This window comes from Streptomyces sp. NPDC015532 (assembly GCF_043078065.1).
In the GTDB taxonomy this organism is placed as follows: Bacteria; Actinomycetota; Actinomycetes; order Streptomycetales; family Streptomycetaceae; genus Streptomyces.
This window is the reverse complement of the sequence record NZ_JBIBSY010000005.1, coordinates 285,918-342,664: the sequence shown is the minus strand read 5'-3', so window position 1 is coordinate 342,664 and position 56,747 is coordinate 285,918. Positions and strand designations below refer to the sequence as shown.

General features: G+C 71.2%; 46 protein-coding genes and 2 pseudogenes (2 of these 48 cut by a window edge). 22 read left to right on the top strand and 26 right to left on the bottom strand.

The genetic code is table 11. The features are described 5' to 3' along the window. The 4 genes from ACF07B_RS19030 to ACF07B_RS19015 all read left to right on the top strand — a co-directional run. Positions 1–1,097, top strand: partial view of an FUSC family protein gene (locus ACF07B_RS19030; RefSeq protein WP_392179713.1) — the 3' portion only. Its footprint begins 838 nt before the window's first position; the window shows 1,097 of its 1,935 coding nt (coding positions 839–1,935); its start codon lies beyond the left edge, outside the window; its stop codon occupies positions 1,095–1,097. A 238-nt stretch (positions 1,098–1,335) separates the two neighbouring features. After that, the gene (locus ACF07B_RS19025) at positions 1,336–3,063 is read left to right on the top strand and encodes a VWA domain-containing protein (protein WP_392179712.1); all 1,728 of its coding nucleotides are present in this window, start codon (positions 1,336–1,338) and stop codon (positions 3,061–3,063) included. 165 nt (positions 3,064–3,228) lie between these two features. Further along, the gene (gene metG, locus ACF07B_RS19020; protein WP_392179711.1) at positions 3,229–4,953 is read left to right on the top strand and encodes a methionine--tRNA ligase; all 1,725 of its coding nucleotides are present in this window, start codon (positions 3,229–3,231) and stop codon (positions 4,951–4,953) included. Positions 4,954–5,266: 313 nt separating this feature from the next. Further along, the gene (locus ACF07B_RS19015; protein WP_369483550.1) at positions 5,267–5,743 is read left to right on the top strand and encodes a hypothetical protein; all 477 of its coding nucleotides are present in this window, start codon (positions 5,267–5,269) and stop codon (positions 5,741–5,743) included. 112 nt (positions 5,744–5,855) lie between these two features. Here ACF07B_RS19015 and ACF07B_RS19010 read toward each other — a convergent pair whose 3' ends face one another. Continuing rightward, on the bottom strand, positions 5,856–6,794 hold the full coding sequence (locus ACF07B_RS19010; RefSeq protein WP_369483549.1) for an intradiol ring-cleavage dioxygenase: 939 nt from the start codon (positions 6,792–6,794) through the stop codon (positions 5,856–5,858). Between the two features lie 139 nt (positions 6,795–6,933). Further along, entirely contained in the window at positions 6,934–8,697 is a 1,764-nt protein-coding gene (gene aspS / locus ACF07B_RS19005; protein WP_369483548.1) for an aspartate--tRNA ligase, read from the bottom strand. A gap of 168 nt (positions 8,698–8,865) precedes the next feature. Here aspS and ACF07B_RS19000 point away from each other — a divergent pair, with 168 nt between their 5' ends. Next, positions 8,866–11,289: a SpoIIE family protein phosphatase gene (locus ACF07B_RS19000; RefSeq protein WP_392179710.1), complete on the top strand. Its 2,424-nt coding sequence runs from the start codon at positions 8,866–8,868 to the stop codon at positions 11,287–11,289. On the opposite strand, the pseudogene ACF07B_RS18995 reads toward ACF07B_RS19000, so the two are convergent. From ACF07B_RS18995 to ACF07B_RS18985, 3 genes and pseudogenes are all read right to left on the bottom strand, one after another. After that, positions 11,244–12,305, bottom strand: a pseudogene (locus ACF07B_RS18995) (AI-2E family transporter); the annotation flags it as partial. The gene ACF07B_RS19000 and the pseudogene ACF07B_RS18995 overlap by 46 nt on opposite strands. Positions 12,306–12,527: 222 nt before the next feature. Beyond that, on the bottom strand, positions 12,528–13,499 hold the full coding sequence (locus tag ACF07B_RS18990) for a pirin family protein (RefSeq protein WP_392179709.1): 972 nt from the start codon (positions 13,497–13,499) through the stop codon (positions 12,528–12,530). Between the two features lie 154 nt (positions 13,500–13,653). Further along, positions 13,654–14,145, bottom strand: coding sequence for an SseB family protein (locus ACF07B_RS18985; RefSeq protein ID WP_362393600.1), 492 nt, complete (start codon positions 14,143–14,145; stop codon positions 13,654–13,656). Positions 14,146–14,287: 142 nt separating this feature from the next. Between ACF07B_RS18985 and ACF07B_RS18980 the strand changes: the two genes are divergently transcribed. The 3 genes from ACF07B_RS18980 (at position 14,288) to ACF07B_RS18970 (ending at position 17,947) form a co-directional block, all read left to right on the top strand. Further along, on the top strand, positions 14,288–16,114 hold the full coding sequence (locus ACF07B_RS18980; protein WP_392179708.1) for an acyl-CoA dehydrogenase: 1,827 nt from the start codon (positions 14,288–14,290) through the stop codon (positions 16,112–16,114). Positions 16,115–16,266: 152 nt separating this feature from the next. Continuing rightward, positions 16,267–17,562, top strand: a complete 1,296-nt coding sequence (locus ACF07B_RS18975) for a M18 family aminopeptidase (protein ID WP_369480824.1) — start codon at positions 16,267–16,269, stop codon at positions 17,560–17,562. 139 nt (positions 17,563–17,701) lie between these two features. Next, a complete protein-coding gene (locus ACF07B_RS18970; protein WP_362393608.1) occupies positions 17,702–17,947 on the top strand; it encodes a DUF6458 family protein in 246 nt (81 codons plus the stop codon). A gap of 6 nt (positions 17,948–17,953) precedes the next feature. Here the strand turns inward: ACF07B_RS18970 and ACF07B_RS18965 are convergent, their stop codons facing one another. Beyond that, the gene (locus ACF07B_RS18965; protein WP_392179707.1) at positions 17,954–19,777 is read right to left on the bottom strand and encodes an NHL domain-containing thioredoxin family protein; all 1,824 of its coding nucleotides are present in this window, start codon (positions 19,775–19,777) and stop codon (positions 17,954–17,956) included. 144 nt (positions 19,778–19,921) lie between these two features. Between ACF07B_RS18965 and ACF07B_RS18960 the strand changes: the two genes are divergently transcribed. Further along, a complete protein-coding gene (locus ACF07B_RS18960) occupies positions 19,922–20,416 on the top strand; it encodes an LURP-one-related/scramblase family protein (RefSeq protein WP_261706493.1) in 495 nt (164 codons plus the stop codon). A gap of 114 nt (positions 20,417–20,530) precedes the next feature. Here the strand turns inward: ACF07B_RS18960 and ACF07B_RS18955 are convergent, their stop codons facing one another. Continuing rightward, positions 20,531–21,346 carry a carbon-nitrogen family hydrolase gene (locus ACF07B_RS18955; protein ID WP_392179706.1) on the bottom strand — a complete coding sequence of 272 codons (816 nt, stop codon included), beginning with the start codon at positions 21,344–21,346 and terminating at the stop codon, positions 20,531–20,533. Positions 21,347–21,501: 155 nt separating this feature from the next. On the opposite strand from ACF07B_RS18955, the gene ACF07B_RS18950 reads away from it, so the two are divergent. Beyond that, complete coding sequence (locus tag ACF07B_RS18950) at positions 21,502–22,326, top strand: maleylpyruvate isomerase family mycothiol-dependent enzyme (RefSeq protein ID WP_392179705.1); 825 nt, start codon at positions 21,502–21,504, stop codon at positions 22,324–22,326. Between the two features lie 126 nt (positions 22,327–22,452). On the opposite strand, the gene ACF07B_RS18945 is transcribed toward ACF07B_RS18950, so the two are convergent. Together ACF07B_RS18945 and ACF07B_RS18940 are read right to left on the bottom strand one after the other, a co-directional pair. Next, entirely contained in the window at positions 22,453–23,751 is a 1,299-nt protein-coding gene (locus ACF07B_RS18945; RefSeq protein WP_392179704.1) for a nitrate/nitrite transporter, read from the bottom strand. Then, positions 23,748–24,422, bottom strand: a complete 675-nt coding sequence (locus ACF07B_RS18940; protein WP_362393625.1) for a GntR family transcriptional regulator — start codon at positions 24,420–24,422, stop codon at positions 23,748–23,750. The genes ACF07B_RS18945 and ACF07B_RS18940 overlap by 4 nt, the downstream gene beginning before the upstream one ends. 202 nt (positions 24,423–24,624) lie before the next feature. On the opposite strand from ACF07B_RS18940, the gene ACF07B_RS18935 reads away from it, so the two are divergent. Then, a complete protein-coding gene (locus ACF07B_RS18935) occupies positions 24,625–25,521 on the top strand; it encodes a D-alanyl-D-alanine carboxypeptidase family protein (protein WP_369480818.1) in 897 nt (298 codons plus the stop codon). A 102-nt stretch (positions 25,522–25,623) separates the two neighbouring features. Here ACF07B_RS18935 and ACF07B_RS18930 read toward each other — a convergent pair whose 3' ends face one another. Genes ACF07B_RS18930 through pdhA (ACF07B_RS18920) form a run of 3 tightly spaced genes read right to left on the bottom strand, consistent with a single transcriptional unit; the run spans position 25,624 to position 29,285 of the window. Then, complete coding sequence (locus ACF07B_RS18930) at positions 25,624–27,063, bottom strand: dihydrolipoamide acetyltransferase family protein (protein ID WP_392179703.1); 1,440 nt, start codon at positions 27,061–27,063, stop codon at positions 25,624–25,626. A gap of 9 nt (positions 27,064–27,072) precedes the next feature. Continuing rightward, positions 27,073–28,053, bottom strand: a complete 981-nt coding sequence (locus ACF07B_RS18925; protein ID WP_392179702.1) for an alpha-ketoacid dehydrogenase subunit beta — start codon at positions 28,051–28,053, stop codon at positions 27,073–27,075. Between the two features lie 2 nt (positions 28,054–28,055). Next, positions 28,056–29,285, bottom strand: a complete 1,230-nt coding sequence (pdhA, locus tag ACF07B_RS18920) for a pyruvate dehydrogenase (acetyl-transferring) E1 component subunit alpha (RefSeq protein WP_392179701.1) — start codon at positions 29,283–29,285, stop codon at positions 28,056–28,058. Between the two features lie 412 nt (positions 29,286–29,697). Between pdhA (ACF07B_RS18920) and ACF07B_RS18915 the strand changes: the two genes are divergently transcribed. Further along, on the top strand, positions 29,698–30,363 hold the full coding sequence (locus tag ACF07B_RS18915; protein ID WP_392179883.1) for a response regulator: 666 nt from the start codon (positions 29,698–29,700) through the stop codon (positions 30,361–30,363). A 158-nt stretch (positions 30,364–30,521) separates the two neighbouring features. Here the strand turns inward: ACF07B_RS18915 and ACF07B_RS18910 are convergent, their stop codons facing one another. Continuing rightward, on the bottom strand, positions 30,522–32,078 hold the full coding sequence (locus tag ACF07B_RS18910; RefSeq protein ID WP_392179700.1) for a protein kinase: 1,557 nt from the start codon (positions 32,076–32,078) through the stop codon (positions 30,522–30,524). Positions 32,079–32,380: 302 nt separating this feature from the next. Between ACF07B_RS18910 and ACF07B_RS18905 the strand changes: the two genes are divergently transcribed. Beyond that, positions 32,381–33,997 (top strand): protein kinase, encoded by a 1,617-nt coding sequence (locus ACF07B_RS18905; protein WP_392179699.1) that lies wholly within the window; start codon positions 32,381–32,383, stop codon positions 33,995–33,997. A gap of 152 nt (positions 33,998–34,149) precedes the next feature. Here ACF07B_RS18905 and ACF07B_RS18900 read toward each other — a convergent pair whose 3' ends face one another. After that, on the bottom strand, positions 34,150–34,692 hold the full coding sequence (locus ACF07B_RS18900) for a bacterial proteasome activator family protein (RefSeq protein ID WP_037614800.1): 543 nt from the start codon (positions 34,690–34,692) through the stop codon (positions 34,150–34,152). A gap of 228 nt (positions 34,693–34,920) precedes the next feature. Between ACF07B_RS18900 and ACF07B_RS18895 the strand changes: the two genes are divergently transcribed. Beyond that, positions 34,921–35,682 carry a hypothetical protein gene (locus ACF07B_RS18895; protein WP_392179698.1) on the top strand — a complete coding sequence of 254 codons (762 nt, stop codon included), beginning with the start codon at positions 34,921–34,923 and terminating at the stop codon, positions 35,680–35,682. A gap of 149 nt (positions 35,683–35,831) precedes the next feature. Here the strand turns inward: ACF07B_RS18895 and ACF07B_RS18890 are convergent, their stop codons facing one another. Together ACF07B_RS18890 and ACF07B_RS18885 are read right to left on the bottom strand one after the other, a co-directional pair. Further along, complete coding sequence (locus tag ACF07B_RS18890; RefSeq protein WP_392179697.1) at positions 35,832–36,815, bottom strand: NAD(P)H-quinone oxidoreductase; 984 nt, start codon at positions 36,813–36,815, stop codon at positions 35,832–35,834. Between the two features lie 49 nt (positions 36,816–36,864). Then, positions 36,865–37,551: pseudogene (locus ACF07B_RS18885) on the bottom strand (potassium channel family protein); the annotation flags it as partial. A 178-nt stretch (positions 37,552–37,729) separates the two neighbouring features. Here ACF07B_RS18885 and ACF07B_RS18880 point away from each other — a divergent pair. Continuing rightward, positions 37,730–38,839, top strand: a complete 1,110-nt coding sequence (locus ACF07B_RS18880; protein WP_392179696.1) for a potassium channel family protein — start codon at positions 37,730–37,732, stop codon at positions 38,837–38,839. 104 nt (positions 38,840–38,943) lie between these two features. On the opposite strand, the gene ACF07B_RS18875 is transcribed toward ACF07B_RS18880, so the two are convergent. The 5 genes from ACF07B_RS18875 to pdhA (ACF07B_RS18855) all read right to left on the bottom strand — a co-directional run bounded on the left by ACF07B_RS18875 (position 38,944) and on the right by pdhA (ACF07B_RS18855) (position 45,368). Next, positions 38,944–40,401, bottom strand: a complete 1,458-nt coding sequence (locus ACF07B_RS18875) for a molybdopterin molybdotransferase MoeA (protein WP_392179695.1) — start codon at positions 40,399–40,401, stop codon at positions 38,944–38,946. After that, positions 40,398–41,594, bottom strand: coding sequence for an NTP transferase domain-containing protein (locus ACF07B_RS18870; protein ID WP_392179694.1), 1,197 nt, complete (start codon positions 41,592–41,594; stop codon positions 40,398–40,400). Before ACF07B_RS18870 ends, ACF07B_RS18875 begins: the two co-directional genes overlap by 4 nt. Before the next feature lie 80 nt (positions 41,595–41,674). Beyond that, positions 41,675–43,198, bottom strand: coding sequence for a dihydrolipoamide acetyltransferase family protein (locus tag ACF07B_RS18865; RefSeq protein WP_392179693.1), 1,524 nt, complete (start codon positions 43,196–43,198; stop codon positions 41,675–41,677). Continuing rightward, on the bottom strand, positions 43,198–44,202 hold the full coding sequence (locus tag ACF07B_RS18860; RefSeq protein ID WP_362393676.1) for an alpha-ketoacid dehydrogenase subunit beta: 1,005 nt from the start codon (positions 44,200–44,202) through the stop codon (positions 43,198–43,200). Before ACF07B_RS18860 ends, ACF07B_RS18865 begins: the two co-directional genes overlap by 1 nt. After that, positions 44,199–45,368 (bottom strand): pyruvate dehydrogenase (acetyl-transferring) E1 component subunit alpha, encoded by a 1,170-nt coding sequence (gene pdhA / locus ACF07B_RS18855; RefSeq protein WP_392179692.1) that lies wholly within the window; start codon positions 45,366–45,368, stop codon positions 44,199–44,201. The genes ACF07B_RS18860 and pdhA (ACF07B_RS18855) overlap by 4 nt, the downstream gene beginning before the upstream one ends. 174 nt (positions 45,369–45,542) lie before the next feature. Between pdhA (ACF07B_RS18855) and ACF07B_RS18850 the strand changes: the two genes are divergently transcribed. After that, positions 45,543–46,043, top strand: a complete 501-nt coding sequence (locus ACF07B_RS18850; RefSeq protein ID WP_392179691.1) for an Lrp/AsnC family transcriptional regulator — start codon at positions 45,543–45,545, stop codon at positions 46,041–46,043. A gap of 22 nt (positions 46,044–46,065) precedes the next feature. Here the strand turns inward: ACF07B_RS18850 and ACF07B_RS18845 are convergent, their stop codons facing one another. After that, complete coding sequence (locus ACF07B_RS18845) at positions 46,066–46,656, bottom strand: TetR/AcrR family transcriptional regulator (protein ID WP_369480806.1); 591 nt, start codon at positions 46,654–46,656, stop codon at positions 46,066–46,068. After that, the gene (locus ACF07B_RS18840; RefSeq protein WP_392179690.1) at positions 46,653–48,167 is read right to left on the bottom strand and encodes a 3-hydroxyacyl-CoA dehydrogenase; all 1,515 of its coding nucleotides are present in this window, start codon (positions 48,165–48,167) and stop codon (positions 46,653–46,655) included. The genes ACF07B_RS18845 and ACF07B_RS18840 overlap by 4 nt, the downstream gene beginning before the upstream one ends. Before the next feature lie 148 nt (positions 48,168–48,315). Between ACF07B_RS18840 and paaN the strand changes: the two genes are divergently transcribed. After that, the gene (gene paaN, locus ACF07B_RS18835; protein ID WP_392179689.1) at positions 48,316–50,028 is read left to right on the top strand and encodes a phenylacetic acid degradation protein PaaN; all 1,713 of its coding nucleotides are present in this window, start codon (positions 48,316–48,318) and stop codon (positions 50,026–50,028) included. Positions 50,029–50,049: 21 nt separating this feature from the next. Here paaN and ACF07B_RS18830 read toward each other — a convergent pair whose 3' ends face one another. The 3 genes from ACF07B_RS18830 to ACF07B_RS18820 are packed head-to-tail and all read right to left on the bottom strand — an operon-like array spanning position 50,050 to position 53,002. Then, complete coding sequence (locus tag ACF07B_RS18830; RefSeq protein WP_392179688.1) at positions 50,050–50,799, bottom strand: TrmH family RNA methyltransferase; 750 nt, start codon at positions 50,797–50,799, stop codon at positions 50,050–50,052. After that, positions 50,796–52,028, bottom strand: a complete 1,233-nt coding sequence (locus ACF07B_RS18825) for an HTTM domain-containing protein (protein WP_392179687.1) — start codon at positions 52,026–52,028, stop codon at positions 50,796–50,798. Before ACF07B_RS18825 ends, ACF07B_RS18830 begins: the two co-directional genes overlap by 4 nt. Beyond that, positions 52,025–53,002 carry a DUF5819 family protein gene (locus tag ACF07B_RS18820; RefSeq protein ID WP_392179686.1) on the bottom strand — a complete coding sequence of 326 codons (978 nt, stop codon included), beginning with the start codon at positions 53,000–53,002 and terminating at the stop codon, positions 52,025–52,027. The genes ACF07B_RS18825 and ACF07B_RS18820 overlap by 4 nt, the downstream gene beginning before the upstream one ends. A 262-nt stretch (positions 53,003–53,264) precedes the next feature. Here ACF07B_RS18820 and paaA point away from each other — a divergent pair, with 262 nt between their 5' ends. The 5 genes in view from paaA to paaE are tightly spaced (each overlapping or abutting the next) and all read left to right on the top strand, a layout consistent with a single transcriptional unit that may run on beyond the window. After that, on the top strand, positions 53,265–54,305 hold the full coding sequence (gene paaA, locus ACF07B_RS18815; protein ID WP_326786714.1) for a 1,2-phenylacetyl-CoA epoxidase subunit PaaA: 1,041 nt from the start codon (positions 53,265–53,267) through the stop codon (positions 54,303–54,305). Then, positions 54,302–54,589: a 1,2-phenylacetyl-CoA epoxidase subunit PaaB gene (paaB, locus tag ACF07B_RS18810; RefSeq protein ID WP_164372737.1), complete on the top strand. Its 288-nt coding sequence runs from the start codon at positions 54,302–54,304 to the stop codon at positions 54,587–54,589. Before paaA ends, paaB begins: the two co-directional genes overlap by 4 nt. Beyond that, positions 54,586–55,305 (top strand): 1,2-phenylacetyl-CoA epoxidase subunit PaaC, encoded by a 720-nt coding sequence (paaC, locus tag ACF07B_RS18805; protein WP_369480800.1) that lies wholly within the window; start codon positions 54,586–54,588, stop codon positions 55,303–55,305. Before paaB ends, paaC begins: the two co-directional genes overlap by 4 nt. Then, a complete protein-coding gene (gene paaD / locus ACF07B_RS18800; RefSeq protein ID WP_362393700.1) occupies positions 55,299–55,832 on the top strand; it encodes a 1,2-phenylacetyl-CoA epoxidase subunit PaaD in 534 nt (177 codons plus the stop codon). Before paaC ends, paaD begins: the two co-directional genes overlap by 7 nt. Beyond that, positions 55,832–56,747, top strand: the 5' portion of a protein-coding gene (paaE, locus tag ACF07B_RS18795; RefSeq protein ID WP_392179685.1) for a 1,2-phenylacetyl-CoA epoxidase subunit PaaE. 149 nt of this gene lie beyond the right edge of the window; only the first 916 of its 1,065 coding nucleotides appear in the window; it begins with the start codon at positions 55,832–55,834; its stop codon lies off the right edge, out of view. Before paaD ends, paaE begins: the two co-directional genes overlap by 1 nt.

Sequence of the window (56,747 nt, the reverse complement as noted above, 5' to 3'; positions counted from 1 at the left end):
CCGGACCCCTCGAACTGCGGCTTCCCGCCCCGGCCGACGAGACAGGACGCGCCGTCGACCACGCCCTGCGGCACGCCGCCGGTGTCGTGACCGACCGGTTCCCCGACGCGCGCGCTCTCGACGACCGCCTCGGCCGGCCCGCCGCGCTGCGTGTCCGTGCCGCCCGCACCACCCGCAACGTCCTGCTGTCGGGGGCCTCCTGGCGCTACGGCACCCGCCTCGCCCTGTGCATCGGCATCGGCCAGGTGCTCATCTCCACCGTCGAGGTGCCGCGCTCCTACTGGGTCGCGCTCACCATCACCTTCGTCATGAAGCCCGACTACGGTTCCGTCTTCTCCCGGGCCCTGCTGCGCGCCCTCGGCACGGTCGCGGGTCTCGTGGTCGCGGCGACCGTGCTGACCCTGGTGCCGCGCGGCTGGTGGGACGTGCCCGTGCTGATGGCGCTCGGCGCGCTCATCCCGGCCCTGACCCCGCGCGGCTACGGTTATCAGACCGCCGCCATCACCCCGGTGATCCTGCTGCTGTCCGACATCCTCAACCACCAGGGCACCGGGCTCATCGTCCCCCGGCTCGTCGACTCCCTCATCGGCTGCGCCATCGCCCTGGTGGCCGGGTACCTCCTGTGGCCGGAGAGCTGGCACGCCCGGGTCGGCGACCGGCTGGCGGACGCGGTCGCCGACACCGCCGGCTATGTCGAGCTGGCCTTCGGGGACGCCGCCGAGCCGGCGGCCCGCGCCCGGAGCAGGCGCCGGCTGTACCGCGACCTCTCCTCCATCCGTACGGAGTTCCAGCGCGCGCTGACCGAACCGCCGCCGAACGGGCGCCGCGCCGCGGCCTGGATGCCGCTCGTCGTCGCCGTCGAGCGGATCGTGGACGCGACGACCGCCGCCCGGGTCCGTGTCCGGCAGGGCGCGGCCGAACCGTCCGCCGCCGAGATCTCCACCATCGCGCTGCAACTGCGGGAGCTGTCCGAGGGACTGCGCGAGACGGACGTGCTCTTCGCCGTCCGCACCGATCTCACCGGACCCGAGGACAGCGTCCTCGAACCGGTGCGGCAGGAGGTCGCGGCGGCCAGGGCGATCACCTCACCGCATTGACACGGGCGGCGTCGGCACCCACTATTCGGCCATCGTCCCGATCCACGCGCGGGACGGAACTCCGAATTCCGACAAATCACCGTGGTAGGAAAGTGAACCCGTGGGCGCTGTAAGGGGGTTGACTCGGCGGTTGTCCGGTGTGCAGCCCCTGCCGAAGATCACCATCTGTGGCCGCTAACCTTACGTGTCCGTCCTGGCCAGGGATTGACGGGATCAACTCACGCGAAGGGTTGCGCACATGGGCATTCTCACTCTCCTGCGGAATGCGTTCGGCCGCTCACGCAAGGGTCGTGACGCGGACGCGGAGACCTCGCGAGAGGCCACGTCGACCGCGACGGTCCCGGCTCCCGCCGCGGAGCCGACACTTACTCCCGAGGCCGAGCCGGCCTCCACCGCCGCGCCGGAGGCCGAGCCGAGGATTCCGGCTCCCGCGTCCGAGCCCGAGCCCTCCGTCGTCGAGGAGCTGGTGTCGGCCGCCTTCGACAACGTGACGGTACCGAAGCAGAACACGCCGTCCACCCCCGAGGGATCCTCCACCCCGGAGACCACCCCCACCCCGAAGACCGAACCCACCCCCCCGACCGAGCCGACCACCGAGCCCGAGGCCGAGGTCGAGCCCGAGCCCGCCGCCGAGGAGCCGGCCACCGAGCCCGAGGCCGAGCCCGCCGCCGAGGAGCCCGCCGCGGAGCCGGCAACCGAGCCCGAGGCCGAGCCCGCCGCGGAGGCGGAAGCCGCCCCGGAGCCCGAGGCCGAGGCCGAGCCCGTAGCCGAGGAGCCCGCCTCCGAGGAGGCTGAGGAGCCGGTCGCCGAGGCGGAAGCCGCCCCGGAAGCCGTGCCCGCCGCCGAGGCCGAGGTCGAATCGGTCGCCGAGCCCGAGGCCGAGCCCGTGGCCGCGGAAGAGGCGGAGCCCGAGGCTGCCATCGAGCCCGAGCCCGCCGTGGACGCGACTCCGGTCGCCGAGGCGGAGCCGGTCGCCGAGCCCGAGGTCGCCGCCGAGGCGGAAGCCGAGGCCGTGAGCGAGCCCGAGGCTGTTGCCGAGGAGCCCGTGACCGCGCAGGCCGACGAGCCCGCGGACGCCGACGGCGGTGAGGCCCCACAGGCGGCACCCGCGGCCGACGACGAAAGCAGCACGGGTGGTGCGGGCGGGAACGACAACGCCGAAGGCGAAGCCGAGGCGAACGCCGCCACCGAGGCTGAACCGGCCACCGAGGCCAAGGCCGAGCCGATCGCCGCGGCGGTGGCCGAGCCGATCGCCGAAACCGAGGCCGAGCCGGTCGCCGCGGCCGGAATCGAGGCCCCCGAGGACTCCGCCGTCGCGCTGAGCGAGGTCAAGTCCAAGGCTCCGGGCCTGGTCACGGCATACCAGGAAGCGGGTACCGCACTCCAGAAGCACGACCTCACCGCCAAGCGCGCCAAGGTCTACCTCGTTCTGGACCGCTCGTCCTCCATGCGCGCCTACTACAAGGACGGCTCCGCCCAGGCCCTCGGCGAGCAGGCCCTCGCCCTCGCCGCCCACCTGGACCCGGAGGCGACCGTCCACGTCGTCTTCTTCTCCACCGAGCTGGACGGCACCGGCGCCCTCACGCTCACCGAGCACGAGAACAAGGTCGACGACCTGCACGCCGGCCTCGGCCGCATGGGCCGTACGAGCTACCACGTCGCCGTGGAGGAGGTCGTCACCCACCACCAGCGGTCGGGCTCCGCCGACCCGGCCCTGGTGATCTTCCAGACGGACGGCGCGCCGGACGCCAAGACCCCCGCTACCCAGTCCCTCACGGACGCGGCGAAGAACCACCCGGGCGTCTTCTTCTCGTTCGTCGCCTTCGGCGAGCACGACAACAAGGCCTTCGACTACCTGCGCAAGCTGAAGACCGGGAACACGGCCTTCTTCCACGCGGGCCCGGCCCCGCGCGAACTGACGGACGTCGAGGTCTACGACGGCGTGCTGGAGAACTGGCGCCCGTAACCACCCGTCTCACCAACACCCGGGCCGCCCGCTTCCCACCCCTTAAAACGGGAAGCGGGCGGCCCACCCATGTCGGCTACGATTTCAAGGTTCACCGACGACGACCCGCCGACCGCACAACGGACGCGATCGTCGCCCCACGCAGCGACCTGGGAGCAGCCCGCAATGGCTCGACACCTCATCACCAGCGCCCTTCCGTACATCAACGGGATCAAGCACCTGGGCAACATGGTGGGGTCCATGCTCCCGGCGGACGTGTACTCCCGGTACCTCCGCCAGCGCGGCCACGACGTCCTGTACATCTGCGCGACGGACGAGCACGGCACCCCCGCCGAGCTGGCGGCCAAGGAGCGCGGCCTGCCGGTCGACGAGTTCTGCGCGCAGGCGCACGACGCGCAGAAGGCCGTGTACGACGGCTTCGAGCTGGCCTTCGACTACTTCGGCCGCAGCTCCAGCCCGGAGAACCGCGACATCACCCAGCACTTCGCGCGCCGCCTGAACGAGAACGGCTTCATCGAGGAGCGCGCGATCCGTCAGGTGTACTCGCCCGCCGACGGCCGATTCCTGCCGGACCGCTACGTCGAGGGCACGTGCCCGCACTGCGGTTACGACAAGGCCCGCGGCGACCAGTGCGAGAACTGCACGCGCGTGCTCGACCCCACGGACCTGATCGACCCGCGTTCGGCGATCTCCGGCTCGACGGACCTGGAGGTCCGCGAGACGAAGCACCTCTTCCTCCTCCAGTCGAAGCTCCAGCACGAGGTCGAGGAGTGGGTGGCCCGCCACGAGTCCGAGTGGCCGCAGCTCGCCTCCTCCATCGCCCGCAAGTGGCTGACCGAGGGCCTGCACGACCGCGCGATCACCCGTGACCTGGACTGGGGCGTCCCCGTCCCGGCCGACACCTGGCCGGAGCTGGCGGCCGAGGGCAAGGTCTTCTACGTCTGGTTCGACGCCCCGATCGAGTACATCGGCGCGACGAAGGAGTGGTCCGACCAGGACACGGAGAACCGTGACTGGAAGTCCTGGTGGTACGACGCGGACTCCGGCGAGAACCCCGTCCGCTACACGCAGTTCATGGCGAAGGACAACGTGCCCTTCCACACCGTCATGTTCCCGGCCACCGAGCTGGGCGTGCGCGAGCCGTGGAAGAAGGTCGACTACGTCAAGGCCTTCAACTGGCTGACGTACTACGGCGGGAAGTTCTCCACGTCCCAGAAGCGCGGGGTCTTCACGGACCACGCCCTGGACATCCTGCCCGCCGACTACTGGCGCTACTTCCTCATCGCCAACGCCCCCGAGTCGGACGACTCGTCGTTCACCTGGGAGCACTTCACGGCCACGGTCAACAAGGACCTGGCCGACACCCTCGGCAACTTCGTCAACCGCGTCCTGTCCTTCTCCAAGAAGCGCTTCGGCGAGGAGGTCCCGGAGGGTTCGGAGGCCGGCGAGGCCGAGACGAAGCTGGGCGCCGAGATCGCGGGTCTGCTCGCGGAGTACGAGACCCAGATGGAGGCCCTCCAGTACCGCAAGGCAGCCGCCGCGCTGCGCGCCCTGTGGTCCGCGGGCAACTCCTACCTGGAGGAGAAGGCTCCCTGGCTGGAGATCAAGACCAGCCCCGAGGGAGCCGCGCTGACGCTCCGTACGGCGATGAACCTGATCCACCTGTACTCGGTGGTCTCGGAACCCTTCATCCCGGCGTCCGCCCGCGCGATGCGCTCGGCCTTCGCCCTCGCGGACGACACGGCGACCTGGGTGAGCGCCGACGAGGCCCGCGCCCTGTCCTTCCTGCCCGCCGGAACCCCCTTCACCGTTCCCCCGGTCCTCTTCGCCAAGATCACGGACGAGGACCTGGAGTCGTACAAGGAGCGCTTCGGCGGCGCACCCGAGTAACAGCGGCCGCCCTGATGCGGCTCGCGCGAGGATCGCCACCGGCCGGAGCGGATACCGGCCGATCTCCTGAGGCTGCTCGCTGCGGAAAGGGGGCACGGACGACACGTCCCGTGCCCCCTTTCCGCGTCTCCGGGGCCCTGCCCGCCGAGGCCGCCGCCGCGGCGCCCGGGACCGGCGGGACAGCACGGAAGACCAGGTGAGAGCCCGGTGAAGTCCCGGCGAAGAGCCGGGAAAGCCACCCTCTGTCCGATGCCGCCGATCCGTAATGGACCCCGGCGCCACAAGGCCCTCCGTCACCCGTATGGTTTCCGCCATGGCAGTCCCCGAGGTCATTCCGATCGCCTACGAACCGAAGAACCGCACCGAGACCATAGGCCGGTACGCGGATGGTCAGTTCCTGGCGTCGATCACGTACGCCTTCCCCGAAGGGTTCCGTCCCGACGACGGCTGGGAAGAGCGCAAACGTCTGTACGTGGTGCTCCACACCTTCGACGCCGAGGGCCGCTACCGCGACTCGGAGGTCTGGTGCGCCGGCACCTGGGCCGAACAGCAGCGAGCCGCCCAGGGCGAGTACTCGGTGCTCTCCCGCGCCCGCGTCCACCTGGCGAAGCTGCTGCGCAGTCTGCCCCGGCGCTCGTACACGGACATCGCGATACGGCCGTTCCAGCTCACCGTCGACGGCGTCCGGTTCGGCCTCGTGACGGGCGTGGACGAGGGCGAGGCCTGGGCCGAGCTCTACCCGGACGGCCTGGGCTTCTCCGCCCCCTGGAACGGCACGTACGACACCTGAGCACCTCACCCTTCCCGGGGCCCTGCCGCACACCACGGGTTCCGGGCCCTCGCCTGTCAGGGGGCGAAAGGCCCGGAACCCGTGGTGTTCCAGGCGTCCGTGTGCCGAGAGGTCAGGACGACGTGGCCGACGGGTTCGGGCCCGTTTCGGTGGAATCGTGGGTCTCGTCCGGGGTGACGCCCATCGTCAGGCGGGCGTGGACACCCCGGGCGATGTGTCTCCTGTCGTACGACAGGTACAGAAGCCCGCCCTCGTGCCCGTTGCCCGGGTAGATCGAGTCCTCGTCCAGCGTCGTGCGGGTGGTCGTGCTCGTGGAGTACGGGGAGACCTCGGCCGACGCCAGGACCGACTTCTCCGAGAAGAAGAGCTGGCCCGTGTGGCAGGTGTGGCCGCCCTCGTAGCCCGCGTCGGTCCAGGTGCCGTCCACATGGACCTTCACATGGATGTGGACGCAACGGCCCTGGTACCAGCCGGGGAAGACGGTCCTGAAGGTGACGTTGCCGTGCCGGTCGGTCCTCCAGGTGCCGCGCAGATACCGCTTGTCGTCGGTGGGCTCGGCATGCCCGCCACCGCCACCGGGGGGAGGCCCGGACGGGGGTTCACCGGTCGGGCTGCCGGACGGGACGCCCGTGGGCCCGCCCGACGGCCCGCCGCCGCCACCGCCGTTGCTCATCTCCTCGTAGCCGGAGTACAGACCCAGCGCCGAGCAGTGCCAGATGTCCACCGCGGCGTTCCTGACCGGCTTGCAGGTCTCGGCGTCGATCACCTTCAGCACGAGGGTCAGGGGGATGCCCTCCTGGTCCTCGGTGATGTCCCGACGGATCTTGTCCGCGTCGATGTAGTAGGGGCCCTCGGTGGTCTCCGAGGTCAGCGTGTAACAGGTCTCCGCACCGGACGCGGCCGTCGTGGTGCGGGCCGTGGCCTCGTCCGCGAACGCGTTCACGGCGGCGGCGCCGCCCACGCCCACGGCCGCCACGGCCACTCCACCCGCGACGACGACCTTGCGCCGGGTCATGTTCCCTTGGTGCGCTGGTCCTTGGGTCTCAGTCATGCGCGGGACGGTAGGGAGCCGACCTGTCAGCAGCATGGGTGCGGGCTGTGGTTTCCCACGCCACACGAGAATGGCCCGGAACCATCGCTGGTTCCGAGCCACTTCCGTGTGCGTCGCCTTCCGGGGACGCGGGGCCTGCCTACTTCGGCTGCGGCTTGCGCACCGTGAGGTGCAGTTCGCGCAGACGGGTCTCGTCCAGCTCCGTGGGCGCGCCCATCATCAGGTCCTGCGCGTTGCCGTTGAGCGGGAACGCGATCGTCTCGCGGATGTTCGGCTCGTCCGCGAGCAGCATGACGATGCGGTCGACGCCCGGGGCGATCCCGCCGTGCGGCGGGGCGCCGAAGCGGAAGGCGCGCAGCATGCCGGCGAACTGCTCCTCGACGGTCTCCCGGTCGTAGCCCGCGATCTCGAAGGCCTTGAGCATGATCTCGGGCTCGTGGTTACGGATCGCGCCGGAGGACAGCTCGACGCCGTTGCAGACGATGTCGTACTGCCAGCCGAGGATGTCCAGCGGGTCCTGGGTCTCCAGGGCCTCCAGACCGCCCTGCGGCATGGAGAACGGGTTGTGCGAGAAGTCGATCTTCCCGGTGTCCTCGTCCTTCTCGTACATCGGGAAGTCGACGATCCAGCAGAAGCGGAAGACGTTCTCCTCGAAGTTGCCCGAGCGCTTCGCGGCCTCGACCCGCACCGCGCCCATGATCTTCGAGACCTCGTCGAACTCGCCCGCGCCGAAGAACACCGCGTGGCCGGCGGCCAGGGAGAGGCGCTTGGTCAGCTCGGCGACGTTCTCCTCGGTGAGGAACTTGGCGATCGGGCCGGTCAGCGAGCCGTCCTCACCCACGCGCACCCAGGCCAGGCCCTTCGCACCCTGCTCGACCGCGTAGTCACCGAGGCCGTCGAAGAACTTCCGCGACTGGCCGGCAACGTCCGGCACCGCGAGGGCGCGCACGTGCTTGCCCGCGAAGGCCTTGAACTCGGAGCCCTCGAAGATGTCGGTGATGTCGGTGAGCTCCAGCTGGGCCCGCAGGTCCGGCTTGTCGGAGCCGTACTTCAGCATCGACTCGCGGAACGGGATGCGCGGGAAGGGCGAGGTGACGTGACGGTCACCGCCGAACTCCTCGAACAGCTCCGTCATGAGCTTCTCGATCGGCTGGAACACGTCCTCCTGCTCGACGAAGGACATCTCGACGTCGAGCTGGTAGAACTCGCCGGGCGAACGGTCCGCGCGGGCGTCCTCGTCGCGGAAGCAGGGCGCGATCTGGAAGTAGCGGTCGAAGCCCGAGATCATCAGCAGCTGCTTGAACTGCTGCGGGGCCTGCGGAAGCGCGTAGAACTTGCCGGGGTTCAGCCGGGAGGGGACCACGAAGTCGCGCGCGCCCTCGGGGGAGGTGGCGCTGAGGATCGGGGTGGCCATCTCGTTGAAGCCCAGCGTCGTCATCTTGTGACGGATCGCGGAGATCACGGCCGTGCGCAGCAGGATGTTGCGGTGCATGCGCTCGCGGCGCAGGTCGAGGAAGCGGTACTCCAGGCGGCGCTCCTCGTTCACACCGTCCTCGGCGTTGATCGTGAAGGGCAGCGGCTGGGCGGCGCCGAGCAGCTCGACCTCGCTCACCTCGACCTCGACCTCGCCGGTCGGCAGCTCCGGGTTCACGTTCTCCGTGCCACGCGAGACGACCTTGCCGTCGACGCGGACGGTCGACTCCTTCGAGACCTTGTCGAGGGCCTCGTAGGCGGGGGTGCCGGGGCGGGCGACGAGCTGCGTGATGCCGTAGTGGTCGCGCAGATCGATGAAGAGGATGCCACCCAGGTCTCGGCGATTGTGCAGCCAGCCGCTCAGCCGGACGTCGCTGCCGACGTCAGAGGCGCGGAGCTCGCCGCAGGTGTGGGACCTGTACCGATGCATCGTCGTTCATCCAGTCTTCGCGGATTGGGGGCCTGTTTCACGTGAAACACCCCCAGGGTACCGGCCAGCCCAGGTCGCCTCCCCCTCATTAGCCGCTCCACGGCCCTGACGGGCATCGGTGAAGGCCATCGGTGGCAGGCACGGATCACCTGTTCCTACAGTGGGCGCATGCGCACTGGTGAGTCCCTGCCCGCCGTGGGGGACGTCCTGGCCACACTCGCCACCGGCGTGTGGCGCTGGGACGACGCCTCGGGACTCGTCACCTTCGACGCGGTGGCCGCACGACTGATCGGCATGCCCGCGGAGCTGACGACCCTCACCGAGGCGGGCGCGCGCTCGCACGTCCACCCCGTCGACTGGAACGAGATGGACGGGGTGGTGCACCTCGCGGTGGCCGAGGGCACGCTCGCCGAGGCCCGGATGCGGATCATGGACGAGCACGGCCGGGTGCTCCGCACGGTCCGCAGCCGCTCCAAGCCGCTCGTCGACCCCGAGACCGGGCAGTACGAGCTGATCGGCACCCTCCAGGAGGTCAGCGAGCAGCCTCCGGACGCCGCCGCGCGCACCCCTGTCACCGGGGACTGGCGCCGCTCGCGGGAGGCGTTCCTGCTCGACGCCGGGCGGGCCCTGGCCGAGGCGCGGTCCACGGCGGAGGTGTTGCGGGTGGCGGCGGGACTGTCGATGCCCGGATTCTCCCCGGACGGTCTCGCCGTCTTCGGCGCGGAGGGCGACCGGCTGACGATCATCGGCCACCACGGGCACCAGCCGGGCGACGAGGGCCCCTTCTCGCACATGTCGCTGGCCACGGACTATCCGGCCGCCGAGGTCGTCCGTACGGGCCGTGCGGTCTACCTCTCCTCCCCCGACGAGTACAAGGACCGCTACCCGGCGTCCTGGCCCCTCGCCCGGCACTTCGGCCGGCAGTCCTGGGCGTTCCTGCCGCTCACGGTCGCCGGAAGCACCATGGGCGCGTGGATGGCGGCCTTCACCTACCCCGTCACCTTCACGCCCGACGAGCGCTCGGTCCTGACGACCGTCGCCCGCATGCTCGCGCAGGCCCTCTCGCGCGCCGGAGCCGCCGAGACCGCGCGCGAGCTGACCGACGGCCTGCAGCGCTCGATGATGCCGACGCTCGGCCCGCGGATGCCGGGCATGAGCGTCGCCGCGCGCTATGTCCCGACCGGCGGCGGCCTCCAGGTGGGCGGCGACTGGTACGACGTGATCCCGCTGCCGGCCGGCCGCTACGCCCTGGTCATCGGGGATGTGCAGGGCCACGACGTCCGCGCCGCGGGTCTGATGGGCCAGCTCCGGATAGCCCTGCGCGCCTATGCCGCCGAGGGCCACCGCCCCGACGCGGTGCTGTCACGGGCGGCGCGTTTCCTCTACGGGGTCACCGACTCGGTGACCTACGGGTCGAGCGGCGGCGCCGACGAGGACGAGGAACCGGCGGACCCCGCCGATGTGCGCTTCGCGACCTGTCTGTACGTCGAGGTCGACCCGGCGACCGGGACGCTGGACATCGCGCGCGCCGGACATCCCGATCCCGCGATACGGATGGCGGACGGGACCGTGCTGATGCGGCCCACGGCGGGCGGGCTGCCGCTCGGCATCGACCCGGACGCCGACTACCCGACCACCCGGCTCGTCCTGGAACCGGGCGAGACCATGCTGATCTGCACCGACGGGCTCATCGAGACCGGCGGCCACGACCTCGACACCGGCTGGCGCCGGATCCGCCGGACGCTCGAATCCCACGACGGCGACATGGAGACCCTCGCCGACGCGCTCGTCCAGGCCGTGCACGGGCCCTCGTCCCACCACACCACCGGTCCGCTGGCCGACCGGCGCGAGGACGACATAGCCGTGCTGCTGCTGTCCCGGCTGCCCCTGGAGGGTGCCGACGACGACGCGGCGCCACCCGTACGGCCGCTGCTGCGCCGCACGATGCTGACCGTGGCGCAGGCCGAGCCCGAGCGGATCGCGGAGGCCCGTCAGCAGCTGCGGGAGCTCCTGCACGACTGGGCCTCCGCCGATCAGCTCGACTCGGCGGTCCTGCTCGTCTCCGAGATGGTCACCAACGTCCTCGTGCACACCGACGCGGACGCCCTGCTCGTCGCCGAGGTGGGCGGCGAGCCGGGCAAACGGCGGATGCGGGTCGAGGTCACCGACGGCAGCGACGCCCTGCCGCACCGGCGCCATCCCGGGGAGCTGGCGTCGTCCGGACGGGGACTGGTGCTCGTCGAGATGCTCGCGGACGCGTGGGGGGTGGACCCGCGGGGCCAGGGCAAGACCATCTGGTTCGAGTTCTCCGAGGCGGCTGACACGGATCCCGGCGAGTCCGGGACCTCGGACGACTCCACGCCGCTCGGCGCGTGGGACGCGTTCGCCGAGACGGCGCACTCCGACGGACCGGCGGATCCGGGCGCCGCGGAGGACCAGGGATCCGCGGACGGCGACCGGCCGGCCGACGGCTACGCGTCCGCCGGTGGTCCCGATGCCCCCGGCACTCCGGGGAGTCCCGGCGTCCCCGGTCCTTTCGAGCCCTCCGAACCCGGTGGTCCTCCGGGTTCTCCCGGCCCTTTTGGCGCGTAGAGCGCACGGAGTTCGTGCAGAACGCCGAAGACGGCGGCCGTCAGGGGGACGGCGAGCAGCATGCCGAGGACGCCCGCCACGGAGGCGCCCGCCGTGATCGCGAGCAGGACCACCGCCGGGTGCATCTGCACCTGCCGGCTCTGGATCATCGGCTGGAGGCCGTATCCCTCCAGCATCTGGATCGCGAGCACGAGCCCGAGCGTCCACAGGGCGATGACGAACCCCCGGTCGGCGAGGGCGACCAGGACGGCCACCGCGCCGGAGAGGAACGCGCCGAGATACGGGATGTACGCCCCGACGAAGACCAGCGCGCCGAGCCCGACGGCGCCCGGGACGCGCAGGACCAGGAGTCCGACGGTGATGCAGACGGCGTCGATGAGCGCGATGATCGTCGTCCCGCGCATGAAGCCCTCGACGGCCGCGTAGGCGCGCCGGGCCATGGCCTCGACGACGTCGGCGGTCCCCCGGGGCGCGAGCGACCGCAGTGATCCGGCCACCTTGTGCGAGTCGCGCAGGAAGAAGAACACGAGCAGCAGGGCGAGGAAGCACATGGCGAGGGTCTCGGCCACGACGCTGACGCCGCTGACGACGTTGGACGCGGCCGTGCCGCCGAACTTGGCCAGCAGGTCCTTGGAGTTGGCGGCGATGTCATCGAGCGAGGTGCCCGCCGCGCCGAAGTGCTCGGCGACGGAACGCGAGGCCTGCCGGAGCGAGGACACGATCTGGGAGCCGGTGTGGATGAGCGCGGCGACGACGACGTAGACGGCGCCGCCGACCACGACGGCCACCGCGACGCAGGTCAGGGCGGCGGCGAGCGAGCGGTTGATCCGTGCCTTGACCATCCGCCGGTACAGCGGTCCGAGCAGCGCGGTCCCCAGCAGCGCGAGCAGCACCGGCACCACCGCCGTACTGAACTCCTCGCACAGCAGGATCCCCACCCATCCGACCCCGGCGGCCAGCAGGATCACGACACACCAGGCCGCCAACCGCCGGGCGCCCTCGGGGAGTAGCTGCACCCAACCAGCTGACCATGCGTCAGCCGGACCGGCGCCCGGGGAAGGCCGAACGGGGGAGGGGTCCCGCGAGGAACCCGCGTCGTCCGGCGGGTGTCCCGCGGGGAACCCCTTCGCCCGGCGCACGGCAAAGCCCCGTCCGGTCCGCCGGACGGGGCTTCCGCGAGCGTTGTGCGCTGCCCTTCCCGAGAGCCGCGAAGCCCCCGGGTCGGGCCTGGGGAGGGCCTACAGCCCGCCCTCCGACATCCCGTGCACCGCCGGGATCGTCCCCAGGCGGCCCTTCTGGAAGTCCTCGAAGGCCTGCTGGAGCTCGTCGCGGGTGTTCATCACGAACGGGCCGTAGTGGGCCATCGGCTCACGGATCGGCCGGCCGCCGAGCAGCACGACCTCCAGTTCGGGCGTGTTGGAGTCCTGCTTCTCGTCGGCCCGGACGGTCAGCGAGGAGCCCGTGCCGAAGACGGCGGTCTGGCCGGTGTGGACCGGGCGGCGGTCCGCGCCCACGCTGCCGCGTCCGGCCAGCACGTAGGCGAGGCCGTTGAAGTCCTCGCGCCACGGCAGGGTGATCTCGGCGCCGGGCCGCAGCGTGGCGTGGACCATGGTGATCGGGGTGTGCGTGATGCCCGGTCCCTGGTGGCCGTCGAGCTCACCGGCGATGACGCGGAGGAGCGCGCCGCCGTCCGGGGTGCTGAGCAGCTGTACGGTGCCGCCCCGGATGTCCTGGTACCTCGGGGCCATCATCTTGTCCTTGGCCGGCAGGTTCACCCACAGCTGGAGCCCGTGGAAGAGGCCGCCCGACATCACGAGGTGCTCCGGCGGCGCCTCGATGTGGAGCAGGCCGGACCCGGCCGTCATCCACTGGGTGTCGCCGTTGGTGATCGTGCCGCCGCCACCGTTGGAGTCCTGGTGGTCGAAGATGCCGTCGATGATGTAAGTCACGGTCTCGAAGCCGCGGTGCGGGTGCCAGGGGGTGCCCTTCGGCTCGCCCGGCGCGTACTCCACCTCACCCATCTGGTCCATCATGATGAACGGGTCCAGGTGCCGGTAATTGATCCCGGCGAACGCGCGGCGGACCGGGAAACCCTCTCCCTCGAAGCCCTGGGGCGCGGTCGTCACCGTGAGCACGGGACGGTCCACCGCGTCGGCCGGCGCGGCCACACGGGGCAGGGCCAGCGGGTTCTCGACAGTCACTGCGGGCATGTCGGTACCTCCTTGTGCTTCGAGTTTAGTTGAGTATTGAACTTTCTGCCAGCCATAACGACGCGCGCCCGGAGGACATTCCCTCCGGGCGGCACAGGTTCGAAAGGCATCCGGTCAACGGACACCGGGGTACCGGGGCACCCGCGGCGGACCGTCAGCCGTACATACGGCGCATCGCGAAGTCCACCATCTGCTCCACGGCCTTCGCGTCGAAGACCATGCGGTGCTTGCCCTCCATGTCGATCACGAAGCCGTAGCCCGTGGGCAGCAGATCGATCACCTCGGCTCCGGTGATCACGAAGTACTTGGACTCCTTGCCCGCGTACCGGCGCAGCTCCTTGAGCGAGCTGAACATCGGGATGACGGGCTGCTGAGTGTTGTGCAGCGCCAGGAATCCGGGGTTGTCACCACGCGGGCAGTAGACCTTCGAGGTGGCGAAGACCTGCTGGAAGTCCTCGGCCGCCATGGCGCCCGTGGTGAACGCCCGGACCGCGTCCGGCAGGGACGGCGGGGACGGCTCGGGGTACAGGGGCGGCTGCTGGCCGTACCCGCCGGGCATCTGCCCGTCCGGCATCTGGCCGGGCATCTGCTGCTGCGGCGGGACGTACCCCTGCTGGGCGCCTGCGTTCTGCTCGTAGCCGTACATGCGTCAAAGAGTAGTGGGCCACATATGGCCCACCCGGGGTTGCTTCTTATTACTGACGGGTAGCATCATCGTAGCTACTTGCTGGTACGTGACAAAGATGCGAGGAGTCAGTGCCTCGCCGATCCCTTACGGAGCCGTCGCCATGGGGCACTACAAGTCGAATCTCCGCGACATCGAGTTCAACCTCTTCGAGGTGCTCGGGCGCGACAAGCTGTACGGCACCGGCCCGTTCGCGGAAATGGACACGGACACCGCCAAGAGCATCCTCGAGGAGCTGACCCGCCTCTCGGAGAACGAGCTCGCCGAGTCCTTCGCGGACGCCGACCGCAATCCCCCGGTCTTCGACCCGGAGACCAACACCGCGCCGGTCCCGGCTTCCTTCAAGAAGTCGTACAAGGCGTTCATGGACTCCGAGTACTGGCGTCTCGGCGTGCCCGAGGAGATCGGCGGCTCCACCTCGCCCCGCTCCCTGATCTGGGCCTACGCGGAGCTGATCCTCGGCGCGAACCCGGCGGTCTGGATGTACTCCAGCGGCCCCGCGTTCGCGGGCATCCTCTTCGAGGAGGGCAACGACGTCCAGAAGCACATCGCGACGATGGCCGTCGAGAAGCGCTGGGGCTCCACCATGGTGCTCACCGAGCCGGACGCCGGCTCCGACGTGGGCGCCGGCCGCACCAAGGCCATCCAGCAGGCGGACGGCTCCTGGCACATCGAGGGCGTGAAGCGCTTCATCACCTCCGGTGAGCACGACATGGAGGAGAACATCCTCCACTACGTCCTCGCCCGCCCCGAGGGCCACGGCCCCGGCACCAAGGGCCTGTCCCTCTTCCTCGTCCCGAAGTTCGAGTTCGACTTCGAGACCGGCGAGCTGGGCGAGCGCAACGGCGTGTACGCGACGAACGTCGAGCACAAGATGGGCCTCAAGGCCTCCAACACCTGCGAGATGACCTTCGGCGACCGCCACCCCGCCAAGGGCTGGCTGATCGGCGACAAGCACGACGGCATCCGCCAGATGTTCCGCATCATCGAGTTCGCCCGCATGATGGTCGGCACGAAGGCCATCTCCACGCTGTCGACCGGCTACCTGAACGCGCTGGAGTACGCCAAGGAGCGCGTCCAGGGCACCGACCTGGCCGACTTCATGGACAAGGCCGCGCCCAAGGTCACCATCACGCACCACCCGGACGTGCGCCGCTCGCTCATGACGCAGAAGGCGTACGCCGAGGGCATGCGCGCCCTGGTCCTGCACACCGCCGCGGTCCAGGACGAGATCCAGGTCCTGGAGGCCGCCGGCGAGGAAACCGCCGCCGCCGAGGCCATGAACGACCTCCTCCTGCCGATCGTGAAGGGCTACGGCTCCGAGAAGGGCTACGAGCTGCTCGCCCAGTCGCTCCAGATCTTCGGCGGCTCCGGCTTCCTGCAGGAGTACCCGATCGAGCAGTACATCCGCGACGCCAAGATCGACACCCTGTACGAGGGCACCACCGCGATCCAGGGCCAGGACTTCTTCTTCCGGAAGATCGTCCGCAACCAGGGCGCGGCGCTGAACTCCCTCGCCGAGGACATCAAGAAGTTCCTGGCGCTCGGCACCGGCGGCGAGGACCTCTCCGCGGCCCGCGAGCAGCTCGCCAAGGCCGCCGTCGAGCTGGAGGCCATCGTCGGCCTGATGCTGACCGACCTCGCCGCCACCGAGCAGGACGTCAAGAACATCTACAAGGTGGGCCTCAACACCACGCGCCTCCTGATGGCCTCCGGTGACGTGGTCGTCGGCTACCTGCTGCTGCGCGGTGCGGCCGTCGCCGCGGAGAAGCTGGAGACCGCCTCCGCCAAGGACAAGCCGTTCTACACCGGCAAGATCGCGGCCGCGAAGTTCTTCGCCGCCACCGTGCTGCCGGGCGTCACCGGTGCCCGCAAGCTCGCCGAGGGCGTCGACCTGGACCTGATGGAGCTGGACGAGGCCGCCTTCTAGGACCACGCCGGCGCCTGCCCCGACGGGCGGGCGCCGACCCGGCGCCTGTCCCCGTGTTCAGGTGTCCCGAGGTGTCCGCCCTTCACATCCCCCTTACGAGGGCCCGTTCCCAACCCCGGGAGCGGGCCCTCGTGCGTCGTTAAGGTGAACCCATGAGTGCACCCACCCGCTTCGACCGCGGCCACACCGACGACCTCATGTCCTTCCTCGCGGCGAGCCCGACGCCGTACCACGCCGTGGCGACCGCCGCCGAGCGGCTGGAGAAGGCCGGATTCCGTCAGGTCGCCGAGACCGACGCGTGGGAAGGGAGCAGCGGCGGGAAGTACGTGCTGCGCGGCGGGGCGATCATCGCCTGGTACGTGCCCGAGGGCGCCGAGCCGCACACCCCGTTCCGGATCATCGGCGCGCACACCGACTCCCCGAACCTGCGGGTCAAGCCCCTGCCCGACACCGGCGCGCACGGCTGGCGGCAGGTCGCCGTGGAGATCTACGGCGGCCCGCTGCTGAACTCCTGGCTCGACCGGGACCTGGGCCTGGCCGGACGCCTGTCGCTGCGCGACGGCTCGACCCGTCTGGTCAACATCGACCGCCCGCTCCTGCGCGTGCCGCAGCTCGCCATCCATCTGGACCGTTCCGTCAGCAGCGAAGGGCTCAAGCTCGACAAGCAGCGCCACCTCCAGCCCGTCTGGGGACTCGGCGACGCCCGCGAGGGCGATCTGATCTCCTTCCTGGGGGAGGAGTCCGGCCTGCCCGCGAGCGAGGTCACCGGCTGGGACCTGATGACCCACTCCGTCGAGCGCCCCTCCTATCTGGGCCGCGACAACGAGCTGCTCGCCGGGCCGCGCATGGACAACCTGCTGTCCGTGCACGCGGCCACGGCCGCGCTGGCGGCGGTCGCGGCGGCCGACTCCGGGCTGTCGTACATCCCGGTCCTCGCCGCCTTCGACCACGAGGAGAACGGCTCGCAGAGCGACACCGGCGCCGACGGACCGCTGCTCGGCAGTGTGCTGGAACGTTCTGTCTTCGCACGCGGCGGTTCCTACGAGGACCGGGCGCGCGCCTTCGCCGGCACCATCTGTCTCTCCTGCGACACCGGCCACGCCGTGCACCCCAACTACGCCGAGCGGCACGACCCGACGCACCACCCGCGTGCGGGCGGCGGCCCCATCCTCAAGGTGAACGTCAACAACCGCTACGCCACCGACGGTTCGGGCCGCTCCGTGTTCGCCGCCGCCTGCGAGAAGGCCGGCGTGCCGTTCCAGTCCTTCGTCTCCAACAACTCCATGCCCTGCGGCACCACCATCGGCCCCATCACGGCGGCGCGGCACGGCATCAGGACGGTCGACATCGGCGTGGCCATCCTGTCCATGCACAGCGCCCGCGAACTCTGCGCCGCCGACGACCCGTTCCTGCTGGCCAACGCGCTGACGGCGTTCCTGGAGGGATGAGCCCGACCCCGCCCGCCCCCGCGGGACCGGCAGGTTCCGGACCGACGTGAGGAACCGCCTCCGCATGGCTCGTGGGGTTCCGGGTACCCGGAACCCGTCCTGAACGACCTGGAGTTGCTATTCCAAGGAGACGACACCCATGGGCCTGGGCGGATGCATCATCCTGATCGCCGCGGGGGCGATCCTCACGTTCGCGACCGACTGGCACATGCAGGGGGTCAACCTTCACCTCGTCGGCGTGATCCTCATGATCGTCGGACTGATCGGCGTGACGACCTTCAGCAGCATCGCGCGGCGCAGGCGCGTCGTCGTACCGCCGACCGCGACGGTCGTGGACGACGAGCGGCACCGCCGCGACGGCTACTCGGACGGCTACGGCGTGTGAGCCAGGTCAGGCGTCCATGCCCGCGAGGACCAGGGGCAGCCGGTCCGCACCGCCTTCGATGAGGCGGACCGGCACACCCCAGTCCTGCTGGTGAACATGACAGGCCGGGAACTCGGTGGCCGGATCGTCGTCGCAGGACGCCGCCATCGCCGACACGTGCAGCACGCCCTCCGGGACGGCCGGGTTCAGCTCGACCCTTCGTGACAGATCGGTGCCGGCCCCCTCGCCCGCGAGCAGCAGCTCGGGCGGGGTGGCGGACACGAGCAGCCGGGTGGCCGGGCCGTGGCTCGCGTCCGGTTTCTGGCCGGCCGGCGCCTGGAAGATCACGTCCAGCCGGACGGCCCCGGGGGTCACGTCGGTGGCCGCGCGCCGGGTGCGGTGGGCGACCGACTCCACCCGTGCGGCCTCCTCGGGCAGCCGCAGCCGGATCAGCCGGTGCCGCGCGGACTCCACCACCACGATGTCGTCCCCGACGAGCACGGCGTCGCTCGGCTCCCGCAGATCCGTGGCCAGCGTGGTCACCTCGCCCGTCGCGGGGTCGTAGCGGCGCAGCGCGTGGTTGTACGTGTCGCTGACCGCGACCGAACCGTCCGGCAGCGCGGTGACCCCCAGAGGGTGCTGGAGCAGGGCCTGTCCGGCGGCCCCGTCGCGGTGCCCGAAGTCGAAGAGCCCGGTGCCGACGGCGGTGTGCACACTCCCGTCCGGGTCGACCCAGCGCAGCGCCGAGGTCTCGGAGTCGGCCAGCCAGAGCCTGTCCCCGGTGGCGGCGAGCCCCGACGGCTGAGCGAACCAGGCCTCGGGTCCCGGTCCGTCGACCAGCCCCTCGTTCGTCGTGCCCGCGGTGACCTCGACCGTCCCCGCCTCCGGGTCGTACGCCCACAGCTGGTGCACCCCCGCCATGGCGATCCAGACCTTCCCGCCGAACAGGGCCACGTCCCACGGCGAGGACAGATCGATCTCGCGTGCCGGCCCCGACGTCGGCGACCCCCGCCACCACTGGCGGCCGGTGCCCGCGAGCGTGCCGACCGCGCCGGTCGCGAGATCGACCCGGCGCAGCGCGTGGTTCACCGTGTCCGCGACGACGACCGCGCCCCCGTCGAGCAGGGCGAGCCCCTGCGGCTCACTGAACCCGGCCTCCTCGGCGCCGCCGTCCACGAAGCCCCTGGCACCGGATCCGATGCGCCGGACGACGGTCTCGCCGTCCTCCTCCAGCTCCACGAGCTGATGCCGGGTCGTGTCGCTGACCAGCAGATTGCCGTTCGGCAGGGCGAGCGCCTTGCCCGGGAAGCGCAGCACGGTCGGCTCGGATCCGGGCGCCACGTACGGCCCGTCGCCGCGCCGCAGCGTGCCCTTCGCGGCATGCTCGGCCTCCAGCTCCTCCACCAGCCGCTCGATGGCGTGGGCGTGCCCCTCACCGGCGTGCTGGGCGACGACGTACCCCTCGGGATCGATCACCACGAGCGTCGGCCAGGCCCGTACGGCGTACTGCTTCCAGGTCGCGAGCTCCGGATCGTCGAGCACCGGGTGCTCCACCCCGTAGCGCTCCACCGCGTCGACGACGGCCCGGTGCTCCGCCTCGTGGGCGAACTTCGGCGAGTGCACCCCGACGATGACGACGGTGTCCCGGTGCTTCTCCTCCAGCTCCCGCAACTCGTCCAGGACGTGAAGGCAGTTGATGCAGCAGAAGGTCCAGAAATCCAGGATCAGTACGCGGCCCCGGAAGTCGGCGAGCCTCAGGTCCTTCCCGCCGGTGTTCAGCCAGCCGCCCTTGCCGACGAGCTCGGGGGCACGGACGCGGACACGGCGCGGGGCGGGAGAGGCGGCGTTCATGTGATCAAGGGTGCCACCAGGGCGGCACGAGGCGGCCGGGGTCCTCGCCGCGAACCCGCGCGAACGGGTGCGGCGGGGGGCCCGACTCAGCCCGTCGGCCTACCGGCGGCGTTGCGGAACGCCCTCCGGGGAACCGGTGACGGCATGAGATACCTCGTACGCGACCGGCTGCTCGGCTTCGGTGACGACTACTGGATCGAGGACGACCACGGCAACAAGGTCTTCCTCGTCGACGGCAAGGCGATGCGGCTGCGGGACACCTTCCAGCTGAAGGACACCCGCGGACGCGTCCTGATCGACATCCACCAGAAGATGCTCGCGCTGCGCGACACGATGATCATCGAGCGGGACGGCGATCCGCTCGCGACCATCAAGCGCAAGCGTCTGTCCCTGCTCCGCAATCACTATCGCGTGTCGCTGGTCGACGGCACCGAGCTCGACGTCAGCGGCAAGATCCTCGACCGCGAGTTCGCCGTCGACTACGACAACGAACTCCTCGCCCAGATCTCCCGGCGCTGGCTGCACCTCCGCGACACCTACGGCGTCGACGTCGTACGGGAGGACGCCGATCCGGCGCTGCTGATCGCGGTCGCCGTGTGCGTGATCCATCTGGCGGAGAAGGAACGGGGGGACGACTGACGGCACGGTCCGCCCGGGGAGGGTGCCGACCGGCCCGCGCCGGGGCGCCGCAGGCCGACGGGGCGGGATGCCGGTCCGCGAGCGGGGATGCCGGGCCGGCGGGCGGGGTCCCGGTCAGCGGGTGGGGGTGTCCAGGCCCAGCAGGCGGTCCTTCAGGGCCGGGAACTGTTCCCGCGTCTCCGCGACCTTCGCCGGGTCGAACTCCACCGTGAGGATCTCCTCGTCCGGGCCCGCCTCGGCGAGAACCTCGCCCCACGGGTCGACCACGATCGAGTGTCCCGCCTGGGGAACCCCCGCGTGCGTACCGGCCGTTCCACAGGCGAGGACGTACGCCTGGTTCTCGACGGCGCGTGCCTGCGCGAGCAGGGTCCAGTGCGCGCGGCGCCGCTCGGGCCAGCCCGCCGGGAGGACGAAGGTCTGCGCTCCCGCGTCGACGAGTCCGCGGAAGAGTTCGGGGAACCGGAGGTCGTAGCAGGTGGCGACGCCGATGACGGTCTCCGGCAGCCGCACCGTCACCAGTTCCGCGCCCGCGCCCATGAGCACGGCCTCGCCCTTGTCGAAGCCGAAGCGGTGGATCTTGCGGTAGGCGGCGACGCGTTCGCCGGCGGGGGAGTAGACGAGAGAGGTGTTGTAGAGGGGGGCCTCGGTCTCGGGGCCGGTCCCGGAGGCGGCGCGCTCGGGGATCGAGCCGGCGTGCAGCCACACGCCCGCGTCGCTCGCCGCCTTGCTCATCGCCTCGTGGGTCGGCCCGTCCAGCGGCTCGGCCGACGCCCCGAACTCCTCGTAGGCGAAGGCCCCGGTGGTCCACAGCTCGGGGAGCACGACGAGATCGACTCCGGCTTGATCACGCACCAGGTCCGCCACACGGAGCCTGCGGGATGCGACCGATTCGTCGTCGTTTACGTCGATCTGGAGGAGCGAAGCGCGCACACTACCACCGTCCTGGCATTCGAGCCGTGGATACCGGGCCTACGATCGTCACACGAAAGCACTGCCGGGGTGCCTCACAGCAGCGTAACTTAGCGTCCCAAGACACCCGCTGCCTGTGAAATGCCCGCGTCCAACCGCCCGAGGGGTCCCGTTCCGTGAGTCTGCATCCGAGTCTTCAGTCCTACGCCGACGCCTGGGCCCACTCGATCGAAGCGATATCCGAGCTGGTGCAGCCGCTTGTGGAGGGCGAGTGGAACCGGCGGACTCCGTGCCCCGGCTGGTCGGTTCGTGACATCGTCTCGCATGTCATCGGGCTGGACTGCGAGATGCTCGGCGACCCGCGGCCGATCCACACCCTTCCCCGCGACCTCTACCACGTGACGAACGAACACCAGCGGTACATGGAGATGCAGGTCGACGTGCGCCGCCACCACACGGCGCCGGAGATGACCTCCGAGCTGGAGTACACGGTCATCCGCCGCAACCGGCAGCTGCGGAACGAGTCGCGGCAGCCCGACGCAAAGGTGCGGGGTCCGCTCGGCACCGAGGTCACCCTCGAAAAGGCCATGCTCAACCGGGCGTTCGACGTGTGGGTGCACGAGCAGGACCTGCGGTACACGCTGGGCCGGCCGGGGAACCTCGACTCCCCCGGTTCGCAGATCGTGCGGGACCAGCTGCTGGCCGCCCTGCCGAAGATCGTCGCCAAGAACGCGGGGGCTCCGGCGAACTCCGCGGTCGTCTTCGACGTGCACGGTCCCGTCGAGTTCCTGCGCACCGTCCGTGTCGACGCCGAGGGGCGCGGCTCGATAGACGGTTCGCCCTCCCTCGGTCCGGCCGCCAGCCTCGCCCTGGACTGGGAGACGTTCGTCCGGCTCGCCTGCGGCCGGGTCGGCCCCGACGCCGTGTCCGACCGCATCAAGGCCGAGGGCGACCCGGAACTGACCGCGGCGATCCTGCGCGGCTTCGCCGTCACGCCGTAACGGGCGGGGCGGTCGCGCACGCGACGACGGGGCGGGGGCGTCTCCCCGCCCTCCGTCCCGCTCCGCACGTCCCGGACGGTGCACAGCAGCGGCGGCAGCAGCAGGACGGTGGGGCGTCGGCGGCGGTCACGCCGGTACGTGCACCGTCTCCACCCGGCTGGCCACGAGCCGTTCCCGCTCCCGGCGGGCCGCCTCCTTCCTCAGCCGGAAGATCTGGCTGAGCCCGAGCGCCTGGAGCACGAACACGGACGCGAAGGCGATCCGGTAGTCGTCACCGGTGGCGTCGAGCAGGACACCGATGGCCAGCAGCGTCGTCATCGAGGCGACGAAACCGCCCATGTTGGTGATCCCGGAGGCGGTGCCCTGACGCTCCGGCGGATTCGCCGGGCGCGCGAAGTCGAAGCCGAGCATCGAGGCCGGCCCGCAGAACCCGAGCACCGTGCACAGCACGACCAGCAGCCACATCGGCGCGTGCTCGCCGGGGTACACCAGCACCCCGGCCCACACGACCGCCGTCGCCGCGACCGTACCGAGGGCCAGCGGCAGCCGCGCGGTGTGGTGCCGGGCGACGATCTGTCCGTACACCAGCCCGGCCCCCATGTTGGCCAGGACGACGAGGGTCAGCAGCTCACCGGCCGTGCCCCGCGACAGGCCCTGCGCCTGGACGAGGAACGGCATCCCCCACAGCAGCAGGAACACCATCGCCGGGAACTGCGTGGTGAAGTGCACCCACAGGCCCAGCCGGGTGCCCGGTTCCCGCCAGGACGCGGCGATCTGCCGGCGGACGTACGCGGCACCCCGGTGCGGGAACGGCTCCGGCCGGTGGCCCTCGGGGTGGTCCTCCAGGAACAGCAGCAGAAGGACGAGGACGACCACACCGGCGGCGGCACTGCCGGCGAACGCGGCCGTCCAGCCCACGCCGTGCAGCAGCCGGGCGATCACGAGCGTCGAGACGAGGTTCCCGGCCATGCCGGCCAGACCCGCGAACTGCGCGACGAGCGGACCGCGCCGGGCGGGGAACCACCGGGTGCCGAGCCGCAGCACGCTGATGAACGTCATCGCGTCACCGCAGCCCAGCAGGGCGCGCGAGGCGAGCGCCATGCCGTACGACGAGGAGAACGCGAAGCCCAGTTGCCCCGCCGTGAACAGCACGACGCCGATGGTCAGCACCTTCCTGGTGCCGAGCCGGTCGACCAGGAGCCCGACCGGTATCTGCATGCCCGCGTACACGAGGAGCTGGAGGATGGAGAACGTGGACAGGGCGGAGGCGCCCACGTGGAAACGGTCCGCCGCGTCGAGCCCGGCCACCCCCAGTGACGTACGGAAGATGACCGCGACGAAGTACACCGAGACGCCGATGCCCCACACGGCGATCGCGCGCCGGCCGCCGGGCGGGTCGCCGGGCAGGGTGGCCGAGGAGCTCATCGGACCTCGCCCCGCGCCAGGTTGGAGAACCAGCTCACGTGGCCGTGGATGAGGCCGACGACCGCGTCGGCGTCACCGGCCCGCAGCGCCTGGAGGATCTGCTCGTGCTCGACGAGCGTCTTGGTGATCCGGTCGGGGTGCGCGTGCATCACGGCGACCCCCATCCTGAGCTGACGGTCGCGAAGCTGGTCGTAGAGCCGGGAGAGGATCTCGTTGCCGCCGCTGCGGACGATCTCGGCGTGGAAGCAGCGGTCGGTGACGGCGGCGGCGGCCAGGTCCCCGGCGGCGGCCTGTTCCTTCTGCTGGGCGAGCAGTTCCTCCAGACGGGCCAGGAGCCGCGGCGACGCCGGTACGGCCTTGCGCGCGGCGTGTTCCTCCACGAGCTGGCGGGTCTCGACCACGTCGGCGATCTCCTGGGCGGAGACCGGCAGGACGAGCGCGCCCTTCTTCGGGTAGAGCTTGATCAGCCCTTCCGCCTCCAGGCGGAGCAGCGCCTCACGGACCGGGGTGCGCGAAACGCCCACCGCGTCGGCGAGTTCGCCCTCGGTCAGGAGGGACCCGCCCTCGTAACGGCGCTCCAGGACACCCTGTTTGACGTGGGCGTAGACGCGGTCCGCGGCGGGCGGCTGTTTCACGGGAGGCCGCGTCGGCGCGGGTGGGGCTGAAGGCATGCGCACATCATAGATACAACACGTACGCATGCCCGTGGGCATTTCAGCATGCGGACCCCAACAGCCCCCGCATGTAACCCAGGTCACATGCAATTCCTCCGTTCGCCATACATCCCTTCGCGTTCCCCGCGAGTCTGAACGTGGGACGGCATCCCTATGTGCCGTTCTCCCAGGGGCATTTCGCGCATACGGAGCATTCATTTTGATTACCGGCATTAAGGGCACGCGTTTCCGCAGGGCCGCCGCAGTGACCCTCACGACCGGCGCCGTGCTGGCAGCCGGCGGCTTCGGCGCCGCACCCGCGGGCGCCGTTGCCACGCCCACGATCGCCGCCAAGGGCGGCTATGTGATGAACAACGGGACCGCCGCGTCCCTGTACAGCAAGGCGGCCGACACCCGCCGCTCCACCGGCTCCACCACGAAGATCATGACGGCCAAGGTGGTGCTGGCCCAGCCGAACCTGAACCTGGACGCCAAGGTCACGGTCGCGAAGGCGTACAGCGACTACATCGTCGCCAACACGGCTTCCTCGGCTCACCTGATCGTCGGCGACAAGGTGTCCGTCCGTCAGCTCCTCTACGGGCTGATGCTGCCGTCCGGCTGCGACGCCGCCTACGCGCTCGCCGACAAGTTCGGCTCGGGCACGACGCGCGCCGCCCGCGTGAAGTCGTTCATCGGCAAGATGAACTCGGCCGCGACCAGCCTGCACCTGACGAACACGCACTTCGACTCGTTCGACGGTATCGGCCACGGCTCGAACTACTCGACGCCGCGCGACCTGACGAAGATCGCCAGCAGTGCCATGAAGAGCACCACGTTCAAGACGATCGTCAAGACCGTCAGCACCAAGCAGAAGGTGACGACCGCGAGTGGCGGCTACCGCTACTACACGTGGGAGAACACCAACAAGCCTCTGCTGAACGGCTACTCCGGCACGATCGGCGTCAAGACGGGTTCGGGTCCCGAGGCGAAGTACTGCCTCGTCTTCGCCGCCACCCGTAACGGCAAGACGGTCATCGGGACCGTGCTCGCCTCCACGTCGATCAGCGCCCGCACGTCGGACGCCACCAAGCTGATGAACTACGCCTTCGCCCGTTGAGGCACCTGAACGAAGAAGGGGCCTGCCGCGCTCACCGCGCGGCAGGCCCCTTTCGTATGTCACGGGTCGGCGGGGGGACTCAGATCCCCCCGCTCCCTCGGATCACGCCCAGGTGATCAGCCGCTTGGGCTGCTCCAGGACGGCCGCGGTGTCGGCGAGGACCCGGGAACCGAGCTCGCCGTCGACCAGACGGTGGTCGAAGGAGAGCGCCAGCGTGGTGACCTGACGGGGCTTGACCTTGCCCTTGTGGACCCAGGGCTGGAGCTTGATCGCGCCCACCGCGAGGATCGCGGACTCGCCGGGGTTGAGGATCGGCGTGCCCGTGTCGACGCCGAAGACACCGACGTTGGTGATCGTCACCGTGCCGCCCTGCATCGCGGCCGGCGAGGTCTTGCCCTCACGGGCCGTGGCCACCAGCTCGCCCAGCGACTCGGCCAGCTGCGGCAGGGTCTTGGTGTGGGCGTCCTTGATGTTCGGGACGATCAGGCCGCGGGGCGTGGCCGCGGCGATGCCCAGATTCACGTAGTGCTTCTGGACGATCTCCTGGTTGGCCTCGTCCCAGGACGCGTTGACGCCCGGGTTGCGCTTGATGGCGACCAGCAGGGCCTTGGCCACGAGCAGCAGCGGATTGACCCGCAGCCCCTGCATGTCCTTGTCCTGCTTGAGCTCCTCGACCAGCCGCATCGTGCGCGTCACGTCGAGGGTCACGAACTCGGTGACGTGCGGCGCGGTGAACGCGGAGCCGACCATGGCGGTGGCGATCGCCTTGCGGACGCCCTTGACGGGGATCCGGGTCTCCCGCGCGCCGTCGTACGACGCTGCCGGGGCCGGGACCTGCGGCTGGACCTGGACCGGGGCCTGCGGGGCCGGAGCGGGCGCCTGCGCCGGGGCGGCCGCCGCGTGGACGTCCTCCCGCGTGATGATGCCGTCCGGACCCGACGGGGTCACCGTCGCCAGGTCGACACCGAGGTCCTTGGCCAGCTTGCGGACCGGGGGCTTGGCGAGAGGCCGCTGCTGGGCGGACACGGCCCCGTGGCCGTTGAGCTCGCCCTGGATCGCGGTGGCCGCGAAGAGCGTCCCGCCCTGCTGGGCGGGGGCGTCGGCGCCCTTGCGGGGGCGCCGCTTGGTGGAGGACTCCGCCACGCCGTACCCGACGAGGACCGGCTTGCGGCCCTGGGGCTTGGCCTCCTCGTCGGGGGCCTCCGCCGGAGCGACGGGAGCGGCGGGAGCGGCCGGGACCTGTTCGGCCGCCGGGGCGGCCGGCGCGAGCGTGCCACCGGACACGTCCACCGCGATGATCACCTGGCCGACGTCCACCGTCGTGCCCTCGGGGAAGCGGAGCTCGCTCACCACACCGTCGTAGGGGATGGGGAGCTCGACGGCAGCCTTGGCGGTCTCGACCTCGCAGACGACCTGGCCGTCGGTGACCGTGTCACCGACCTGGACGTACCACTTGAGGATCTCCGCCTCGGTGAGTCCCTCGCCCACATCGGGCATCTTGAACTCGCGGAGTCCCGACGCGTTCTCAGTCATCGTCGTCACGACTCTCTCCTAGTACGCCAGCGAGCGGTCGACGGCGTCGAGCACCCGGTCCAGGCCCGGAAGGTACTCCTCCTCCAGGCGGGCCGGCGGGTACGGGGCGTGATAACCGCCGACCCGCAGAACGGGCGCCTCCAGGTGGTAGAAGCACCGCTCGGTGATGCGGGCCGCGATCTCCGCGCCCGTCCCGAGGAACACCGGGGCCTCGTGCACGACGACCAGGCGGCGGGTCTTCTCGACCGAGGCCTGGATGGAGTCGAAGTCGATCGGGGACATCGAGCGCAGGTCCAGGACCTCGATCGACTTGCCCTCCTCCTGGGCGGCCGCGGCGGCCTCCAGGCAGACTTTCACCATCGGACCGTAGGCGACCAGGGTCAGGTCGCCGCCCTCGCGCGCCACCCGTGCCTTGTGCAGCGGACCGGGGATGGCGTCCTTGTTGACCTCGGCCTTGTCCCAGTAGCGCCGCTTGGGCTCGAAGAAGATCACCGGGTCGTCGCTCTGGATGGCCTGCTGCATCATCCAGTAGGCGTCGCCGGCGTTCGAGGGAGAGACCACCTTCAGGCCCGCCACGTGCGCGAACAGCGCCTCCGGGGACTCCGAGTGGTGCTCGACCGCGCCGATGCCGCCGCCGTAGGGGATACGGATGACGACGGGCAGCTTGATCTTGCCCAGCGCCCGCGCGTGCATCTTCGCGAGCTGGGTGACGATCTGGTCGTAGGCGGGGAAGACGAAACCGTCGAACTGGATCTCCACGACCGGGCGGTAGCCGCGCAGGGCCAGACCGATCGCGGTGCCGACGATGCCCGACTCGGCGAGCGGGGTGTCGATGACCCGCTCCTCGCCGAAGTCCTTCTGGAGACCGTCGGTGACCCGGAAGACACCGCCGAGCTTGCCGACGTCCTCGCCCATGATCAGGACCTTGGGGTCGGCGTCGAGGGCCGTGCGCAGCGATTCGTTGATCGCCTTGGCCAGCGCCATCTTTTCCGTCGTCATGGCTACTTGCCCTCCCCGGCGTCCGTGAACGACGCCTGGTAGGCGGCGAACTGGGCGCGCTCCTCGTCGACGAGCGCGTGCCCGTCCGCGTACACGTTCTCGAAGATGGCGAAGCTGTCCGGGTCCGGCATGGCTCGTACGGCTTCGCGCACTCGCTTGCCCAACGCCTCGCTCTCGGTCTCGAGGTCCGCGAAGAATCCGTCGTCCGCGTGGTTCTCGGCCTCCAGGTAGGCGCGCAGGCGCAGGATCGGGTCCTTGGCCTCCCACGCCTCGCGCTCCTCGTCGGCCCGGTACTTGGTCGGGTCGTCGGAGGTGGTGTGCGCGCCCATGCGGTACGTGTACGCCTCGACCAGGGTGGGGCCCTCGCCGTTGCGTGCCCGCTCCAGGGCCCAGCGGGTCACCGCGAGGCTGGCGAGCACGTCGTTGCCGTCCACGCGGACGCCCGGGAAGCCGAAGCCCTGCGCGCGCTGGTACAGCGGCACGCGCATCTGGCGCTCGGTCGGCTCGGAGATCGCCCACTGGTTGTTCTGGCAGAAGAACACCACCGGAGCGTTGTAGACCGCCCCGAAGTTGAAGGCCTCCAGGACGTCGCCCTGGCTGGAGGCACCGTCACCGAAGTACGCGATCACGGCCGAGTCGGCGCCGTCCTTGGCGATGCCCATGGCATAGCCGGTGGCGTGCAGCGTCTGCGAGCCGATGACGATCGTGTACAGGTGGAAGTTGTTGCCGTTCGGGTCCCAGCCGCCGTTGTTCACACCCCGGAACATGCCGAGCAGGTTGGTCGGGTCGACCCCGCGGCACCAGGCGACGCCGTGCTCGCGGTAGGTCGGGAAGACGTAGTCGTCGTCGCGGGTGGCCCGGCCCGAACCGATCTGGGCGGCTTCCTGGCCGAGCATCGAGGCCCACAGGCCCAGCTCGCCCTGGCGCTGCAGGGAGGTGGCCTCCGCGTCGAAGCGGCGGCTCAGGACCATGTCCCGGTACAGGCCGCGCAGCTCCTCGGGGGTGATGTCGGCGACGTACGGGTCGTACGTGGCGTCCTTGACCCGCTTGCCTTCCGGGGTCAGCAGCTGAACGAGCTCCGGCTCGCCGCCCGTCGCCCCGGGCGACTTCTTGGCGGCCGCGCCGGCGCTCCTGCTCGCGGCGCTCTTGGTACCGGTCGTACTGGCGCTCGCGGCGCTCTTCGTACCGGCGCTGCGTCGCGGCTTGCGCGCGGCAGTGCTCTCCACGGTCACGTGTGCTCCTCCGTCGGTCCGGCCCCCGGGGTTGCCGGAAGGCTGGGGTCCCCCTCGCTCGCGGTTCGAGCTCGGGAGAGCGGCTCGCCTGTTCCGGCACCCGTGCACGGGGTGGGTGCCACTCGGCCGGGAACAGGCGTGACAGGTGCCCCGGCGAGCGCCCTGCAACTGCCACGTTACCCAGTGCTTCACAATTCTGTGAAACCCCTCCTGACCTGCGATTTTGATAGGAAATCCAAGTACTTGGAAACGTGGATTTCCTACTAGATCGAGCAGATCGGAACAGTCGCTGGTCACAGCACTGGTCACAGCCTTGCAGGGGGCCGGAACACCGGCACGTTATCCCGGCCACCCCGGGCTCGGGAAGAGTTCACTTGGGGCAATGCCCATGACCGTGTGTGAGACTGACACCGTGCGTGAAATCGGGAAAATCACCGTATTCCTCCTCGATGACCACGAAGTGGTCCGCCGCGGTGTCCACGAACTGCTCTCGGTCGAGGACGACATCGAAGTGGTCGGGGAAGCGGGCACGGCGGCCGACGCACTGGTCCGGATCCCGGCCACCCGCCCGGACGTGGCCGTCCTGGACGTGCGCCTTCCGGACGGCAGCGGCGTGGAGGTGTGCCGCGAGATCCGCTCCGTGAACGAGGACATCACATGCCTGATGCTGACCTCGTACGCCGACGACGAGGCCCTTTTCGACGCGATCATGGCAGGCGCCTCGGGCTATGTCCTCAAGGCCATCCGCGGCCATGAACTGCTCGCGGCGATCCGGGATGTCGCGGCCGGAAAATCTCTGCTCGACCCGGTGGCCACCGCGCGTGTCCTGGAAAGGCTGCGGAACGGCGGCGGCAGCGAGGACGACGAACGGCTCTCCCGTCTCACCGACCAGGAACGCAGAATCCTCGACCTGATCGGTGAAGGGCTCACCAATCGCCAGATCGGGGAGCGATTGCACCTCGCCGAGAAAACGATCAAGAATTACGTGTCGAGCCTGCTGTCCAAACTGGGAATGCAGCGCCGGTCGCAGGCGGCCGCCTATGTGGCGCGCAAACAGGCGGAGCAGCGTCACCCTTGAACGACGGGGGCCCTGGACATCTGAACGACGGGGCCATGAACGTCCTGGGCGGGGACGACGCGGAACGCCGCACGCGCGCGTGAAGCCCTTCGTGGGCTCCTCGCGCGCGTGGAAGGTGTGCTCCGCCCGGGCCGTTCGGACCCGGCCCGGTCGTCAGGTCAGCCCACGGACCCGTCGTCGGGAGACTCCGTGCCCTCCGCGGGCGGCGTGGTCTGCGGCTCGCCCGTCGGTGTGGCCGGGGTGGTCGGGGCCGCCGTGGTCGGCGCGGTCTTCGTCGGCTCGTCGGTCGGCTCGTCCGTCGTCGGCTCGCTGGTGACGCTCCGGGTCGGCTCGTAGGACGGGGGGTAGTCCGTACTGTCGCCGGTGTTGGTCGAGTCGTCCGACGTGGCGTCGCCCGTGGACTGGTCCGTCGAGTCGTCGCTCGGCTGCTCGGTGGAGCCGTCGTTCTTGCTGGAGTGCGAGACGGTCGGCGACGGCGTGGTCCCGGTCCCCGAACCTGTGCCGTTGCCCATGTTGTGGAGCGCGAGCCCGACGCCTCCGGCGATGGCGATCAGCGCGAAGAGCGCGAGGATCCACAGCTTGCCGCCGCCTCCGCCCCGGTTGCCGTGGCCCTCGAAGCCGCCGTCGTCGCCGCCCCCGTAGGGAGGGATGAGCGGTGCCGGGATCTGCGTGGTGCCGTAGTCACCGGGGTGCGGCAGCGCGGCCGCACCCGCGAAACCGGGGCCCTGGCCGTGCGGCTCGTGCATGGTGACGGGGCCGGTGTTCCAGGTGCCGGTGTGGCTGCCCTGGTCGTACAGCATCTGGAGCGCGTACTGGACGAGTCCGCGCATCTCCTCGGCGGTCTGGAACCGGTCGTCCGGATCCTTCGCGAGGGCGCGCATGACGAGCCCGTCGAGCTCCGGCGGCACCTCGCCCGAGACCTCCGAGGGAGGCATCGGAATGTCCTGGACGTGCTGGTAGACCACCGACAGCGGGGTCTCGCCGGTGAACGGGGGCCGCAGCGCCAGGAGTTCGTAGAGCAGACAGCCGGTCGCGTACAGGTCGGAGCGGTGGTCGACGGCCTTGCCGAGCGCCTGCTCCGGGGAGAGGTACTGCGGGGTGCCCATGACCATGCCGGTCTGGGTCATCGTCGACTGCGCGCCGTGCAGGGCACGCGCGATGCCGAAGTCCATCACCTTGACCGCGCCGGTCTCCGTGATGATCACGTTCGCCGGCTTGATGTCCCGGTGCACGATCCCGTGCTGGTGCGAGTAGGCCAGCGCCTCCAGCACACCGGAGACGATGATCAGCGCCTGCTCGGGCCCCGGAGCCTCGGCGTTGATCAGCAGATCGCGGATCGTGTGACCCTCGACGATCTCCATGACGATGTACGGGACGACACCGTGCCCGACGACGTCCTCGCCGGAGTCGTACACGGCCACGACCGCGTGGTGGTTGAGCCCCGCGACCGACTGTGCCTCGCGGGTGAAACGGGCCTTGGACACGGGGTCCTCGGCCAGGTCGGAGCGCAGCAGCTTGACCGCCACGGTGCGCCCGAGGCGCACGTCCTCGGCGGCGAACACCTCGGCCATGCCGCCCCGGCCGAGCCTGTGTGTCAGCCGATACCGGCCGTCGCCGACCAGCCCGCCGTTACCCCACAGCTCAGGCGCATCTGACATACCGCCGCCAGCCGCCTCGGGGTCGGACGGGCCCTGAGCGCGCTGCTGCTGTGCCATCAGTCCTCGCCGTCGTTTCTGCCCGCGGTCTGCGCGGTGGTTGTTACGGTCTCCGTCGGGCCACGCTACAGGCTTCGCGCGGGGCGCCGGTCCGGGATGAGCGTGAGATGGACCGGCCATCCAACCCCTCACAGGTCCGTGCGTGCAAATTCCGTGTACCGCCCGTACGTCACCTGTAACGCTTCCGCGACGCTTCTTTCTCAGACGGTCACGGATCGGGCACCGAGCTTGACGTGTCCGTGCCCTCGGGCAGACTTGGCCGGGAATAAGCCAATCGATCACGGCCGCGGGGGACGCACAAGATGAGCCAGGACGGCGCACAGGGCCGGTACGCGGGGCGTGCGGTCGCCGGCGGCCGCTACCAGCTGCGCGATCTGCTCGGCGAGGGGGGCATGGCCTCGGTCCACCTCGCGTACGACTCGGTGCTCGACCGCCAGGTGGCGATCAAGACGCTGCACACCGAACTCGGCCGGGAACAGGCCTTCCGCGAGCGTTTCCGCCGCGAGGCCCAGTCGGTGGCCAAGCTCACCCACACGAACATCGTCTCGGTCTTCGACACCGGCGAGGACGACCTCGACGGCATGACGACGCCGTACATCGTCATGGAGTACATCGAGGGCAAGCCGCTCGGCTCGGTCCTGGACGCGGACATCCAGCAGTACGGCGCGATGCCCGCCGACAAGGCCCTGAAGATCACCGCGGACGTGCTGGCGGCCCTGGAGATCAGCCACGAGATGGGCCTGGTCCACCGGGACATCAAGCCGGGCAACGTGATGATGACCAAGCGCAACGTCGTCAAGGTCATGGACTTCGGCATCGCCCGTGCCATGCAGTCCGGCGTCACCTCCATGACCCAGACCGGCATGGTCGTCGGCACCCCGCAGTACCTCTCCCCGGAGCAGGCCCTCGGCCGGGGCGTCGACGCCCGCTCCGACCTGTACTCGGTCGGCATCATGCTGTTCCAGCTGGTCACCGGCCGGCTGCCCTTCGAGGCGGACTCCCCGCTGGCCATCGCCTACGCGCACGTCCAGGAGGAGCCGGTCGCGCCCTCCTCGGTCAACCGCTCGCTGCCCCCGGCGGTGGACGCGCTGATCGCCCGCGCGCTGAAGAAGAACCCGAACGAACGCTTCCCGAGCGCCGAGATCATGCGCGACGAGTGCCTCCGGGTCGCCCAGTCGTTCCAGGCCGCCGCGCCGAACATCGTCCCGGGCGCCCAGACGCCCAGCGGTTCGGGCGTCGGCTCCGCCGTGTTCCCGCCGGTCGACCAGGGCACCCCGGCGCCCGGCCCCGTGCAGACGCCGTACCAGCCCGGCCCGTACGGCACACCGACCCCCGCCCCGGCGTACGGCTACCCGCAGCAGGGCGGTTACCCGACCCCGCCGCAGACCTCCGCGTACGCCGGGCAGCACGGCACCTCCACGCCTCCCCCGTACAACCTCTCGCCCCAGCCCGCCGGTGGCGGCCAGGGCGGCGGCAGGAGCAGCAAGTCGGTCGTGGTCGGCTCGGTCCTGGTCTCGCTCATGGCGGTCGGCGGCCTGATCACGGCGCTGGTCCTGAACGGCGGGAGCGACGACGACAAGGGCGGCGGCGGCAGCACCGCCAGCTCGTCGCCCACCGCGGTCGAGGGGCACAAGGGTCCGGACACGTCGAAGAAGATCGACACCGAGAAGTGCACGGACCCGACGGAGTCGTACAACGACCCGAAGAAGATCGAGGTCCCCGACTTCCACTTCAAGAACCTCAGCTCGGTGAAGTCCTGCTTCCAGGCCGCCGGCTGGCAGATGAAGATCACGCGCGTGGACGAGAACACGTACGGCGAGGACACGGTCATGGACCAGTTCCCCTCCGCCGGTGACGACGTCGACCCCAAGAACATGCCCGAGATCGAGCTCAAGGTGTCCTCGGGCGACCCCTCCTAGCGTCCTCGGAGCTCAGGCTCAGGACGGCCGGAGTGACCGCGGCGCTCGGGCGGCGGAATCGGGAAGGGGCCCGGCACATGAGTGCCGGGCCCCTTCCCGTCGGGTGACCGCGCGTCGCCGGGGTGACGGAGGCGTCGCCCGACCCCGCGTGGTTACAGGTACGGTCCGCCCGAACGGCCTCCCGTACGGGGGTCCTCGTCGCCCTCCAGACCGCCGACACCCGGCGGAAGGGCACGACGCATCTGCTCCAACTGCGCCCTGGCCGCCATCTGCTGGGCGAACAGGGTCGTCTGGATCCCGTGGAAGAGCCCTTCCAGCCAGCCCACCAACTGAGCCTGCGCGATCCGCAGTTCGGCGTCGCTGGGAGTCCCCTCGTCCGTGAAGGGCAAGGAGAGTCGCTCCAGTTCCTCCACGAGCTCCGGAGCGAGACCGTCCTCCAGCTCCTTGACGGAACTGGCGTGGATCTCCTTGAGGCGGACCCTGCTGGCCTCGTCCAGGGGTGCTGCGCGCACTTCCTCCAGCAGCTGCTTGATCATGCTGCCGATGCGCATCACCTTGGCCGGCTGTTCCACCATCTCCGTCACCGGGATCTCGCGGGAGTCCTCGTCCCCGGTGCCGCCGAGCGCCATTCCGTCCTGGCCCACGACCAGGATCTGAGGGTTCTCCGGCGACCGTTCGTTCCTCGGCATCTCCATGCCGCCATTCTCTCGCACCCACGTACTCCATCACGGTGGTGCCCCCCGTACACGGTGATCCACCACCTCCGTCGGCCCAGTTGGCGACAGGAAGGGGTTCCACAGCCTCTGAAGTGCGCGAATGAGGTCACTTTCGGTCGAGATGCCGGGATCACGACGTCATGTGAGGCTGATTGCGTCGATCACGGCACCCGTCTTGGCGAACCGTTCCGGGAGGGGGTCACCGACGTGACTCCATGGCTGCGCACCCTGCCCACGGCCGGGCTCCTCGCGGCCGCCCTGCTGAACGGCCCCTGCCCGCTCGCGAACGCCGCTCCGCCGTGCCCGGGCGCCCTCGCTCCCCCCGGCCCGGCGCGCTCCGGGGACCTCTCGTACACCGCCTCCTGGGTCCCGTCCGCCCGAGCCGGCGCCTCATCGGCTCCGCCCCCCCGCGGCACCGGCCCGGCCGGTTCGCCCACCCCGTCGGGTCCGTCCGGTTCACCCACTCCATCCGGTCCGTCCGCGGGAGGAGGCGCCACGCCGTCCCCGTCCGGTCCAGGGGCCGGCTCACCGCCTCCGTCCCCCGGACGGTCCAACCCGCCCGTCCCGTCCGCGCACGGGCCCACGGCCTCGGACGCGGCCGGCCCCACGGCCTCCGATCCGGCCCGCCCCACCCCTACGGCGGACCCGTCCCGTGCGGGCAGCTACGCGGGGGAGGGACGTGACCGTCCCGGCCGTACGGAGCCGGGCACCCCGGACGGACAGGACAGCCAGGACCCCGGCAGCCAGGACCTCCAGGACACGGCCCCTGCCGCGGACACCGGGATCACGGAGCCGAGCGAGGCCTCCGACCCCTCAGGCGACAACGCTGCCCCCGTCCAGCAGAGTGTCGTGGGCCCCGGCTCCACGCCCGGCGGCGATCTGGACCTCCTGCCGCTGGGCAGCGGCCTGATCCTGATCGGTCTGGGCCTGGGAATGGCCTTCCTGGGCCTGCGGGTACGGCGCGGCTGAGCCCACCCCCGGGAAACGGCGACGCGCGGTGGCTGAGCCACCCCCAGGGGGCGTTCAGCCACTGCGGCCGGGTCGGTCCCTGGGGGCCGCTCAGCCGGCGCGGCCGGATCGGTCACTGCGGGGCCGCTCAGCCGACGCGGCCGGATCGGTCACTGCGGGGCGACGAGCAGCACCTTTCCGATGTGACTGCTCTCCTCCAGCACCCGGTGCCCATCCGCCGCGTCGCTCATGGGCAGCTCGCGGTCGACGACGGGACGGACATGGCCGGAGTCGATCAGCGGCCACACGTGCTCACGCACGGCCGCCACGATCGCCGCCTTCTCGCCGAGCGGCCGGGCCCGCAGCGAGGTGGCACTGACGGCGGCACGCTTGTTCAGGAGAGCGGCGATGTTCAGCTCCGCCTTGATGCCGCCCTGCATGCCGATGATGGCGAGCCGTCCGTTGACGGCGAGGGCGCGCACGTTCGGGTCGAGGTACTTGGCCCCCATGTTGTCGAGAATGACGTCGGCACCGGCCCCCGAGGTGGCCCGCTCGATCTCCTCGACGAAGTCCTGCTCGCGGTAGTTGATCAGGATGTCCGCGCCCAGCTCCGCGCAGAAATCGAGCTTCTCCCTGGTGCCCGCCGTGACCGCGACCTTCGCGCCGACGGCCTTCGCGAGCTGGATCGCCATGGTGCCGATGCCGCTGGAGCCGCCGTGCACGAGCAGGGTCTCGCCGGGGCGCAGGTGGGAGACCATGAAGACGTTCGACCAGACCGTGCAGGTCACCTCGGGCAGCGCCGCCGCCTGCCGGAGGTCCAGGCCCGCCGGAACGGGGAGCAGCTGCCCGGCGGGCACGGCGACCTTCTGGGCGTATCCGCCGCCCGCGAGGAGCGCGCACACCTCGTCGCCGACCGACCAGCCGAGGACGCCCGGTCCGACCGCGGCGATACGCCCCGAGCATTCGAGTCCGGGGTAGCGGGAGGCTCCGGGCGGCGGGTTGTACAGGCCCTGCCGCTGCAGCAGATCGGCGCGGTTGACGGCGCTGGCCACCACCTCGACCAGCACTTCGCCCTCGGCCGGCACCGGATCGGGAACCTCGTCCCACACCAGCGCCTCGGGCCCACCAGGTTCGGGAATCGTGATCGCGTACATGAGGTGGACGCTACTCCTGCGCGATGTCGCCCGTTCGTATCGCCTGTTCCTACGGCAGGTGCGGGATGTCCGGCGTCGTCCGGGCGCTCGGGGTGACCCGGACGATCGTGATCAGCCGGTCCGTCAACTCCAGTGTGCCGACGTCCGGATCGTCGTATCCGAGCACGCGATGCCCCCGTACGACGCTGACCACGAGGTCGGTGGTGTCCCGGGCGCCGAGGCCGACCTCGGCCTTCGTGACGGGCCGGTCCACGACGTCGAGCCCGCTGCCCTGATGGATCAGGTCCTCCATCACCATGCCGGCGGCGGGGCTGAGCACGGAGAGACCGAGCAGCCGGCCGGCCGCGCTGGCGCTGGTGATGACGGCGTCGGCGCCGGACTGCCGGAGCAGCGGCGCGTTCTCCTCCTCGCGGACGGCGGCGACGATCTTCGCCCCGCGATTGAGCTGCCGCGCTGTCAGGGTGACCAGGACCGCGGTGTCGTCCCGCTGGGTGGCGACGATGATCTGCCGTGCCTTGTGGAGCTCGGCCCGCATCAGCACATCGCTGCGCGTGGCGTCCCCGATCACTCCGGCGTACCCCTCGGCCGTCGCCGCGTCGACCACCCGGGGACTCGGGTCGACGACCACGACCTGTTCCTTCCTGAGCCCGGTCGCGCAGACGGTCTCGACGGCCGACCGCCCCTTGGTCCCGAAGCCGACAACAACGGTGTGATCCCTCAAGGCCGCCCTCCAGCGCTTTCCTGAAAGTACGACGCTACTGGCAGCACGGACGCGAAGCCCACGGGCGCGAGCGGCACGGCTCTCGAAGCCCCGGGCGACGTGCCGGATTCCGTTGGTGCGGGTCGCGCGTGGTCTCGTCGTGGACCATGGTCACCGTGTTGTCTGACCGGATCACTGTCACAGGGGGCGATCGATGAAGGACGAGAACGGTCCATCGGCCAGGACGAACAAGTTCTCGATCTTCCGGTCTCTCTGGTACCGGTCGCGGGCCGAGGCCCTGGACGACGCCGAGGCCGGACGCTCCATCACCATGCCCGTCGCGCGCAGCGTGCCGCCCCTTCAGCAGGTTCTGCGGCGCTTGGCCATGGCCCTGCTGATCCTCTTCGTCACGACGCTTGTGGTCTGGCTCGACCGTGACGGCTACAACGACAACTCCGACGGCAGCGTCGACTTCCTCGATGCCGCCTACTACGCGACCGTCACCCTCTCCACCACCGGATACGGCGACATCACCCCGGTCAGCGACACCGCTCGACTCGTCAACATCTTCATCATCACGCCCTTGCGCGTCCTCTTCCTGATCATCCTGGTCGGCACCACGCTCGAAGTGCTCACCGAGCGCACCCGCCAACAGGTGCGTGTCCACCGCTGGCGTTCCCATCTGCGCGATCACGTGGTCGTCGTCGGCTACGGGACCAAGGGCCGGCACGCCATCGAAGCGCTCATGGCGCAGGGCATCCGCAAAGACAAGATCGTCGTCGTCGACCCGGAACGGGCGGCCACGGAGGCCGCCAGCAGTGACGGGCTGGTGTCCGTACTCGGTGACGCAACCCGGTCGGACACCCTTCGAAAGGCCGAGTTGCACAACGCCACCCGGGTGATCGTCGCCCCACAGGGCGACGACACCGCGGCGTTGGTCACGCTGACCGCACGTCAACTCAACAAGCACGCGACCATCGTCGCCGCCGTACGGGAGGACGAGAACCTGCCCTTGCTGAAGCAGAGCGGCGCCAACACGGTCGTCACCAGCTCCAGTTCCGCGGGACGCCTCATCGGTGTGTCCATGGCCCATCCCCATGTCGCGGACACTCTTGAGAATCTGATGACCTACGGCCGGGGCCTCGACCTGGTGGAGCGTCCCGTGGCCGCGGATGAGGTCGGCCGGTCACCTCGGGAGTGCGAGGACCTGGTCGTGGCCATCGTCCGCCGGAAGAAGGTCATCGACTACACCGACCCGGAAGCCGCCAGCCTCCAGGCCGAAGACCGCGTGATCTCGATCAGGCAGGCAGTACCTACCCGTTGATCAGGCAGTACGCGCGCGACGTTGTGGTGCACCCAGCGACGTATTGACGTTTCACGTGAAACACTCCCCGCTCCGATCCATGCCGGTCACGCTCACGGACCGGCTCAGCCGAGGCACGCGTCGATCCCGGCGACGGCCCACGGCAGATCGATGAGTTCCAGCTCCTGCCCGGCGCGCGCACCGCCCGGCGGTACGACCGCGAGCGCGTCGGCGGCGGCGATGCCCCGCAGCATCGCCGGGCCGTTGTAGTGCAGCGGCGTGGCCCGCTCGCCGCGCAGCGAGACGGGGATGAGCCGGGTGTCGTACGGATGCCCCTGCACGGCCTCCCCGAGGGGCAGGGTGTACGACTCCGGGGCCATACGGCCGGCCAGCGTGCGCAGCATCGGCTCGGCGAGCGTGAGCAGTCCGGAGACGGCCGCGAGGGGGTTGCCGGGCAGACCGACGAGGTGCTGGTTCTCGTGGATACGGGCCAGCAGCATCGGGTGCCCCGGCCGCACCTTGACGCCGTCCACCAGCAGTTCGGCGTCGATCCGGCGCAAGGTGGGGTGGACATGGTCGACGGGTCCGGCGGCGGTGCCGCCTGTGGTGACGATCAGGTCGGCCCGGGAGCCGGTGATCGCTTTGTGCAACGCCTTGGCGTCGTCGCCGATCCGGCGCACCGCGACGACCTCGGCGCCCAGCGCCCGCAGCCACGGCGGCAGCATGGGGCCGAGTGCGTCCCGGATGAGTCCTTCCCGGGGAAGTCCCTCGGTGAGCAGCTCATCGCCGAGGATGAGAACTTCGGCGCGCGGGCGGGGGACGACGGCGAGCGTGTCGTACCCGGCGGCCGCGGCGAGGCCCAGCACGGCGGGGGTGACCAGGGCTCCGAGCGGCAGCAACTGGTCGCCGCTGCGGCACTCCTGGCCTCGCGGGCGGATGTCCTGCCCGTGTGCGAGCGCCAGGATTCCCCGGGAACGGGCGGAACCCGGCTCCTGAGCGACGCCCGCGTGCAGCCGGCCCTTGTCGTCGAGGCGTCCGTGCTCGCTGCGCAGGACGGACGTCGCGTCCCGCGGAACTCGCGCCCCGGTGGCGATCCGGACCGCCTCGCCGTCGCTGAGCCGCTCCGGTTCCGCGTGCCCGGCGAGTACGCCGTCCTCCCGCACCTCCCAGGGCCCGGGTCCGGCGACCGCCCAGCCGTCCATGGCGGAGGTGTCGAAGGAGGGAAGGTCGGTGAGCGCGGGCAGGGGGGCGGCGAGGACGAGGCCGAGGGAGGCGTCGAGGGGGACCGGGACGGGGGTACGGCGGGACAGCGAGCGGGCGGCCCGCTCGGCGACGGCCCGGGCCTCCGGCCACGGGGTGGCCCGGTGCCGGGCGTGCTTGCCCTCGGCGCTGTTCTGGGCGCCGGGCGACGGGACCGCTGCCGGGTCGGCTCCCTGGGGGCCCGGGACGGCACGCTCCGCTCGGCCGGACTCGCCGGACGGGCGGGAACCCGCGCCCTTGACCAGGGCGAGCGCCTCCTCGACGTCGAAGTCGTCGGTGTCCTGGCCGTCCTGGCTGTCCCGGGTGGAGCGGGCGGCGGTCATCCGGCGTCCGGCTCGGTGGCGGGCGTGGCGGGCGGGACCGGGGCGGCGGGCGCCGCGCTGTCCGGCCGGGCGTCGGGGGTGTCCTCGTCGGCCCAGCGGAGCGCGAGCGCGGTGGCCTTGCGGGCGGCCTCGGCGACCGCTTCCGGTCCACCGCCGGCCCGCGCGGCCGCGTATCCGACGAGGAACGTGGTCAGCGGCGCGGCCGGCCTGGCGACGCCGTGCGCGGCGTCGCGGGCCAGGTCGAGCAGCCCGCCGGTGTCGACGTCCAGGTCGATGCCCAGTTCGTCCTTGACTGCGGAAATCCATTCATCCAGCACGTGCCCATGCTCCCTGATGCGTGCTCGAGCGGCGGCGATGTCACCCCAGGTGTCGCAGTCGAAGGACGCGACGGGGTCGGTGATGCGTGTGAGGCCGAGGGCCGCGACGAGCCGTCGGAGGGGCAGTCCGGAGAGGCTCCCGTGCGTGGCGGCGAGCACACCCAGCTCGCGGCGCAGCGCGTCGGCCCGGTAGACAGCGACAAGGGGCTGATCCCGCCCGTCGGAGTCGGTGAGAAGAACACCGTCCGAACGGGTGCCGGGGCCGTCGTGACGGGCGCCGGGGTCTTCGGCCCGGACGCCGGATCCGTCGGGGCGGACGCCGGACCCGCCGGTGCGGACGCCGTGCCCGACGTGACCGGTGCTGGGGCCCTCGGTACGGGTGGCATGCCCGGCGGGACGGGCGCCGGGGCCCTCGGTGCCGGTGGCATGCCCGTCCCGGGCCGGGCGGGGTGCTTCCGGGAGCTCGGGGAGGGTGTCGGCGCGAAGCGTGTCCAGCAGGCGCCGGACCGTCTTCTCCTCCAGGAACGGCAGGTCGGCCGAGAGCACCAGGACGTACGGCGCCGCGGTGTGACGCAGCCCGGCGTCCAGGGCGGCGAGCGGTCCCCCGCCCGGCGGGTCCTCGCGGGCCCACTCCACGGGACGCGCCGTGGGCCTGGGCCCGGCCACGACCACCGTGCGGGTGGCATCGGCGCACGCGGCCAGGACCCTGTCCAGCAGCGTCCGGCCGCCCACCCGCACGCCGGGCTTGTCCTCACCGCCGAGCCGCCGGGCGGCACCGCCCGCGAGCACGACGGCGTCGTACCCGGCATCGGCACCGGAGGTGCCTCGCGGGTCGGCGCCGCCGGGTCGCCCGGTCTCGGGCTCGTACGCGGTCATGCCCCGAGTATGGGCGTCCGAGGAATCGGCGCCACCCCCCGGGGCACGGCACAGTGACCGGTCCGACCGGACCGCGTGTCCTACAGAGTGCGCAGCAGCACCGCCGGCTGTTCCACGCAGTCCGCCACATACCGCAGGAAGCCGCCCGCCGTACCGCCGTCGCAGACCCGGTGGTCGAAGGAGAGCGAGAGCTGGACGACCTGACGCACCGCCAGCTCGCCCTGGTGGACCCAGGGCTTGGGGATGATGCGGCCGACGCCGAGCATGGCCGCCTCGGGGTGGTTGATGATCGGCGTGGAGCCGTCGACGCCGAACACGCCGTAGTTGTTCAGCGTGAAGGTGCCGCCCGTGAGGTCCGCGGGCGTCAGCGTCCCGGTCCGGGCCGCCTCGGTCAGCCGGCCGAACTCCGCGCTCAGCCCCTCCGCGTCCTGGCCGTGCGCGTCCCGCACGACGGGGACGACGAGCCCGCGCTCGGTCTGGGCCGCGAAGCCCAGGTGCACCCGGTCGAGCCGGACGATCTCGCGGGCGTCCATGTCGACCGTCGAGTTGAGCTCGGGGAAACGGGCCAGCGCCGCGGTGCAGATCCGGGCCAGCAGTGCCAGCAGGGATATCTTCGGACCGCCGGCCGCGTTCATCGCCCTGCGCGCCTGCATGAGCTCCGTCGCGTCGGCGTCCACCCAGCAGGTCGCGTCCGGGATCTCGCGCCGGCTGCGCGAGAGCTTGTCGGCGACGGCACCGCGGACACCCCGGAGGGGCACACGGGCACCTTGCGGGAACGTGCCCCGGGAGACGCCGGACCCACCGGGCACCACCGCCGCGATGTCCGCGTACGAGGTCACCTGGTCGGCCTGGCCGTCGTACGCGGGCTCCGTGAGGGGAGCACCGGGTCCGGGCGCCGCGGTGCGGTGCGACTCCGGCGCGGCGGAGGACCGCAGCCGGCCGGCCGCCGCCGCGCGCAGCGCGTATTCGACGTCCGCCCGCAGGATGAGTCCCTCGGGACCGGAGCCCTCCAGCTCCCGCAGGTCCACGCCGTTCTCCCGGGCGAGCCGTCGCACGAGGGGCGAGATGACCGGCACGGGGCCGTCGCCCCGTGAGGGGGTGACGCCGTTGCGAGCGGTACGCGCCGTCTCCGGCGGTACGGCACCGACGGGTTCGGGGCGGGCCGGCGCGGGCCGGGCGGGCGAGGCACCCGCGCCCGCCGGGGACCGTGTCCCGGCATGTCCGCCGGCGGCGGCACCACCGGAGGGGGGCACCCTCCGGCGCCGCGCCGGGGGCGCTCCCGTGCCGTATCCCACCAGCACGTTCCCGGAGCCCTCGTCGCCCGGCTCGTCCTCGCCGGTCCCGCCGTCCTCGGCGGGGGCGCCCACGGCGACGGTCAGCAGCGGTGCCCCCACGGGCAGTTCCGTGCCCTCCTCGCCGAAGCGGGCGGTGACGACACCGCCGTAGGGACAGGGGACCTCGACCATCGCCTTGGCCGTCTCGACCTCGACGACGAGCTGGTCGACGGCGACGACGTCACCGACCTCCACCAGCCAGCGGACGATCTCCGCCTCGGTGAGCCCCTCCCCGAGGTCGGGGAGCTTGAACTCCAGCACCTGTGCCATCAGCCCTGCGCCTCCCATTGCAGACGTCCCACGGCGTCCAGGATCCGGTCGACGCCGGGCAGGTGGTGCCGCTCCAGCATCGGCGGCGGATACGGGATGTCGAACCCGGCGACGCGCAGCACCGGCGCCTCCAGGTGGTGGAAGCAGCGCTCCGTGACGCGGGCCGCGATCTCCCCGCCCGGTCCTCCGAACCCGCCCGACTCGTGCACGACGACCGCTCGTCCGGTCCGCCGCACCGATGCCGCGACCGTCTCGTCGTCGAACGGCACCATCGAGCGCAGGTCGACGACTTCGAGGTCCCAGCCCTCGGCCCGCGCCGCCTCGGCGGCTTCGAGGCAGACGGGCACGGACGGCCCGTAGGTGATCAGCGTGGCGCTCCGGCCCGAGCGCCGCACCACCGCGCGGCCTATCGGCTCAACGGCCGGCGGCTCGTCCGGGTTCCAGGAATCCTTCGACCAGTACAGCCGCTTGGGCTCCAGGAAGATCACCGGGTCGTCCGAGGCGATGGCCTCCCGCAGCAGTCCGTAGGCGTCGGACACGGTCGCGGGCATGACGACGTGCAGGCCCGGGGTCGCCATGTAGTACGCCTCGGAGGAGTCGCTGTGGTGCTCGACGCCGCCGATGCCGCCGCCGTAGGGGACGCGGATCGTGATGGGCAGGGGCATGGCGCCCCGCGTGCGGTTGCGCATCTTCGCCACGTGCGAGATCAGCTGCTCGAACGCCGGGTAGGCGAACGCGTCGAACTGCATCTCCACGACCGGCCGCAGGCCGTACATGGCCATGCCGACCGCCGCGCCGAGGATGCCCGCCTCGGCGAGCGGGGTGTCCGTGCAGCGGTCGTCGCCGAACTCCTTGGCGAGCCCGTCGGTGACCCGGAAGACGCCGCCGAGGGTGCCGACGTCCTCGCCCAGGACATGGACGGCCGGGTCGGCGGCCATGGCGTCGCGCAGGGCGCGCCCGAGCGCCTGCGCCATGGTGGCCGGTTTGAGGGCAACCGTGGTCATCGCCCGGCTCCTTCCGGGCCGTGCGGGCCCGCTCCGAGCGTGCCGTCCGCCTCGGCGTCCAGCTCCGCTCTCAGCTGGCTCTCCTGCTCAAGCAGTTGAGGAGTGGGGTGTGCGTACACATGGGCGAACAGGTCCATGGGGTTGAGCACCGGGTCCTGGTTCATGCGCTCACGCAGGTCCGCGGCCATCACCTCGGCGTCGTCGCGCACCGCCTGGAGAGCCGCCTCGTCGAGCAGGCCGCGCCCGGTCAGCTCGCGCTCCACCAGGGCGACCGGGTCGTGGCCGCGCCAGGTCTCGACCTCGGCGTCGCCTCGGTAGCGGGTGGCGTCGTCGGCGTTGGTGTGGGCGTCGATGCGGTACGTCACGGCCTCGACGAGGGTGGGACCGCCGCCCGCGCGCGCGTGGGCGATGGCCTCGCTCAGGACCTGGTGCACGGCCACCGCGTCGTTGCCGTCGACCAGACGGCCCGGCATCCCGTAGCCGACGGCCTTGTGGGCCAGCGACGGGGCGGCGGTCTGCTTGGCGAGCGGGACGGAGATGGCGAAGCCGTTGTTCTGCACGAGGAAGACGACCGGGGCCTGCCACACGGCGGCGAAGTTCAGCGCTTCGTGGAAGTCGCCCTCGCTGGTGCCGCCGTCCCCGACCAGGGCGAGCGCGACCACGTCGTCGCCCTTGAGGCGGGCGGCGTGCGCGAGGCCCACGGCGTGCGGGAGCTGGGTGGCGAGCGGGGTGCACAGGGGCGCGATCCGGTGCTCGTGCGGGTCGTAGCCCGTGTGCCAGTCACCGCGCAGGAGCGTGAGGGCCTGGACGGGGTCGAGGCCGCGGGCGACGGCGGCGAGGGTGTCGCGGTAGCTGGGGAAGAGCCAGTCGCGGTCCTCCAGCACGAGCGCGGCGGCGACCTCGCAGGCCTCCTGTCCGGTGCTGGACGGGTACACGGCGAGACGGCCCTGCTTGGTGAGCGCGGTGGCCTGGACGTTGTACCGGCGGCCACGCACCAGTTCCGTGTGCAGACGGCGCAGCAGGACCGGATCGACCTTGGCGGCCGCGTCGGTGCCGAGCACGCGGTGGGGCAGCGCGTCGGGCAGCAACGGCGCGGGGTCGGTGCGGGGCTGCCAGGCGGGCGGCGGCGTGGGCCGGTAGGCCCCTCGCTGCTCCATGACCGTCATGACGGCACCTCCTCGTGGGAGCGGCTTCAGGCGCGTCACGGGTGTGATGCGCCTCACCTACCGATTGTTCGGTCGTCGGCACATTTTGGCTACAGGCACCGCCAGGCTGTGGACAAACGGTTCTGCGCGGCCTGAGATGGATGCAGTACGTCCATGGTAGGGAGGCGGGGGGACATGGCACCTGAACAAATGGCCGAGCCGCCGGAGGCCGGACCCTCCGTGCCGCCCGCCCGTCCGCTCGACGCGATCGACCAGGACATCCTCCAGATGCTGCAGGCGGACGGCCGTGCCTCCATACGGTCCGTGGCCGAACGGGTCCATGTCTCGCGGGCCAACGCCTACGCGCGGATCAACCGGCTCATCGACGACGGTGTGATCCGCGGCTTCGGGGCGCGCGTCGACCACGAGCGCGCGGGGCAGGGCACCTCGGCGTACATCACCCTCAAGATCGTGCAGAACTCCTGGCGCACGGTGCGGGAGCGGCTGAGGGTGCTGCCCGGGGCCTCGCACATCGCTCTGGTGGGCGGCGACTTCGACGTGCTCCTGCTGGTGCACACGCCGGACAACCGGGCGTTGCGCGAACTGGTGCTCACCCGGCTCCAGGCCATCCCGGAGGTGCTCAGCAGCAGGACACTGCTGGTCTTCGAGGAGGAGGACCTGGAGCCGCAGGCCTGACGCCTCCGGCCCTTCGCGGGCCTCAGAGCTCCCGCCGGAGCCCTCCGAAGACCAGCACCACCACGGCGTCGGCCACTTCCCGCGCGCCCATGCCCCGCGCGTCGGGGCGGTACCACTCCACGAGCGAGTTGATCATTCCGAAGACCAGCCGGGTCGCCAGCCGGACCTCCACGTCGCCGCGTACGTCCCCGTCGGCGGCCGCGGCCTTCAGGAGCTCGGCGACCCTGTGGTCGAAGTCGCGGCGCCGTTCGAGGGCCCACCGCTCGGTGTCCGTGTTGCCGCGCACCCGAAGGAGCAGCGTCACGTAGGGCAGCTCGGAGGTGAGCACCTCGACCATGCGCCGCACCACGTACTCCAGGCGCTCCACGGCACGTCCCACGCGCGCGTGCTCCTCGCCGAGGATCTCGAAGAGGCCGTCCAGCGCCCGGCTCACCGCCCGCCGCAGCAGTTCCTCCTTGCCCGAGACATGGTGGTATATCGACGACTTGGAGATGCCGGCCGCCTTGGAGAGGTGCTCCATGGAGGTGCCGTCGTAGCCGCGTTCGTTGAAGACCTGGACGGCGACGGAGAGCAGCGTCTCGGGGGTGTACGTGTCCCGCTTGACGGTGGTCACTGGCCGCCCTCCCGCTTCTCGCCGGCGTACGCGTGGCGGTAGAGCGCGAGCGACGGGGCGTAGCGGCCGGAGGCGTCGCGCACGTGCAGTTCCTCCAGGACGTCGTACGACCAGTTCACGCCGAGCCTGCGGCTCCACTCGAAGGGGCCGAGCGGGTAGTTGACGCCGAGGCGCATCGCGGTGTCGATGTCCTCCTCGGTGGCCACGCCCTTGGCGACCGCGTCGTACGCGAGGTCGACGATCCGGGCCACCGTGCGGGCGACGATCATGCCGGGGCAGTCCCCGATCACACTGACGTCCTTGCCCAGCGCCTGGAAGAGCCCGATGGCCTCGGAGAGCGTCTGGGGAGCGGTGTCCTGGGACGCCGACAGGGCGATCCGGGTGGCCTTGCGGTAGTCGAGCGCGAGGTCGAAGTAGACGACGTCGCGGAACTCGACCGAGGTCTGGCCGTCGGCGAGGACGAGCTGGCCGCCGCTCGGCAGCACCAGGCGGGTGCCGTGGTCCTCCTCGTCCTCCCGGACCTGGATGCCCGCCTCACGGATCAGGGCGAGGACGTCGGCGGCGGGGCCCAGGTCGCCCTCGGCGACGACGTACGCGGGCGGCTGCGCCTTCTCCGCCGTGTGCGGCTCGGCGGGTTCGGCGCCGTCCCCGTAGTCGTACCAGCCGTGGCCCGCCTTGCGGCCGAGCCGGCCCGACTCGACGAGTCGCCGCTGGGCGAGCGAGGGCGTGAAGCGCACGTCCTGGAAGAAGGACCGCCACACGGAGTGCGTGACGGACTCGTTGACGTCCTGGCCGATCAGGTCGGTGAGCTCGAACGCGCCCATCCGGAAACCGCCGGACTCGCGCAGGACCGCGTCGATGGTGGCGGGGTCGGCCGCCTGGGCCTCGTGGACCGCGAAGGCCTCGGCGTAGAAGGGCCGCGCGATGCGGTTGACGATGAAACCGGGCGTGTCCGCGCAGGCGACCGGCGTCTTGCCCCAGGCGCGGGCCGTCTCGTACGCGCGCGTGGCCGAGGAGACGTCGGTCGCGAACCCGGAGACGACCTCCACGAGGGGCAGCAGCGGCGCCGGGTTGAAGAAGTGCAGTCCGACGAGCCGGCCCGGGTTGCGCAGCGCGCCGCCGATGGCCGTGACGGACAGCGAGGAGGTGTTGGTGGCCAGCAGGCAGTCGTCCCCGACGATGTCCTCGAGTTCGCTGAACAGCCGCTGCTTGACGTCGAGTTCTTCGAGCACGGCCTCGACGACGAGCACGCAGTCCGCGAGGTCGGCGAGGTCCGCGGCCGGCTGGAGCCGGGCGCACGCGGCATCCCGGTCGGCGCCGGTGAGCCGGTCTTTCGCGACGAGCCGGTCGAGCCGGGCGCCGATCGCTTCGGCGGCGGCCGCGGCACGTCCGGGAGCGGCGTCGTAGAGCCGCACGGGGTGGCCCGCCACCAGCGCGACCTGGGCGATGCCCTGGCCCATGGTGCCGGTGCCGACGACTGCCACGGGGCTGCTGAGGTCGAGTGCTGTCATGTGCGCGATCCTCCCGCACGGCGTAGTCCACAGATGCGGCGGACCCCCTTGTCCCGACCGATCGTTCGGTTACTCTAACTCTGACTGTCCCTTCCTGCCCAGCTCGCGAGCTCGACGAGGAGCTCTTGAGACGAGGAGTTGGTCCTTGATGGCCGCCGAACTCACCGCGCACCAGTTGATCTCCCAGCACCGGCCCACCCTGGATCAGGCGCTGGAAGCGATCCGCACACGCGCGTACTGGTCCCCGCATCCCGAGCACCCCAAGGCGTACGGCGAGCACGGCAGCCTGGGCATGGCCGAGGGCAAAGCCGCCTTCGACGCCCTCCTGGGCACCCGCCTCGACCTGGGCCAGCCCGGCACGGACGACTGGGTCGGGGGCGAGGTGTCGCCGTACGGCATCGAGCTGGGTGTCACGTACCCGCACGCGGACATCGACACCCTGCTGCCCGCCATGCGCGCGGGGCAGCGCGCCTGGCGCGACGCGGGCGCCGAGATCCGCGCGGTGGTCTGTCTGGAGATCCTCAAGCGGATCAGCGACCGCACCCACGAGTTCGCGCACGCGGTCATGCACACCAGTGGCCAGGCCTTCATGATGGCGTTCCAGGCGGGCGGCCCGCACGCGCAGGACCGCGGCCTGGAGGCGGTGGCCTACGCCTACGTGGAGCAGGTCCGCACGCCCGACACCGCGGAGTGGAGCAAGCCCCAGGGCAAGCGCGATCCGCTAGCGCTCACCAAGCAGTTCACGCCCGTCCCGCGCGGCATCGCGCTGATGATCGGCTGCAACACCTTCCCGACGTGGAACGGCTATCCGGGCCTGTTCGCCTCGCTGGCCACGGGCAACGCCGTCCTGGTGAAGCCCCACCCGCGCGCGGTGCTCCCCCTCGCGCTGACCGTGCAGGTCGCACGCGAGGTGCTCGGTCAGGCGGGCTTCGACCCGAACCTGGTGGCGCTGGCCGCCGAGCGTCCCGGCGAGGGCATCGCGAAGACGCTGGCCACCCGCCCCGAGATCCGCATCATCGACTACACGGGCTCCACCGGCTTCGGCGACTGGCTGGAGGCCAACGCCCGCCAGGCGCAGGTCTACACGGAGAAGGCCGGCGTCAACACGGTGATCGTGGAGTCGGCCGCCGACTACAAGGGGATGCTGTCCAACCTGGCGTTCTCCCTGTCGCTCTACAGCGGCCAGATGTGCACCACCCCGCAGAACCTGCTGATCCCGCGCGACGGCATCTCCACGGACGAGGGCCACAAGTCCTACGACGAGGTGGTGGCCGACCTCGCGAAGTCGGTCGGCGGGCTCCTCGGCGACGACGCCCGCGCGAACGCGCTGCTCGGCGCCATCGTGAACCCGGACGTGAAGGCCCGCCTGGAGGCCGCCGCCGGACTCGGCGAAGTGGCCCTGCCCTCACGGCAGATCGACAACCCGGAGTTCCCGGGTGCCGTCGTGCGCTCACCGCTGATCGTGAAGCTCGACGGCGCGCGCAAGTACTGGGAGAACGCCGGGAACGACGACGAGGCCGCCTACCTGAGCGAGTGCTTCGGTCCGGTGTCCTTCGCCGTCGCGGTCGACTCGGCCGCCGAGGCCGTGGAGCTCCTGCGGCGCACCACCCGGGACAAGGGCGCGATGACCGTCGGCGCCTACACCACCGACGAGGCGTTCGAGCGCGAGGTGCAGGAGGCCTGCCTGGAGGAGTGCGCCCAGCTCTCCCTGAACCTCACGGGCGGGGTCTACGTCAACCAGACGGCCGCGTTCTCGGACTTCCACGGCTCGGGCGGCAACGCCGCGGCCAACGCGGCGCTGTGCGACGGGGCGTTCGTGGCGAACCGCTTCCGGGTGATCGAGGTACGCCGGGAGGCGTGAGCCCCGACGCCTTTCGGGCGTCTACGCCGGTGCGTCCCCGGTGGCGCTCCAGTGGAACAGCGTCATGGCCACACTGGTCGCGAGGTTGTAGCTGGAGACCTGGGGACGCATCGGCAGCGAGACCAGGTGGTCGGCCCGGGAGCGCAGTTCGGCGGACAGCCCGCTGCGCTCCGAGCCGAAGGCGAGCAGGGCGTCGTCGGGAAGCTTCGTCCCCCGGATGTCCTCGCCCTCGGGATCGAGCGCGAACAACGGGCCTGCCGGCAGTTCGTCCACCGCCAGCCGCTCCACAGCGGTCGCGAAGTGCAGACCGGCCCCGCCGCGTACGACCGTGGGGTGCCAGGGGTCGAGCGTGCCCGTCGTGACCACCCCGGTCGCGCCGAAGCCCGCCGCGAGCCGGATCACCGCCCCCGCGTTGCCGAGGTTGCGCGGATTGTCGAGGACGACCACGGGCGCGGTGCGCGGCGTGCGGGCCAGCCTCTCCAGGTTGGCGGCACGGGAGGGCCGTACGGCGAGAGCCGCCACCGAGGTGGGATGCGGTCGTGGCACGAGGTCGGTGAACGCCGTCTCCGGGACCTCGGTCAGCAGCTCGTCGAGAGCGGCGCGTACGTCGGGGGCGAGTTCGCCGGCCAGGTCGAGGACCGCGGCCCGGTCGGTCGTGACGGCGACCGGGACACGTGCTCCGAAGCGCACCGCGTGCTTGAGGGCGTGGAAGCCGTCGAGCAGGACGGAGTCGTCGCGGAGCTGGCGCCAGACACGTACCGGGTCGTTCATGCGGTGAAGCCTACGTGCGTGTGCCCGGGCTCCCCCGGAACGCCCGGTTCGGCCTCCCGCGGCCCCGGCACCGTGGGGCCTCTGCCGGGAAACAGCCGGTCACGCGCGCGTGCCACCTGTCCGCCCAGGCGCCGCAGGAAGGACGTGGGCAGGAACACGGCGTCCGCGGCGATCATCGCGAGCGAGAAGAACGGCAGCCCGAGGACCACGGCGATCACGGCGTGCTCGGTCATCATGACCGCCAGCAGGACGTTCTTGACCCGCCGGTTGAACAGGGTGAAGGGGAAGGCGACCTGCACGACGACCGTCCCGTACGTCACGAGCATCACGATCCCCCCGTGCGCGGACATCAGGTCGGACAGCGCCGGCCACGGGGAGAAGGACTCCAGGTGAAGCGGGTAATAGACCGCGGTGCCGTCCTGCCAGCGCGAGCCCTGGATCTTGTACCAGCCCGCGGTCGCGTAGATCAGACACGCCTCGGCCATGATGGTCATCAGAGCGGCGTTGTGGACGAGGTTGGCGACGACGTCCAGCAGGACGCGCGGCTCCGCGGTGCGGGCGAAGCGGCCGACGGCCCACCACAGGGCCTGCACCGCCCACAGCCCCCAGAGGACGGTGAGCCAGCCGCCCAGCGCACCCCCGTCGATCCGTCCCGCGCCCGTCGCCACCGCCAGCACGATCCCGAGCCCCGCCCACAGCACGGGGCCCGCTCGGCCGGGCTCGGGCCCCTCGCCCCGCGCGCGTGCCTCGCGGTCGAGGCGGTCCCGCCGGGTGTCGAGGGACCACACCTGGGCGCAGCGGGTGAACACCAGGTAGATCGCCATCAGGTGGAGGACGTTGTCCCCGCCGTCCCCGATGAAGACACTGCGGTTCTGCAGGGACAGCACGCCGATCATGAAGACCACGGACACCGCGCGGGTCCGCCATCCCACCAGCAGCAGGGCGCCGGAGAGCACGGCGACGGCGTAGACCGTCTCGAACCACACCTGGCTGTCGGACCACAGCAGGACCGTGAAGGCGTGGTTGCTCGCCACGAGCTGCCGGGCGAGGTCCCAGCTCCAGGGCGCGTCGGGCCCGTACATCTCCTGGCGGTGGGGGTACTCGCGCAGCAGGAACAGCAGCCAGGTGGCGGCGAAGCCGATACGGATCACGGCGCTCTGGTACGGGCCGAGGGCGGACTCGGTGACCCGGGCGATGCCGCGCGCGATCGTCGGAGCGGATGGGTTCATCGGGCACTCGCCTCCGTCAGCCCGTCCGTGCGGTCGCTCCCGGGAACGGCCCACCAGGGCAGCTCCCGGACGACGGGCCGGTCGGAGACCTTCTCGCCGCTCCACCGCGGAGGCGGCACGTCGGTGGTCAGGGAGCGGAACTGGAGGCGTTCGACGACCGCGCCCTCGCCGCCCGCGTGCTCACGGTCGAGACGCAGCACACCGATACGGCGCAGATAGTGCTCCGAGAGGTCGCCGCGCAGGCCCACGGGGCGGTTCTCGCCGTCGTGCGTACCGACGTAGAAGTCCCAGGCGCGGCGCAGTTCGTTCTGCTGGGTATGGCTCGGCAGCGGATTGCTGTCGATGGCCAGGCCGTCGAGCGCCGACAGGTCGTACCAGCCGGTCTCGCGGCTGGTGCCGTCCTTCGCGCGGACCAGGGCGCGGACCTGGACCACGATGTCCTGCTGCAACGGGTTGGGGGCGAAGAGCTTCCAGTTCTGCTCGAACTCGGGGTAGATCCATTGGTCGATCGCGCGGCCGTGCTGCTTCGTCACCGTGTTCGACGGCGCGACGTGCAGGAAGACCATGCCGAGGTGCACACAGGCGACGACGGCGACGACGGCCAGGGCCAGGGCGGCGGCGATCTGATGGCGCAGAGACAGGGCCGCGAGGCCCACGGGAGCCGCGCCTTCCGGACAACCGGCCGCTTCGGGACACTCCGGGAAGGCGCTCGCCTCGGGCTCCGGCCGAGACGCCGCCTCGGGCTCCGGCCGAGATCCCGCCTCGGACCTGATGGCCTCGGCCGCGCCGGCCCCGGGTTCCGGGGAAGCCTCCGCCCCGGCCGGCGAATCGTCTGCGGGCCGCTCGCCGGTCACAGGTTCGCCGGCCGGCCGCGGGCCGGGCAGCGCCGTACCGCCGATGACACCGCCGGGCGCGCCCCCCTCGGGCGCGACCGACCCCGGCTCCCGCTCAGAGCCCTCGTCCCTCGCGTCCATCCCGCCCCGATTCACGATCCCGAATCCGACTTCCGGCCGCCGGACTGCGGGCACCGTACCGCCGCGTCGTACCGCGCCACGACGTTCGCAAGCGAACCGTACTCAGCGCCGGGCCTCCGGCACAGTCCCACGGGTCACAACGGCCACGCAGAAGCGCATGAGGTTATCCACAGCGGTTGACACCGTACGGCGCTCGGCCGACCATTGTTGCGAATGGACCGAACGATCGGTCGGTCGGGAGCGAGAGGTCGAGGGGGACCGCATGGCGACAGCATCAGCGCACCACACGGCCCGCACACAAGCGGACGAAGCCGCCGACGAAGCGGCGCGCACAGCGGCGTACGAGGTCGTCTTCGACGCCGCGGTGGCGGCCGACGAACGCATCGAGCCCCGCGACTGGATGCCCGACGCCTACCGCTCCACCCTGGTCCGCCAGATCGCGCAGCACGCCCACTCCGAGATCATCGGCATGCAGCCGGAGGCCAACTGGATCACGCGCGCGCCCTCACTGCGCCGCAAGGCGATCCTGATGGCGAAGGTCCAGGACGAGGCAGGACACGGGCTCTACCTGTACAGCGCGGCCGAGACGCTCGGCGTCGGCCGCGACGAACTGCTGGACAAGCTGCACTCCGGCCGCCAGAAGTATTCGTCGATCTTCAACTACCCGACGCTGACCTGGGCGGACGTCGGCGCCATCGGCTGGCTCGTGGACGGCGCGGCGATCACCAACCAGGTCCCCCTGTGCCGCTGCTCGTACGGCCCGTACGCGCGTGCCATGGTCCGCGTGTGCAAGGAGGAGTCCTTCCACCAGCGCCAGGGGTACGAACTGCTGCTGGCCCTGAGCCAGGGCACCCCCGAGCAGCACGCGATGGCGCAGGACGCGGTCGACCGCTGGTGGTGGCCCTCCCTGATGATGTTCGGCCCGCCCGACGACGAGTCCTCGCACTCCGCCCAGTCGATGGCGTGGAAGATCAAGCGCCATTCGAACGACGAGCTGCGCCAGCGCTTCGTCGACATCGCCGTCCCCCAGGCCGAGTCCCTCGGCCTGACCCTGCCCGACCCCGACCTCGTGTGGAACGAGGAGCGGGGGCACCACGACTTCGGCGCCATCGACTGGACGGAGTTCTGGGACGTCCTCAAGGGCAACGGCCCGTGCAACGACCAGCGGATCACCCAGCGCCGGCGCGCCCACGAGGAGGGCGCGTGGGTACGGGAGGCGGCCGCGGCGTACGCCGACAAGCACACGAGCGGGACCGGCGGCTCCGCGAGCACGACCGGCGAGACAGGAGCGATCCGAGCATGACGAACACCGACTGGCCGCTGTGGGAGGTCTTCGTGCGCTCGCGCCGCGGGCTCTCGCACACCCACGCCGGCAGCCTGCACGCCCCGGACGCCGAGCTGGCGCTGCGCAACGCCCGCGACCTGTACACGCGCCGCGGTGAGGGCGTCTCGATCTGGGTCGTCCCGTCCGCCGCCGTCACGGCCTCCTCCCCCGACGAGAAGGACCCGTTCTTCGAGCCGTCCGCCGACAAGCCCTACCGGCACCCGACCTTCTACGAGATCCCGGAAGGGGTGAAGCACCTGTGACGCTCACCGTGAACACCGCGGCCGCCCTGGCCCTCGGCGACGACGCCCTGGTGCTCTCGCACCGGCTGGGGGAGTGGGCCGGTCACGCGCCCGTCCTCGAGGAGGAGCTCGCCCTGGCCAACATCGCCCTGGACCTGCTCGGCCAGGCCCGGGTGCTGCTGTCCATGGCCGGTGACGAGGACGAACTGGCGTATCTCCGCGAGGAGCGCGCCTTCCGCAACCTCCAGCTCGTCGAGCAGCCGAACGGCGACTTCGCGCACACCATCGCCCGGCAGCTCTACTTCTCGACCTACCAGCGGCTTCTCTACGCGCAACTGGCATCCGGGGAGAGCGAGTTCGCTCCCCTGGCCGCCAAGGCCGTCAAGGAGGTCGCCTACCACCAGGACCACGCCGAGCAGTGGACCGTGCGCCTCGGCGACGGCACGGACGAGAGCCACGAGCGGATGAGCCGGGCGTGCCAGGCGCTGTGGCGCTTCACCGGCGAGATGTTCCAGCCGCTCGACGGCGTCGACCTCGACTGGGACGGCCTCCGGGCCGCCTGGACGGAGTCCGTGGAAGCCACGCTGCGCCGGGCCACACTGACCGTCCCCGAAGGCCCGCGGACCGGGGCCTGGACGGCCGGCGCCGGACGCCAGGGCCTGCACACCGAGTCCTTCGGGCGGATGCTCGCCGAGATGCAGCACCTGCACCGCAGCCACCCGGGGGCGTCATGGTGACGACCACCGCCCTGGAGGAGGAACTGCGCAGGCTGGCCGGCTCCGTGCTCGACCCCGAACTGCCCGTTCTCACCCTGGACGACCTCGGTGTCCTGCGCGCCGTCCACCTCCGCGGCACGGACAGCGTCGAGGTCGAGCTGACCCCGACCTACACCGGCTGCCCGGCCGTCGAGGCCATGTCCACGGACATCGAGCGGGTGCTCCACGAGCACGGCATGCGCGAGGTCTCCGTGCGCACGGTGCTCAGCCCCGCCTGGTCGACCGACGACATCTCGGACGAAGGCCGCCGCAAACTGCGGGAGTTCGGGATTGCTCCGCCACGCGGCGATCGTCCCGCCGGGCCGGTGACCCTCGACCTGGGACCGACCCGGACGGCCGGCGCGGAACCGGAGCTGGAGCCCGTCCGCTGCCCGGCCTGCGGATCGGCCGACACCGAACTGCTCAGCCGCTTCTCCTCCACCGCGTGCAAGGCGCTGCGCCGCTGTCTGTCCTGCCGCGAACCGTTCGACCACTTCAAGGAGTTGTGATGGCCCGCTTCCACCCGCTCACGGTGGCCGCGGTCGACCGGATCACCGACGACTCCGTGGCCCTGACCTTCGCGGTGCCCGCGGAACTGCGCGAGGACTACCGGCATGCCGCCGGCCAGCATCTGGCACTGCGCCGCACGGCCGACGGCACGGAGATCCGCCGCACGTACTCCATCTGCTCGCCGGCGCCCTCCCCCGACGGCGAGGCGCCGCGCACCCTGAGGGTCGGCGTGCGCCTGGTCGACGGAGGCGCGTTCTCGACGTACGCGCTCAAGGAGATCGCCGTCGGCGACGCGGTGGAGGTGATGATCCCGGCGGGACGCTTCACCCTGGAACCCACGCCCGGCCTGTACGCGGCGGTGGTGGGCGGCAGCGGCATCACCCCGGTGCTGTCGATCGCCTCGACCCTGCTGGCGCGGGAGCCGGACGCGCGCTTCTGCCTGGTCCGCAGCGACCGTACGTCGGCCTCGACGATGTTCCTGGAGGAGGTCGCCGACCTCAAGGACCGCTATCCGCAGCGGTTCCAGCTGGTGACGGTCCTCTCCCGGGAGGAACAGCAGGCCGGGCTGCCGTCCGGTCGGCTCGACCAGGAGCGGCTGACCGGGCTGCTTCCGGCGCTGCTGCCCGTGGACCGGGTGGCGGGATGGTTCCTGTGCGGGCCGATGGGGCTCGTCCAGGGCGCCGAGCGGGCGCTGCGCGGGCTCGGGGTGTCCCGGACGCGCGTCCACGAGGAGATCTTCCACGTGGACGCCGCCACCACGACTCCTTCCTCCGTAGCGGCACCCGCGCACAGCACGGTCACCGCACGGCTCGACGGACGCGGCGGCACCTGGCCCGTCCAGGCCGGCGAGTCGCTGCTGGACGCGGTCCTTCGCAACCGACCGGACGCTCCCTACGCCTGCAAGGGCGGCGTGT

Bases quoted from the DNA above. Each gene is read 5' to 3' on its own strand.
- ACF07B_RS18900 (WP_037614800.1), bottom strand. From the start codon at position 34,692: ATGGAGATGCCGAGGAACGAACGGTCGCCGGAGAACCCTCAGATCCTG.
- ACF07B_RS18860 (WP_362393676.1), bottom strand. From the start codon at position 44,202: ATGACCACGGTTGCCCTCAAACCGGCCACCATGGCGCAGGCGCTCGGG.
- ACF07B_RS19025 (WP_392179712.1), top strand. From the start codon at position 1,336: ATGGGCATTCTCACTCTCCTGCGGAATGCGTTCGGCCGCTCACGCAAG.
- ACF07B_RS18965 (WP_392179707.1), bottom strand. From the start codon at position 19,777: ATGAACGCCGCCTCTCCCGCCCCGCGCCGTGTCCGCGTCCGTGCCCCC.
- ACF07B_RS18870 (WP_392179694.1), bottom strand. From the start codon at position 41,594: ATGACCGCGTACGAGCCCGAGACCGGGCGACCCGGCGGCGCCGACCCG.
- ACF07B_RS18850 (WP_392179691.1), top strand. From the start codon at position 45,543: ATGGCACCTGAACAAATGGCCGAGCCGCCGGAGGCCGGACCCTCCGTG.
- ACF07B_RS19010 (WP_369483549.1), bottom strand. From the start codon at position 6,794: ATGACTGAGACCCAAGGACCAGCGCACCAAGGGAACATGACCCGGCGC.
- ACF07B_RS18990 (WP_392179709.1), bottom strand. From the start codon at position 13,499: ATGCCCGCAGTGACTGTCGAGAACCCGCTGGCCCTGCCCCGTGTGGCC.
- ACF07B_RS19000 (WP_392179710.1), top strand. From the start codon at position 8,866: ATGCGCACTGGTGAGTCCCTGCCCGCCGTGGGGGACGTCCTGGCCACA.
- ACF07B_RS18910 (WP_392179700.1), bottom strand. From the start codon at position 32,078: ATGGCACAGCAGCAGCGCGCTCAGGGCCCGTCCGACCCCGAGGCGGCT.
- ACF07B_RS18985 (WP_362393600.1), bottom strand. From the start codon at position 14,145: ATGTACGGCTACGAGCAGAACGCAGGCGCCCAGCAGGGGTACGTCCCG.
- ACF07B_RS18880 (WP_392179696.1), top strand. From the start codon at position 37,730: ATGAAGGACGAGAACGGTCCATCGGCCAGGACGAACAAGTTCTCGATC.
- ACF07B_RS18940 (WP_362393625.1), bottom strand. From the start codon at position 24,422: ATGCCTTCAGCCCCACCCGCGCCGACGCGGCCTCCCGTGAAACAGCCG.
- ACF07B_RS18820 (WP_392179686.1), bottom strand. From the start codon at position 53,002: ATGGACGCGAGGGACGAGGGCTCTGAGCGGGAGCCGGGGTCGGTCGCG.
- ACF07B_RS18960 (WP_261706493.1), top strand. From the start codon at position 19,922: ATGAGATACCTCGTACGCGACCGGCTGCTCGGCTTCGGTGACGACTAC.
- metG (WP_392179711.1), top strand. From the start codon at position 3,229: ATGGCTCGACACCTCATCACCAGCGCCCTTCCGTACATCAACGGGATC.
- ACF07B_RS18830 (WP_392179688.1), bottom strand. From the start codon at position 50,799: ATGAACGACCCGGTACGTGTCTGGCGCCAGCTCCGCGACGACTCCGTC.
- ACF07B_RS18905 (WP_392179699.1), top strand. From the start codon at position 32,381: ATGAGCCAGGACGGCGCACAGGGCCGGTACGCGGGGCGTGCGGTCGCC.
- paaN (WP_392179689.1), top strand. From the start codon at position 48,316: ATGGCCGCCGAACTCACCGCGCACCAGTTGATCTCCCAGCACCGGCCC.
- ACF07B_RS18875 (WP_392179695.1), bottom strand. From the start codon at position 40,401: ATGACCGCCGCCCGCTCCACCCGGGACAGCCAGGACGGCCAGGACACC.
- ACF07B_RS18925 (WP_392179702.1), bottom strand. From the start codon at position 28,053: ATGACGACGGAAAAGATGGCGCTGGCCAAGGCGATCAACGAATCGCTG.
- paaA (WP_326786714.1), top strand. From the start codon at position 53,265: ATGGCGACAGCATCAGCGCACCACACGGCCCGCACACAAGCGGACGAA.
- pdhA (WP_392179692.1), bottom strand. From the start codon at position 45,368: ATGACGGTCATGGAGCAGCGAGGGGCCTACCGGCCCACGCCGCCGCCC.
- paaD (WP_362393700.1), top strand. From the start codon at position 55,299: ATGGTGACGACCACCGCCCTGGAGGAGGAACTGCGCAGGCTGGCCGGC.
- ACF07B_RS18970 (WP_362393608.1), top strand. From the start codon at position 17,702: ATGGGCCTGGGCGGATGCATCATCCTGATCGCCGCGGGGGCGATCCTC.
- ACF07B_RS19015 (WP_369483550.1), top strand. From the start codon at position 5,267: ATGGCAGTCCCCGAGGTCATTCCGATCGCCTACGAACCGAAGAACCGC.
- ACF07B_RS18840 (WP_392179690.1), bottom strand. From the start codon at position 48,167: ATGACAGCACTCGACCTCAGCAGCCCCGTGGCAGTCGTCGGCACCGGC.
- ACF07B_RS18945 (WP_392179704.1), bottom strand. From the start codon at position 23,751: ATGAGCTCCTCGGCCACCCTGCCCGGCGACCCGCCCGGCGGCCGGCGC.
- ACF07B_RS18980 (WP_392179708.1), top strand. From the start codon at position 14,288: ATGGGGCACTACAAGTCGAATCTCCGCGACATCGAGTTCAACCTCTTC.
- ACF07B_RS18865 (WP_392179693.1), bottom strand. From the start codon at position 43,198: ATGGCACAGGTGCTGGAGTTCAAGCTCCCCGACCTCGGGGAGGGGCTC.
- paaB (WP_164372737.1), top strand. From the start codon at position 54,302: ATGACGAACACCGACTGGCCGCTGTGGGAGGTCTTCGTGCGCTCGCGC.
- aspS (WP_369483548.1), bottom strand. From the start codon at position 8,697: ATGCATCGGTACAGGTCCCACACCTGCGGCGAGCTCCGCGCCTCTGAC.
- ACF07B_RS18890 (WP_392179697.1), bottom strand. From the start codon at position 36,815: ATGTACGCGATCACGATTCCCGAACCTGGTGGGCCCGAGGCGCTGGTG.
- ACF07B_RS18825 (WP_392179687.1), bottom strand. From the start codon at position 52,028: ATGAACCCATCCGCTCCGACGATCGCGCGCGGCATCGCCCGGGTCACC.
- ACF07B_RS18975 (WP_369480824.1), top strand. From the start codon at position 16,267: ATGAGTGCACCCACCCGCTTCGACCGCGGCCACACCGACGACCTCATG.